Origin of the sequence: Dysosmobacter sp. HCP28S3_G4 (genome assembly GCF_052065175.1) — a bacterium.
Classification (GTDB): domain Bacteria; phylum Bacillota; class Clostridia; order Oscillospirales; family Oscillospiraceae; genus Oscillibacter.
Map to the genome: position 1 here is coordinate 113798 of NZ_JBQHUP010000001.1, position 45994 is coordinate 159791.

Genomic DNA, 45994 nt, shown 5'->3' on the forward strand with positions numbered 1-45994 from the left:
CAGTCCTCCGTCTCCAACTCCGACAGCTGCCGCAGCTGCCGGCGGGTGCTCTCGTCAAAGGCGGGACGGGCCGCCGCGGCCTTGCGGTAAGCGGGTTCCAGCACCTTGGACGCGCTCCGGTATTTCAGGCCATGGAGCCAGTCGTGATCCGCCACGCCGTCCCGCAGCTGCCAGTAGGCCAGGATGACGCTCTCGTCCGCCGCCAGCTCCATGGCGCCGTCCGGCGGGCAGCAGGCCCGCTTTTTCAGCGGATGGGCCGGACACCGGACGCACGGAGCCTCCCGCTCCTGCCCATCCGACAACAGAATGGCCAGAAAGGTGAAATCATAGTTGAGGATGAACCGGGCGGCCAGGCCGTACCGCTTTCCCAGGGTGCGGCACAGTCCGCAGTAGACGGCCCGGAACCGGGCCTGTTCCTCCTCCGGCAATTGCCCCAACGGGGGGCGCACATATCCGAACACGGCTCAGAACAGCCGCACAATGGTGAAGCGCAGGCCGCCTCTGTCCCGCAGCCGCCGGTCGTAGAGAATGGCGCATGCGATACCCAGGCAGAAGCCCGCGGCGGCCAGGCCGTACTGGACGGCGGTGGGCGCTCCCAGCAGGGCTGGGATCACGTATCCCACCAGAAACAGCACCACGGGGATCAGGTACACCAGAACCACAATGGCCATCATATTCTTGCTGTCGCTCTGCACCACGACCTTCTGCCCCGGCTCCGCGCCGATAGGGTTGGCAGCTCTGGCGTGAACGGCCGCGCCGGAGACGCCGCAGCCGGCGCACTCCTCGCAGTCATGCCCGCAGGCGGACTTCCGGGGGACCGAGATCTCCGCGTGGGTATCGTCCAAAATTCTCTCAACCGTTGCTATCTGTGTCATTTTCGTCTCCAATACCTGGTTCTTCGTCCTCGACGATATCGCTGATGGTGATCCGGATCTGATAGGTGCCTACCACGCCGACGTCGCCGTTGGTGTCCACCCGGACCTCCACCGGAACAGTGTAGCTGCCGCTGGCGGAGCTGACGTCCCGCAGGTCTGCCAGCAGGATCACGTCCTCCGGCGTCACGGCGTTCACATCAGCGGAGGTGCCCCGCAGCGTCACCGGCAGATCGGAGGTCAGTACCGTGACGGTCTTTCCCTCCGGCGCGTTCTCATACTCAATACGGCTGGTGGTCACCGTGGCGGTCACCAGGTCTTTATAGCGGATCTTCAGCGTGGCCCGGGTGACACCGCTGAGATTCTCGCAGCCGTCGGGCAGGGTGATCTGATAGTTGTACGTGGCCTCGCCGCTGAAGGACTCCAGGTCAAAGCTCTCCTCCAGCACAATGGAATCCACGTCCCGCAGGAGGGCGGCGTCGCCGGAGACCGTGACGGACAGGGGCTCGATGGTGTAATCCAGGTTCGCTACTCTGGAGCCGGGGGCCTCCACGAAGTTGATGACCAGCGGCAGCTCCTTGATGACGTTCACCGGCAGGACCACCTGGATCCGGTCCGTCACCGGGTGGACGTTGACGCTGTCCACCTCCCGGTCATTCTCGTCGTACAGCTTGTAGGTCAGGGTCTGGGTGGTGGTCTCCTTGATGTTGTCAATGGGGAGGACCACCTTGGCGTAGCTGATCTTCTCCACTTCCGCCTGCTGGCCACGCAGCTCCAGTACGTTGGGCTGGCACTGGACCTCGCCGGCGATATAGCCCTCCGCCACGGCACCCTGAATGTCGCAGCGGACGTCCACACTCTTGCGGTACAGCTCGCCCACATTGACGCTGACGGCGTAGGTGCTGGGCTTCTTGGGTTTATAGGACACATTGCTACTGTCGAAGCTGGTGGGGAAGATCACCCGCCAGCTGATGCTCTGGGTGCCGGTGGAGGTGATGTCCGACACGTCGGCCCGGACCCGGATGGCGGAGACATCCAGCTTCATCAGGGCCGTCTTGGAGCCGGAGACCTCCACGCTGACGGTGCTCTCCGTATCGTCCAGCAGCATGAGGCCCTTGTCCGCCAGATAGGTGTCCTCTCCGTAGAACTCCACGGGGATGTTCTCAACGGAGACCGTAGTCTCATAGGCGCTGCCGCCGTTGCCGGAGCTGTCCACATAGATCCAGATGGCAATGGCCACCAGGATGGAGATCAGGATATACAGCGCGTTGGCCTTATCGCCTTGATTATTTCTCATCGCCGTCCTCCTTTCTGGAACGGAGCCAGCCGGGGAGGCTGAACCGGCGCTTGTCCTGCTCCTGGGGCTCCTGGGGCAGCAGTTCGTTACGGAGCAGGTTTTCCAGGGTCTCCGGCATCAGGTGGCGCTTCAGCATACCGCCGATGGCCACGGAGATGGAACCGGTCTCCTCGGACACGATGACCACCACGGCGTCGGAGTTCTCGCTCATACCGATGCCGGCCCGGTGGCGCATGCCCAAGTCCCGGGAGAGATTCACATTTTTGCTGAGGGGCAGCATGCAGCCGGCACCCAGCAGCCGCCCATGGCGGATGATGACCGCGCCGTCATGCATGGGCGCCTTGACGAAAAAGATATTCTTCAGCAGCTCGCCGGACACCGCGGCGTCCAGCACCGTGCCGCTGCGGACCATGTCGTCCAGCAGGATCTCCCGCTCGAAGACGATGAGGGCGCCGGTACGGGACTTGGACATCTCCGTACAGGCCACCACCGTCTGTCCGATGGTGTGCTCCATGGTGGTCAGCGTCTCGCCCCGGGAGAACAGGCCCAGGAAGTTGAACTTCCGGCTGCCCAGCTCCTCCAGCATCCGCCGGAGTTCCGGCTGGAACAGGATGATGAGTGCCAGAACGCCCCAGTTCACCAGCAGTCCCATGATGGAGCTGATGGAGTGGAGTTCCAGCACCGTGGACAGCCACAGCGCGGCCAGGAAGAAAAACACGCCCTTCACCAGATTGGCGATGCGGGAGGATTTGACCAGCGTCAGCAGTTTGTAGATGACCGCCGCCAGGATCAGCATGTCCAGATAATCCGTGATCCGGATCATCCGCACGTATCGGAGCAGCCATGTAAGCCACGTAGAGACCATTTTCACATCATCTTCCCTTCCAGGCCATGAATATCCATATTATATTCAATGTACGGGGAAATTTCAAGGTGAACTCCACCAAAATTCACGGTATATTCAATATTTCATGCTGTGGGGTCCGGTGGGAAGGTTTCCCAGCCGGACCAAGGCACAGCACAGACGCCGGAAACAGGCGGCGACCCGCCTTCATTTTGGCTTCGTAATCGCCTTCACAGCATCCAGCAGGCGGAAGACCTCCTCCCGGGTGTTGAAGGCGGAAAAGCTGAGCCGCACCGTGCCGGTCTTCAATGTCCCGGCGCTCTCATGGGCCAGCGGTGCGCAGTGCAGCCCCGCCCGGACGGCGATGTCCCGCTCCGCCAGGGCGGAGCTCAGCGCCTCCGTATCCATCCGGCGGCTCCGGAAGGACAGCACGCCGGTCTGGGCGTACAGATCCGGCTCCGCGAAGACCTCCAGGTCCGGCAGACGCCGCAGCCCCTCCGCTGTCAGCGCGGCCAGACGCCGCTCCGCGGTGCAGATATTGGAAACGCCCCGTTTCCGGACGAACCGGACGCCCTCCAGCAGTCCGGCGATGCCGGGCATATTGTGTGTCCCCGCCTCCAGACGGTCCGGCAGAAAGTCCGGCATCTCCTGCTGCTGGGAGAGACTGCCGGTGCCGCCCTCCAGCAATGGATGGACGGGGACGTCCGTCCCGCAGATCAGAACGCCGGTGCCCTGGGGGCCGTACAGACCCTTATGGCCGGGCATCGCCAGAAAGGCCGCCCCTAAAGCCTGGAGATCCAGCGGCAGGATCCCCGCCGACTGGGACGCGTCCACGATCAGGGGGACGCCCTGCTCCTGGCAGATGGCGGCAATGCCCTCCAGAGGCTGGGCGAAGCCGAACACATTGGACACATGGGCGCAGACCACGGCGTCCGCCCCCGGCTTTACGGCCTTCTGAAAGGCCTCCAGCACCTCGTCGGGATGGAACAGGCTCCCCCGGGCCACGGTGACCTCCGCCCCCAGAGCCTTCAGGGGGCGTGTGACAGCGTTGTGCTCATATCCGGAGATCACCGCCCGGCCTCCCTGGGGCACCAGGCTCTTGATGGCGATATTCAGGGCGTGGGTGGCATTCAGCGTGAAGACCACCTGCTCCGGCTCCGGGACGTGAAACAGCTCCTGCAGTTCCGTCCGGCAGGACAGGGCCGTGTCCGCCGCCCGCATGGCCGCCTGATAGCCGCCCCGGCCGGGGGAGCTCAGCGCCCCCATGGCCCAGGTCATGGCCCGCCCCACCGAGGCGGGCTTCTGGAAGCTGGTGGCAGCGCTGTCCAGATAGATCACACCGCCACCTCCCGATATCCGTTGGGTCCCGCGTAAAATATCTGAACAGGGCGAACTCCCGCCCCGGAAAGCACATTGAGCCCGTCACGCAGGGCGGAGGGCTCCAGCTGTACCGCGTAGGTGCAGCCCTTCCCCTCCGACAGCTCCATCGGCGTACGGAGCACGCCCCCGCGGATACCGGCGCGGCTCAGCGTCCGCTCCATCCGCTGGGCCAGCGTCACCGACTGTGCGATCAGCAAATAATGTTCCACAGACACTCCTCCTCTCTGCCCATCTTATGCGGAGCGGAGGGAAAGGGACCGTAAGTGCGGCCCCTTAACGGGATATGAACGGGGCGTGCCGTAAAAAATCAGAACCACCGGTCCGGTGGTTCTGATCTTCACGCGTTTACTGCTCCGTCGGGGCGGACTGCTTCTCCTCCGGCAGCTCCCGGCGCACAAAGCTGCCCAGGATGCCGTTGATGAACTTCACCGTCTCCGGCGTCTCATACTTTTTGGCGATCTCCACGGCCTCGTTGATGGAGGCGCCGTTGGGGATGTCCGGCATATACAGGATCTCGAACATGGCCACCCGCATGATGGCGGAGGCCACCAGGGGGATGCGGGCAAAGCTCCATCCCTTGGCGTATTTGGCAATGTAGGTGTCCAGCTCCGCCGCATGCTCCGCCACGCCCTTCACCAGACGGCGAATATAGGCGTCCTGCTTGGCGTTGGGCGCCTCGGTGTACAGGGCGTCCTCCTCCGCCAGAGCGGCGAACTGCTCATTGGTCAGCCGCTGGTCCAGCAGCTGGTCGATGGGCTGGTCCGTGAAATTCATCTCATAAGACAGGTGCACGGCGATCTCCCGTGCGGTGTTTCGTGTCATCTTCTCTCGTTCCTCTCCGGCCCTCAGGCGATGGTGATGCCGCCCACATGGATGTTGACGGCGCCCACGATGCAGCCGGTCATGGCCTCCACGGCGCTCATGACGGCCTTCTGGGCGTTCTCCGCCACCTCGGGAATGGCGACGCCGTACTGCACCATCACATACAGGTCCAGAGATACCGTGTCGCCGGTCATGTCGATCCGTACGCCCCGGGTGCCCTTCTGGGCGCTCTTTTTGTTCACCAGATCGGTGACGCTGCTGCCCATGCCGGTCATCATGCCGGAGATGCCCTCCACTTCCCGGACGGCCCCCACGGCGATGGCGGCGATGACCTCCTCCGCGATATGGATGCTGCCGTTCTCCTCCGGTAGGGTCAGGTAATCCCTGTTCTCACTCATCACGCGATTCGCTCCTTATCCTTTGTACCGGAGCCGCCCGAAGGCGGCACCGTTCCATACTATAGCAAACTTAATATACCATGGACAGGATGAAATTACAACAGGAATTTCGTTGAATTTCCAGCGCCCTCAGTTGGCCGCCATGATCTTGATGCTGCCGGCAGGATAGCCGGTCTCGGATTTCGTGATGTCGGTGATCTTCGCCACGTCCTCTCCGGTGAGTTCTCCGCTGTCCGTGGCCACCACCACGCTGACGCTGTCGTCGTTCATGAAGGCCACGCAGTCCTTGTAACCCTTGGCGGTGACCAGATTCTCGATCTGGGCCTCCGTCAGGGTGTAGGACGCCAGCACCTGGATCCCCTGGGACGCCTCGTTGGCCACGGCCTTGTCGGCGCCCTCCTCCCCCGCCGCCTTCTCCAGCAGGTCGATGGCGTTGTCCCGGGCCTGCTGCCGGGTAAGCCGGGCGGAGGCGAAGTAATCGGAGCCGGTGTAGACGGCCTCACCGTCCCCGCCGTCCGCCGCCAGATCCCCGCCGCCGGAGCCGGCCGCGGCGTCCCCGGTGCCGGACACCAGAGTGGACTGGCCCAGGATCTTGGTCCCCGCCTCCTGGGCGGCGGCCTCCCCGGCCTCTCCGGTGTATTTCCAGTTCAGAAATACGGCGGCGCCCACCAGCACCAGCATGGCGGCCACCACGCCGTTCCGTCTCCAATTTCTCCGCATGGTACGCTTCCTCCTCCATATGACTATTGACATTTTACCACCGTGATCCGATCTGAACTCAGGCCCGTCAGGGCGGACACCGCCTGAGTCACCGCCAGTCTCACCTCCGCGCTGCCGCCGCCCTGACACACCACCAGCGCGCCCCGGTACGTGGGACAGATGTTCCGCGCCACCACCGGCGTATCCCCGCCGCTGCCGGACACCACCACCGTCTCCGACCGCCGGGAGTAGTCGTCCGGCGCGGCCGTCTGGCCGCTGTAGCGCAGCTCCGTGTCCACGGCGAACTCCTGCTGGCCCGTGCTCTCCACGGTCAGCATCAGCTCCAGCTCGCCCACTCCGTCGATCCTGGACAGAATGGCCTCCATCCGTTCCTCCATGTCGTCCGCGGTCTCCGTCCGCGCCGCGGCGGGAGCGGCGGACGCCTCCACCTTTTGGGCGATCCCGTTTCCGGCGGGCCACACCAGCAGCACCACGCCGATGAGCAGCACCAGCAGGACGAATTTGTACTTTCCCCAGAACGTCTGGAATTTCTCCGCTCGCTTATCCGTCTCCATGGAAAACCTGCCTTTCCTCCGGGATCCCCAGCTCCTCCGCGATATACGCCGACAGCGCCGCCGATTTCCCGCAGCTCAGTTCCACGCGGTCCGGGCGAGGCACGCCGTCCTCCCCCGCCGCCGTGGTGACCTCCGCCCGGCAGTTGATGCCCAGGGAGGCCGCTTTGTCCGATATATATGCGGCTGTCCGCTCCGCTATGAGTTCCGACAGCGCATTCTCGTTCTCCGCTTGAAGCTCCGCCTGGCGCTCCTGAACGGCCCGGCTGTAGTCCTCCATGTCCAGGGAAAAGCTATCGGGCCGTAGGCTGGTGATGGGCCGCACCAGCACCGTAAGCAGGAGCAGCCCGCCGGTCATGGAGGCGATCTTTCGCACGGAGCCCTCCGGGATCAGCTTCTCCGCCACCGACAGCAGCACCGCCGTGGCCAGGATGGCCGTCAGCCAGCTTCGCAGGGCCGCGATCATATCCCTTCCCCTCCTCTCACGGCACCACCGCCGCGATGGACGACAGGATGGATACCAACAGCAGCAGCGCGCAGGTGCCGGTCATGCCCAGGATCAGGCCGAAGGCCCCGGCCAGGCCGTCGATGAGTTTGCACAGTCCCGGCGGACCCATGGTCCCTGCCAGGAACGCCGCCAGCTTGTACAGCAGATACTGGATGCCCAACTGTAAAAACGGCAGGGCGCAGATGGCCAGCACCGCCAGCAGTCCGAAGACGCCGATGGTGTTTTTCAGCAGTCCCGCCCCCGCCAGCACGGTCTCCGCGGCGTCGGACAGGATGCCGCCCACCACCGGCACCGTGCCGGAGATGGCGGCCTTGGCCACCTTTACGGCGGCGCTGTCGGCGCTGCCGGAGATGACCCGGGCGATGGACAGATACACCGTGAAGACGATGAGGGACGCGCTCAGCGTCCAGGTGACGGCCTTTTTCAGCATCTCCGCCAGGCTGGACAGCCGTCCGTCGGACAGCATGGCCCCCGCCGTCAGCACGCCGATGTACAGATACGCCAGGGGCAGCAGCAGCCCGTGGATCAGCTGGAGCAGCAGGTCCACGAAGAACACCGTGGTCACCTGCTGGACCGTGGCAGTGCCCAGGGCGCCGGCGGAGGCGGTGGCCGCCGCCAGTGTGGGCAGCAGGACCTTGGAGAAGACGCTCATGGTGTCGATGGTCCCGGTGCCCAGGCCCATCAGGGAGTCCAGGCTCCCGGCGCTGGCCATGGTCACCGACAGCGCCCCCGCCAGGGGCATGAGATCCACTCCGGCGTCCCCGACGCCCTGACGGGCGCCGTCCACCACTCCGCAGAGCAGGACGATCAGCAGCACCATCGCCGCACCACGGACCCGCTCCCGCAGGATGTCCCCGATCTCGCCGGAGACCTTGTCCAGAATGGAGGTCACTCCGAACGAAAACCCCTGGCCGTCCTGAAGATCCGTATCCCGCAGCAGTTCCGACGCCTCACGGGGCAGGGCGTCCGTCAGCTCCTCCGGCACCTCCGCCGCCAGGGCGGGCGCCGTCAGGACCACCAGTGCCAGCAGCAGACACAGCAGCCATTTTTTCATCCGTTCATCAACTCCAGCAGTGTCCGCAATACGGTCCGGAACAGAGGCACCGCCACCAGCAGGGCGCAGACGGTCCCCGCCGTCTCGATGACTGAGGCCAGGGCGGACTCCCCCGCGTCCCGGCACAGGCTGCCGCCCATCTTCACCACCAGGGCGATGCCGATGGTCTTGTACAACGGTGCCAGCAGCTCCCCGTCCACGCCGGTGGCCGCCGACAGCTCCTCCAGGAAGTCCATCAGCTCCTCCAGCAGTCCCGTGAGGCATAGGAACGCCGCCGTCACCGCCGCCAGCGTCAGTAGCATGGCCAGTTCCGGGCTGCCCTTTTTCAGCAGCAGGCCCAGCAGGGCCGCCAGCACGGAGACCGCCGTGATCTGCAATGCCGTCTCCATGGTCAGAAATGGAACAGGGTCTTGACCAGCTCGAACAGGTTGCTGATCTCCTGCACCATCATCATCAGCACCACCACCAGCCCCGCCAGGGTGGTCATCAGCGCCTGCTCCTCCCGGCCGGAGCGGATCAGCAGCTGGTTCAGCACCGCCACCAGGATCCCGATGGCCGCGATCTTGAAAATCAGGTCTACATCCATATCGGCTATCCTCAAATCAGTAAGATGATCAGCAGCGCCGCGCCGGAGAACCACAGGGCCGCCCCCCGTTTCTCCCGCTCCGGCTGCTGCTTCCGCAGATTTTCCAGAGAGGCCGTCAGCGTCCGGCTGACGAGCTGGATCCCCTGACAGGCTCTGGTCTCGTCACCCGTCAGCTTTTCCCCCAGCTCCGCCAGAGCACTCCGGTCCCGCTCCGACAGGGACAGCTCGCCCACGGCCTGCCGCCAGGCAGGCACCAGATCCTCACCCCGCCGCAGCGTCTGGACCACGGTCTGGAAAAACATCCCCACCGGCCCGTCCCGGCGGAGCGCCGCCCGGCTCAGCAGCCGGGGCATGGGCAGACGTTCCAGCCGGATGGCGCCCTCCATCTCCTCCAGGGCGGCCAGCAGCTCCGTCAGCGTCTCCAACGTCTGCCGGAAGGTCCGGCGTCGGTCCATCCACGCCATTCCCCCGGCGGCGAGGATACACAGGCTTCCCAGCAATTTCAGCATGGCAGTTCCTCCACCTGATAGCGCCGCGCCCCGCCGTCCTCCCGGCGGATGACCACAGCCAGGGAGAAGACGCCCGCCGCCAGCAGCTCCGTGTACAGGGGCTTCCGGGTCAGCTCCTCCACCGACGCGGCGTGGATGGTTGCCAGCAGCCCCACGCCGCAGTTGGCGGCCATGGTCATGGCCCGGATGTCCTCCCGGACGGTGATCTCATCCACGGCGATGACCTGGGGATTCATAGCCCGCAGCAGCATGGGGATGGCCGCCGCCTTGGGACAGCCGTCCAGCACGTCCGTTCGGGGACCCACATCCATCTGGGGTTCCCCCTGCCACAGCACCGCCACCTCCCCCCGCTCGTCCGCCAGGGATATCCGCAGACCGGGGCGCTCTCCGCCCCCTTCGGACAGGCATCGGATCAGGTCTCGGAGCAGGGTGGTCTTGCCGCCGCCCGGCGGAGACAGGATCAGCGTGCTTCGGAACTGTCCTTCCCGGAACAGCTGCGGGACCACGTCCTCCCCGACGCCCCGCTTCTCCCGGGCAATGCGGATGGAGGCGGAGGAGAAGTCCCGGATGTTGGCGCACTCCCCCTCCTTCATGACGGCGGAGCCGCACAGGCCCACCCGTCCGCCGCCCCGGATGGAGAGATAGCCCCGCCGCAGCGTCTCCATGGCGGCGTAGCGGGAAAACTCCGTGGCCTGATTGCACAGGGCCTCCAGATCTCCCGGCTCCACGGAGACGCCGGTTGCGTACTCTCCCTCCGGCAGCAGCAGCGTCATGGAATAGCCTGTCCGCAGACGGAATTCCTCCGCCATGGCCCGGTGCTCCCGGGACTCCGCCAGCGCCGCCCGTCGCAGCCGGGAGGGCAGCACCGCCGCAGCCTGTTCATAGCATTCGATGGCTTTGTTTGGTTCCATAGTCTCGTCCCCCTTTGTACATGTTCCACTGTATGAGGGACTTGTCCGGGATATGACAGTGAAAATGCCGCGGGGGATCCCCGCGGCATTCCGGCTCACTGGCAGCAGCAGTAAAAGTTCTTGGTGTCCTCGTAGGTCTCCGGACGGCGGATGGTGTTGGGCGGGAAGAACTCATTGGTGGGGAACTGGATGTTCCGGAACAGGCCGCAGGGGTCCTCCTTGTCGCCGCCGCTGCACTCCTTCTCCGGCATGCAGTAGTCGTACACGGGGATCAGCAGCTGGGAATCCCGCTCCAGCCGGACGATGGAGAACTGTCCCAGGGTCACGTAGATGCGGCGCATATCGCCGCCGGTGGAGAGATCGCCGTCGAAGCAGCTGCTGATGAGGGGCGGGATCTCCGCCAGATCGCAGTCGCAGCGCTGCTCGCAGACGTCGGCGATGTGGGCATCCAGGACGATGGGGTCCACCGCTTCCACCACGGCGATGGGCAGGTTGCTCTTGCGGATCATCTGGGGATCGGGGCCGCCCTCCCGAAGCTCGGAGGAGAAGATCTTTGCGTTCCCCTCACTGCCGAACAGGATGACCCGCTTGTCAAAGACACACAGGCCCTCCACGGGCACAGGGATGGGGCTGGACAGGTAGGCCTGGAGGGTCACGCAGTAAAAGAACCGAAGGTCCACGGTGTAGAAGCCCCGGTTGAAGGTCACCGGCTCCACGTCCACATAGACGTGCAGCAGCCGGGCAGAGCCGCCCTTGACGGACAGGGCGCGGTTGACGATGTCGGCACACTGGAGTTTGGGATAGAAGCGCAGGTCCTCGATGCAGTCTTTGTCACGGCAGGAATCATAGATTTTCTTCGTGTGAATGCAAACTGCCTCACGGATGCCTTCGGGCCCCTCCACAGGGCCGGGCACTACTCTCTCGGGCATTGCAATACCTCCTATTAAGTACTGGAAGAAGATCCCGCTGCCGATGGGCAGCATTCCTCTTTCAGTCCAGTGTATGCCGGGACTGGAAAAGGGTGCGGGCCGGACGAAGAAACCCTCCGCCCGGCCCGGGAATCCATGTATGATCAGGCATCTCAGCTGAAGCTGACAACGCCGCTCCCGCTGTTGATGATGCACACGTAGCTGGTGCCACAGCCCAGGATCAGGGGCTCGCCGCTCTCCGCGGTATAGACAAACGGCTCGTTCCGGGACGCCTTGCTCCACCGGATGGGGATGGCCTTCCCACCGCAGAAATACGTGCCCTCACCGGAGCCTGTGAGCTTCACGGAGAGCCGTCCCTCGCTGTCCAGGACCTGCATGGAGGTCTTCAGCACCAGCACGTTGACGGCGCTCACCTGATCGCCGGTATCGCCGTCCACATACGCCGCGCCGTACTGGCTGATCCGGTAGACGCCGGCGGCGGCATCGTAGTCAAAGAGACCCGTCTTGTAGTTGGAGAATTTCACGGACACATGCTCCGCCGTCTCTCCAGCGGCAGGCGTGCCGTCCTCCGCGAAGTTCTGGGGATAGGCGTACCCGTCCTTCAGCGTCCGCCGGATGCGGCTTCCGTCCAGATATCCGGTGATGTTCTCACCGGAGGTCAGCAGGCTGTGTTCATAGCCCTTGGTCTTCCGGCGCTCCGGGTCCCGCCAGAAGATCCTGGCGTCGCTGCCCCCGTTGACGCCGTCCAGATTGTCCACGTCCCAGGCGGAGATATCCTTGTAGGCGTCGACGCTGCCGCCGGCGTGGACCAGAACGGCGTCATGTCCCAGGGCCAGTTCCAGATAATAGGGCCGGGTGGAGCGGATGCTCCCCAGATCGCCCACGTCATCCAGCGACTGATACACCGCCAGCATTCGGGTGATGCCGCCCTCGGCGGGGACCTCGTAGATGATATCCGCCTTGCTGACGCCGATCTGGGGCTGCGCCTTTTTCAGGTTGTTCAGCATCACCGCCACTGGCCGGACGCCCTCCAAGTCGGGGTCCATGGGCAGACCCGTCAGGGGGTTCTCCACCGTGGGCTCCGGTTCCGGCTCCGGCTCAGGCTCCGGCTCGGGTTCCGGTTCAGGCTCCGGAACGGGCGCGGACAGAGACGACGCCGCCTCCATGGCCGTCAGGGAAGCCGCGGGCGTCTCCTCTTTCCCGCAGGCAGACAGGGACAGCAGCAGAAGACCAGACAGCAGCACACACCAGAAACGCTTTACCACAGGACATTCCCTCTTTCCGTCGAATAGGGTCGAGTGCTGCTCCCATCATATCAAGTTCGGCCCCCCTCCGTCAAGGCGGCCGTGAAAATTCCGTCGTTTCCTCTGTACAAGTGTCGAAAAAGCGGCTATAATGTCTCATTGTCTGAAAGAATTTTTACGATCCGGGAGGGGACGACATGGCAGGCCACGGCTTTATCCATGACAAGCTGGAGATCAAATTTCTGATCCTGTACATCGCGGCGCGGGTGGTGGAGCCTGTGCCCTTCGATACCATGCTGGATCTGACACTGTGCGACGACGCCATCGACTACTTCGACTTCTCCGACTGTCTGGCAGATCTGGTGCGGACGGAGCATCTGACCCTGTCCCAGGACGGGCTTTACGCCATCACGGAGAAGGGTCTGAAAAACAGCCAGATCTGCGAGACCAGTCTCCCCTACTCCGTCCGCCTGCGGTGCGACAAAAATCTGGCGGACTGCAACCGGAAGCTCCGCCGGAAGAGCCAGGTCCGAGCTTCCACCGTCCGGCGGGAGAATGGTACCTTCACCGTGACGCTCTCCCTGTCCGACGATATGGGCAGCGTCATGGACCTGGATCTCATGGTGATCCGGGAGGACATGGCCCGCCAGCTGGAGAAGCGGTTCCTGGACGCCCCGGAGCGGATGTACAGCGAGATCATGCGGGTGCTGCTGTCTTCTGACGGGCAGGACGGAAAAAAATAATTCTGCAATCAAGGCAAATAGCAGCCGCGCCGGGAACATTCCCGGCGCGGCTGTTTCGCTATTTGATGACCACGTTTTCCGGCCCGATGGTCTCCTTCAGCTCCTGGATCAGGGCCTTGTGGAGCAGGACTTCCGTGCCATAGACCTTCCGGGTATCCGCCATGACCATTTTCACCGGCGTGGTGCCGGGGAACATCTGGAACACCAGCTTCATGTGCGCCAGCTCCGGACTGTTTTTCCCGGGAAATTTCAGATACAGCACCTTGCCCGGCAGAATCTTTCCGCCGTACTCGTCCTTGGGCTGCTGCCGTACCGGTGGCTCCTCCGGGAGTGCGGCCTCCCCCAGGGGATAGGCGCTGTCGCAGAGAATCTGGGGCGCCTTCTCGTCCCGGACGGACAGCCTGCCCTTTACTACCACCGCCTGGTTCTCCCGCAGATAGGCGCCGCAGCTGTCCAGCGTCCGGGAGAAGCACAGCAGCTCCATGGAGCCTGTGTCGTCCTCCACCGTCACGTAGGCCATCAGACTGTTGTTCTTGGTGGTCTTGGTCTTGCTGGAGGTGACCACGCCGGCGATGGTGACCCGCTGCTCGTCGGCGAATTTTCTGGGGCCGCCCTCCTGGGTGAAATCCTCCAGAATGGTGCCGATGGCGGGTGCCCTCAGCCGCTTCACCTGCTCCCGGTAGGCGTCCATAGGGTGTCCGGAGAGATAGAGGCCGGTGGTCTCCTTCTCCATGTTCATCAGCTCCATGGGGGAATACTCCTGGATATCCGGCAGGCGTATCTCCTTTACAGTGCTTTTTTCACTGCTGTCTCCGGCAGTCATGGAGAAGAAGTCCAGCTGGCCCTCCACATTCTGGCGGCGGGAGCTGGCAATGGAGTCCATCACCTTCTCATAGACCTGGATCAGCTGGGACCGCTTGGCCCCCAGAGAGTCAAAGGCGCCGGAGCGGATCAGGTTCTCCACCGCCCGCTTGTTCATGTCGGTGCCGGTCATCCGGTCGCAGAAGTCACTGAGAGAGGTGAAGGGGCCGCTCTCCCGCTCCCGTACCACCGCCTGGATGAAGCCCCGGCCGATGTTCTTCACCGCCGCCAGGCCGAAACGGATGCCGCCGTCCTCCACGGTGAAGGTGTCGTAAGAGCGGTTGATATCCGGCGGCAGCAGCCGGATGCCGCAGTCCCGGCACTCGTTGATATAACCGGCGATCTTGTCGGAGTTGTCCAGCACGCTGGTCAGCAGCGCCGCCATGTACTCCTTCGTAAAATGGCACTTGAAATACGCCGTCTGATAGGCTACCACCGCATAGGAGACCGCGTGGGCCTTGTTGAAGGCGTAGTTGGCGAAATCATAGATCTCATTGTAGATCGCCTGTCCCACCGCCTCCGGGACGCCTCGTTTGATGCAGCCGTCGATGCCCCGGGCGGGATCGCCGTGGAGAAAGGTCTCCCGCTCCCGTTCCACATCCTTGGCCTTTTTCTTGCTCATGGCCCGCCGGATCATGTCCGCTTGGCCCAGGGAATAGCCCGCCAGGCTCTGGAAAATCCGGATGACCTGCTCCTGATAGACGATGCAGCCATAGGTGTTGGACAGGATCGGCTCCAGCAGCGGATGCTTGTAAGTCACCAGCGCCGGGTCCTTGGAACAGGCGATGAACCGGGGAATGGAGTCCATGGGGCCGGGCCGGTAGAGGGCGATCACGGCGGTGATGTCCTCGATGCTCTTGGGCTTGAGTCCCACGCACACGCCGGTCATGCCGGTGGATTCGATCTGGAACACGCCGGAGGTCTTGCCCGCGGAGATCATGTCAAACGTCTCCCGGTCGTTTTCCGGGATGTCCTCCAGCCGGAAGCCCGGATGCTCCGCCTGGACCATCTTCACCGCGTCGTCCAGCACCGTCAGGTTCCGGAGGCCCAGGAAGTCCATTTTCAGCAGGCCCAGTTCCTCCAGGGTGGTCATGATATACTGGCAGACCACGGCATCGTCGTTCCTGGCCAGGGGCACGTACTCGTACACCGGCTTCTTGGTGATGACCACGCCGGCGGCGTGGGTGGAGGCGTTCCGGGGCATGCCCTCCAGCTTCCGGGCGGTGTCGATGAGCTTTTTCACCCGCTCGTCCGCCTCGTACAGGTCGCTGAGGGGCTTGCTGAGCCGCAGGGCATCGTTGAGGGTGATGTGCAGGGTGTTGGGCACCTGCTTGGCGATGGCGTCCACGTCGGCGTAGGGCATTCCCATCACCCGGCCCACGTCCCGGATGACGCCCCGGGCCGCCATGGTGCCGAAGGTGACGATCTGGGCCACATGGTCGTCTCCGTACTTCCGGCGGACGTAGTCCACCACCTCGCCCCGGCGGGTATCGCCGAAGTCCATGTCGATATCCGGCATGCTCACCCGCTCCGGGTTCAGGAACCGCTCGAAGTACAGACTGTACTTCATGGGATCGATGTCCGTGATCCGCAGGCAGTAGGAAACCATGCTGCCGGCCGCGCTGCCGCGGCCGGGGCCCACGGGGATCTGCCGGCTCTTGGCGTAGCGGACGAAATCGGAGACGATGAGGAAGTAGTCGGTGAAGCCCATCTTCTCGATCATGTCCAGCTCGTATTCCAGCTGCCTGCGGTACTCCGGATTCCCGTCGCCGTACCGCTCCCGATAGCCCTGATCGCACAGCTCCTTCAGATAGGTGCAGGAGTCATAGCCCGGCGGCAGCTGGAATTCCGGCAGATGGTACTTGCCGAAGGTGAACTCCACATTGCACCGCTCCGCGATGCGGGCGGTGTTCTCCAGCGCGTCCTCATAGCCGCCGAACAGGGCCGCCATCTCCTCCTCCGACCGGAGATAGAAGTTCTGGGGCTCGTAGCGCATCCGGTTCTCGTCATCCACGGTCTTGCCGGTCTGGATGCACAGCAGGATGTCGTGGGCCTCGGCGTCCTCCTGCCGGAGATAGTGGGCGTCGTTGGTGCACACCAGAGGGATACCCGTCTCCTGATGGATGCGGAGCAGCGCCTGGTTGACCACCGCCTGGTCCCGGATGCCGTGGTCCTGCAGCTCCAGATAGAACCGGTCCGGACCGAAGACGTCCCGCATCTGGAGAGCGTAGGCTTTGGCGTTCTCGTACTCGCCGTTCCGCACCATCCGGGGGATCTCACCCGCCAGACAGGCGGACAGGGCGATGAGGCCGCCGCTGTGCTCCTTCAGAAGGGCCATGTCGATGCGGGGCTTGATGTAGAAGCCCTCCGTCCAGGCCATGGAGACCATATAGCTCAGGTTGCGGTAGCCCTCCTCGTTCTCGCACAGCAGCACCAGATGGCGGCTCTCTGCGTCAAACTCATGGACCTTGTCGAACCGGGAGCGACCCTTGGGTGTCATGTACACCTCGCAGCCGATGATGGGCTTGACGCCCTCGGCCTTGCAGGCCCGGTAGAAGTCGATGACGCCGTACATGACACCGTGGTCCGTGATGGCGCAGGCGGTCTGGCCCATGGACTTCACCACTTTGGGCAGGTCCCGGATGCGGCAGGCGCCGTCCAGCAGACTGTACTCCGTATGAACGTGTAAATGGACGAAGGACATGGGAACGCTCCTATTCTCTCATTCTCTCAAAAGATTCTCCCGGATAAAGGCCAGAGTTTCCTCCCGGGACCGGCATCCAAACAGCGGGGTGAGCTTCGTCAACACCAGCCAGCCCAGTCCGCCCCACAGGAGGACGCAGACCGTCAGGACCGTTACAGCGTACACACTGACGCCGGTAAAAGACAGTCCCAGCAGAAATGCCGCCGCCATGGCGCCCAGCACCGTGTTCCGCATGGCTGCGGTGGGACCGAAGCCGCCAGAGAGACGGCACCCCGTCTCCGACGCCGTCAGCTCTCCCGCAAAGGGCAACTGGGGCTTCATCTGCCAGGCTCCGCCGGTCTTCAGCAGACAGAACCGTCCATCCGGCAGCAGTTTGCAGAAGACCTGATGCTCCTCCCAGGCCCAGCCGAATTTCATAGGCCGGGCCAGGACCCGCAGACGGGCACGCACCCGTTCCGGAGAGAGCTGGCTGGAAAACTCGTATCGCTTCATCGCCGGCTCTCCTCTCCTGTGACGGAAAATCGCGGCGTTTTCAGCCCCGCTCCGCCAGCATCTCTTCCACGATCTCCACGGCAGTGACGACCATGATGCTGCAGTGGCCGGTCAGGCCCATAGCCTTGGCGGCAGGGGTGGTGTCATCGGGGGTAAACTTGCTTTTCAACAAATCCCGGCACCGCAGGGCACCGAACTTCTCAAAAAACCGCTTCTGCAGTTCCTTGCTGAGGACCACCGTCCGCTTTTTGCTGCCCATGGGATCAGCGGCGTCCACCGGGGTCAGCATCCCCAGGACCATGACGGCGCCCGTGATGGCGCCGCACAGCTCTCCCGTGCCCGCGCCGCCGCCGAAGCCTCCGCCGATATCGAAGCTGGCCTGTTCGCTCAGACCCGTCAGATCCGAAAAAGCCGCCAGCACGCTCTGACAGCAGTTGAATCCCCGCTTGTGATAGCTGTCGGCAAGTTCAAAGCGTTTCACGCTCATGGTTATCTTTCTCCTTTTATCAATACAGCGTCAATTCTCTGTACTGCAATCTCTATCCGGTATTTTTCCTTTACAGCTCTTCCGCCAGGTCCATCAGCTTCCGGAGACGGTGGTTCAGGCAGGATTTCGTCACCGGCGGGTCGAACTCCTCCGCCAGCTCGCTGAGGGTCAGCTCCGGATTCTTCTCCCGGAGGGACGCCGTCTGCTGGAGCCTGTCCGGCAGGCGCTCCAGCCTTCCGGCGGTGCGGAGCTTCCGGATGGCCTCCAGCTGCTCCTGGGAGGCCGCCACCGCCTTGTCCACATTGGCGCTGTCGCAGTTCAGACGGCGGTTGACGCTGTTCCGCAGGTCTTTCTCCAGCTTGGCGGACATGACGTTCATGGCCGCCACCGGTGCGCCGATGAGGGTCAGAAAGTCCTCGATGTGCTCGCTCTGCTTGAAATAGGTCACGTAGCCGCCGTTCCGGCTCACCGCCTTGGGGGTGAAGCCGGTCTCCCGCAGCAGCACCTCCAGCTCCCGGCTCACCTGCATATGGGAGGTGGCCAGCTCCAGATGATACCGCTTCAGCGGGTCCGTGATGCTCCCTCCGGCGAAGAACACGCCCCGGAGGAAGGACGCCCGGCAACAGGGCTCCTCCAGCAGGCCGAAGTTGATGTGGAGCACCAGATTCTGCTGGGGATCGTAGCCCAGCAGGTTGATGATCTTATCCAGCTTCTCCCGCTCCGTGATCTGGAAGACCAGCTTGCCCGTCTGTCCGGCGCCGCTGCCGTCCTCCCCGCCGGCGCTGCCGGACCGGAGCTGCTCCGGCTCCGGACGGCGGTCGAACTTCAGTCCAAAGGCCCGCTGAAACAGCTTGGGGAGCCGGCCCGCGAACTGGGGATTCTCCGTGATGATGCGGACCTCGGCGGAGTTGAAGGTGTTGCAGTACAGCAATATCCCGTAGGCCTCCGCCCGGGCGCAGCAGGTTTTCTGAACGGAGAGCCTGCACAATTCGTTCTTGGTATCGTAGGAAAAGGACATCCCGCCCTCCTTTCACATGGCCGCGTGTTACTGTTTCTCCTCCGCCTGGTAGTTGTCGGACCGGCTGTACCGCGTGCCGGCGATGCGGATGCCTCTGGCGGCGTGGAGCAGGATCAGCTCCCGGGCCAGATGGCCGGGGTCGTGGCGGACAAAGCCGTCCCGCACGGTGGCGATGGGCCGGAGGATCACCTCCACCCCCAGCTTTCCGCACTCCTCCAGATCGCACCGGATGGGCTCCGCGCCCTCCTGGGCGTACCGCTCCGCCACGCCCTTGGGGATGGGGGAGGAGTTGGTCAGGCAGATGTCAAAGAGCCCGGGAGCTCCGTGCTGGAACAGGGCCCGGATGTGGTCGGAGACGGTGTAGCCCTCCGTCTCCCCCTCCTGGGTCATGACGTTGCAGACATAGACCTTCATGGCGTCGGCCGCCTGAATAGCCTCCACGATGCCGCTGACCAGCAGATTGGGGATGATGCTTGTGTACAGGCTGCCGGGCCCCAGGACGATCATGTCCGCGTCATGGATGGCCTGGACGGCCTCCGGCAGCGCCTGGGGACGCTCCGGCAGCAGGCGCACCCGGCGGATGCGGCAGTCCTGCTCCTTCTTGCAGTAGAAGATCTTGGACTCCCCCACCACCGTGGCGCCGTTCTCAAACTCCGCCTCCAGCTGGACATCGGCGGTAGTCACCGGCAGCACCCGGCCCGTGATGGCCAGGACCTCGCTCATGCGGCTCACCGCCACGTCGAAGGAGGGCGAGATGCCGTTCAGCGCCGCCAGAAACAGGTTGCCGAAGCTCTGGCCCGCCAGGGAGCCGTCGGAGAAGCGGTAGTGCATCAGTTCGCTCATCAGCGGCTCCGTGTTGGCCAGGGCCTCCATGCAGTTGCGGATGTCCCCCGGCGGGGGCATCCCCAGGTCCTGGCGCAGCATTCCGGAGCCGCCGCCGTCGTCCGCCACCGTGACGATGGCGGTGATGTTCTCCGTGTAGTTTTTCAGACCCCGCAGCATGGTGGACAGGCCGTTGCCGCCGCCGATGACGGCGATGCGGGGGCCGTGTACCCGGGGGACCCGGTAGGAAAATCGTTCATCCGGCATAGCGTTTCCTCCTCATCCGCCGCGGCCCATGTCCCGGTGGTTCTCCGAGACATGATAGCCCAACTGGCGGATGTACGCCGCCAGGGCCCGCGCCACGGAGACGGACCGATGGTGTCCGCCGGTGCAGCCCACGGCGATGACCAGCTGGGTCTTCCCCTCCTCCGCGTACAGCGGCAGGGAGAAGGACAGCAGGTCCTCCAGCTTTTTCAGGTAGTCGTTGGTCTGGGGAAAGCTGAACACATAGTCATAGACCTCATGGTCCATACCGGTCTTATCCCGCAGATCCTCGATGTAAAAGGGGTTCGGCATGAAGCGGACGTCGAACACCAGGTCGGCGTCCATGGGCAGGCCGTATTTGAAGCCGAAGGAGGTGACGCTGACCGTCATGCCGCCCCGCTCCCCCTGGGTGTCGAACAGCCGCAGCAGCTCGCCCCGGAGTTGCGCCGTGGAGAGGCGGGAGGTGTCGATGACAAAGTCCGCCTGGGCCCGCACCGGGGCCATGACCTCCCGCTCCCGCCGGACGGCTGCCTCCAGGGACACGCTGTCGCTGCACAGGGGATGGCGGCGGCGGGTCTCCTTGTACCGCTTGATGATGGTCTCCTGGTCCGCCGTCAGGAACAGCATCCGGCAGGAGCCGTCCATTCGCCGCAGCTTCTCCAGCACGTCGTACAGCTCCGTGGAGGAGCTGGCGGTGCGGACGTCGTACACCAGAGCCACCCGGTCATAGCGGCTGCCCACGCCGGCGGCGCAAAACTCCGCAAATTTCAGCATCATCACCGCCGGCATGTTGTCCACGATATAAAAGCCCATGTCCTCCAGAAAGGAGGCGGCCTTGCTCTTTCCGGCACCGGACAGGCCGGAAATGATCAGAATTTCCAAAGTAAACTCCCCCATGCGCCCAATGGCGCCAAAATCAGAGAAAAGACCTCCGTTTCGGAGGTCTCACCCTCTCTGCCGCGGCGGACTCAGTCCACCAGCTTTACCTCCGGCTCCAGCCGGACGCCCTTTTCCGCGTACACCCGGTCCTGTACCTGCCAGATCAGCTCCAGCACGTCGGCGGCGGTGGCGCCGCCCCGGTTAATGATGAAGCCCGCGTGCTTCCCGCTGACCTGGGCGCCGCCCACCGTCAGTCCCTTCAGGCCGCACTGGTCGATGAGCGTCCCGGCGTAATAGCCCTCCGGACGCTTGAAGGTGCTGCCGGCGCTGGGGTATTCCAGGGGCTGGCTGGCCTTCCGGCGGGCCATCAGGTCCTCCATCTCCGCCCGGATGGCGGCGCCGTCTCCCGGCGTCAGATCGAACTCCGCGTACAGCACCGCCGCCTCCGGATGGTCGGAGAACAGACTGTGCCGGTAGCCCAGATCCAGCTCCGGGACGGACAGCGTCCGTACACCCTCCTCCGGGAACAGGGCCGTCACAGAGCGCAGCACCTGCTTCAACTCCCCGCCGTAGGCCCCGGCGTTCATGCACACGCCGCCGCCCACCGTGCCGGGAATGCCGTGGGCGAAGGCCAGACCGGCCAAGCCGTTTTTCTGGGCGAAATCCGCCAGCCGCGCCAGCGGCACGCCCGCCGCCGCCCGGATGGTGGTCTTCCCCGTCTTCTCAAGGCTGTTCATCTCCGAGGTGCAGATCACCAGCCGGTCCAGACCGGCGTCGGGCACCAGCAGATTGGTGCCGTTGCCGATGACCAGCGGACGCGCGCCGCATTCCCGTGCCAGACTGACCAGCAGCACCAGCTGCTCCCCACTGGCCGGGAAGGCCATCCGCCGGGCGGGACCACCCACCCGGAACGACGTGTGCCGGCTCATGGGCTCCTCCGCCGTCATCCGCAGATCCGGCAGATCCCGCCCGATCCTCTCATCCAATGCCTTGTACCAATCCATAGGGTCTCCTCCAAAAAAGTCTCAGATCACCCGGTCCAGCATCGCCGCGCCGATGATGCCCGCGTCGTTGCCCAGCTCCGCCCGGACGACCTCCGTATACATATCGCTGTGGTGGCCGTAGCATTTCTCCGCCACCAGCTTTTGCAGCGGCCGGAGCAGCAGCTCCTCCGGCGCGGCGGCCACGCCGCCGCCCAGTGCCAGTATGTCCGGCTGGAGCAGATTGATCACATCCGTGACCCCCGCCGCCAGATAGTCCACATACCGGGCACAGACCTCCAGCGCCGCCGGATCGCCCCGGAGCGCCGCCTGGAAGGGCGTCCGTCCGTCCACGGCGCCGTTCTCCGCCGCCACGGCGTGGAGCAGGCTGTCCGGATGGGCCTCCATGGCCGCCCGGGTCTGACGGATCAGGGCCGTGGCGGAGCCGTACTGCTCCCAGCAGCCCCGGCGGCCGCAGTTGCACAACGCGCCGTCCCGTTCCACCAGAATATGGCCCACCTCTCCGGCGGCGCCCATGCCGGTGTACAGCCGTCCGTTCAGGATCAGCCCGGCGCCGATGCCGGTGCCCAGCGTCACCACGATAAAGTTCCGGGTGCCCCGGCCCGCACCGCAGAAATACTCGCCCACGGCGGCGCAGTCCGCGTCGTTGCCCAGCAGCACCGGCAGATCCAGATGCCGGCGGAACAGCGTCTCCACGCCGATATTTTTCAGCGGGATATTGGCGGTGTACAGGATGTCTCCCCCGGAGACGGCGCCGGGGACGCCCATGCCCACAGACCGGACACTCTCCGCGGGCACGCCCGCCGCCTCCATCGCCCGCCGGGCCAGGGACGCCAGGGTCTCCGCGAAGGTCTCCGGGTCACGGAAGCGCAGCGGCTCCCGGACCGCCGCCAAAATGCGGCCATCGTCGTCCACCAGACCGGCCTTCAGATTCGTGCCGCCGATGTCAATGCCGATATTCATCCATATGTCACCTCTGACAGATCATGTTTCCGGTTTACGCCTTGCCCTCCGCACGGAGGTCCACCTTCCGGGCCAGCTCCTCGGCGGCGTTGTAGCCGTAGCGGCGGTGGCGGTTGTTCATGGCCGCCACCTCCACGATGCTGGCCAGGTTCCGGCCCGGCCGCACGGGGATGGTGACGCAGGGCACCTGAATGTCCAGGATCTCCGTGAAATGGTCCTCGATGCCCAGACGGTCGTAGAACTTGGTGTTGTCCCACTGCTCAAAGTGGACCACCAGGTCCAACTGGGACTCGGTCTTGATAGCCCGCATACCGAACAGCTGGCGCACGTCGATGACGCCGATGCCCCGCAGCTCGATATAGTGGCGGATGACCTCCGGCGCGGTGCCCATCAGCTGGTTGGAGATGCGCCGCAGCTCCACGGCGTCGTCCGCCACCAGACGGTGGCCCCGCATGATCAGCTCGATGGCGGCCTCGCTCTTGCCGATGCCGGAGTCGCCGGTGATCATGACGCCCTCGCCGTAGATGTCCAGCAGGACGCCGTGGCGGGTGACGCAGGGGGCCAGTTCCCGGTTCAGATATTCAATGGTGTGGCTGGTGAAGTCCACCGTGGTCTCCGGTGTGCGGAGCAGCGTCCTCTCGTGCTCCGTGGCGCTCTCCATGCACTCCGGGAAGCACTCCAGATCCCGGGCGATGACCAGCGCCGGGATATCGTAGAGGAACAGATCGTCAAAGCATTTTTTCCGGTCCGCGCTGTCCAGCGCCTTCAGGAACATGAACTCCGCCTTGCCGATGACCTGAAGGCGGCGTGGGTCAAAATAGTCATAAAAGCCCTGGAACTGCAGGCCAGGACGATTCACGTCCGTGATGGAGAGCTGCGCCTCGTCAAAGTCCTCTCCCCGATGCAGGACCTCCAGGGAGAAGGCCTCAATGAATCTGGTGATCTTAATGCCGCTGTGGGTCATACGCCCAGCCCCTTTCTCATTCCCGCGCCCCGTTTCCGGACGGCGCTCTTGAAAGTTATTATATATGAAACCGCCTCTTTTCGCAACACCTTCCCCCCTCTTTTCCCGGCCGTCAGAAGCCCTTGGGATCCCCGAAAAAAATTTTTCGTGGAATTGAAAATTTTGCTTGCATTTTTCGAGTTTTTCTGTTATCATATCACACGTGCCTGTTTGGGCACACGGATTTGAGTACAGCAAGGAGGTGCAACGGATGGCTAAATGCGAGTTTTGCGATAAGGGTGTGACCTTTGGCATCAAAGTCTCCCACTCTCACAGACGTGCCAATCGTCCCTGGAAGCCCAATGTGAAACGTGTCAAGGCTGTTGTCGACGGTACGCCTCGCCATGTATATGTTTGTACCCGGTGCCTGCGTTCCGGCAAGGTTACCCGTGCAATCTGAACCACAAACAAGATCCCGAACCTCCCGGTTCGGGATTTTTGTTGCCCATTTCTCTCCGAGGAGGCCGCCCCATGGAACACTTCTGTCCCTGCCGGAACACCGCCTGCCGCTGCCATCCCTCCAACCACGACCAGGGCTGCTCCCTGTGCATTGAGAAGGAGCTGCGGAAGCGGGAGATCCCCAGCTGCTTTTTTGACTTCGTCATCGACCCCGGCGAGACGGTGGAGGACTGCTCCATGGAGGCCTTCGCCCGCCGGGTGCTGGCCCGGGATGCCGAGCGGCGGAACCAAAAGCCATAACAGAAGAAACGGCCCGGACGGTTTTCCCGTCCGGGTCCTTTTTATAGTTGATTCTCTTGTATGCCGGTATCATTTGCCCGGATAGGTCCAGCCGTTCTCCAGCTCGCCCTTTTTGGAGCGGGTCATCAGGTCCCGGACCACGTTCCGGACCTCCTGTCCCTGATACAGAACCTCGTAGGCGCAGCGGCAGATGGGCATCTCCACGCCCTCACGCTCCGCCAGCTGGTGAACGCTCTCCGCGGCGTAGTAGCCCTCCACCACGGCGCCCACCTGCTTCATGGCCTCCTGGGCGCCCATGCCCTGGCCGATGAGGATGCCCGCCCGGCGGTTCCGGGAGTGCATGGAGGTGCAGGTGACGATCAGGTCACCCATGCCCGCCAGACCGCCGAAGGTCTGCCGGTCACCGCCCAGCTTCTCCCCCAGACGGGCGATCTCCGCCATGGCCCGGGTCATCAGCAGAGCCTTGGTGTTGTCCTGATATCCCATGCCGTCGCAGGCACCGCAGCTGAGGGCCACCACGTTTTTCAGCGCGCCGGCCAACTCCACGCCCACGATGTCCGGGCTGGTGTAGATGCGGAAATAGTCGTTCATGAAGGCGTCCTGCACAAACCGGGCCGCCGCCTCATCCTCGCAGGCGGAGACACAGCCCGTGGGCAGTTTGATGCTCACTTCCTCTGCGTGGGAGGGGCCGGAAAGGGCGACCACTTTACACTTATCCCCGGTGGCCTCCCGGACGATCTGGCTCATACGGAGGTTGGTGTCCCGCTCGATGCCCTTGGACACGGACACCAGCACCGTCTCCGGACGGAGGAAAGGCGCGGCCTTCCCCATGGTGTCCCGCACCGCGAAGGAGGGGCTGGCGGAGACCACCAGATCCGCGTCCGATACCACGGAGATGTCAGATGTGATCTTCAGTTTCTCCGGCAGACGGACGCCCTTCAGCAGGGGATTCTCCCGTTGCTCCGCCAGGAGCGCCGCCTTTTCGGGGCTGTGGGACCACAGGGTGACATCGTGGCCGTTATCGCACAGGACCATGGCCAGGGCCGTGCCCCATCCGCCGCTGCCTAATACTGCTGCTTTCATTTACCGTCCTCCGTTTTTTCCTTGCGATGCAGGGTGAATTTGCTCTCATTGCCGTGGAGCAGCCGTTTGATATTGCCCCGGTGCTTCCACACCACCAGCCCGCCCAGTATCAGGGCAATCGTGAAAATCACCGGGTCCCGGTACACATACAGGGAGATGAACGGGAACGAGGCTCCCGCCCACACAGACCCCAGTGATACGTACCGGGTCAGGACGGCCAGGATCAGGAAGCCGCCCCAGACCACCAGCGCCACACGCCAGTCGATCATAATGGCGATGGTGCCGCCGGAGAGGATGCCCTTGCCACCCCGGAAATGGAACATGCAGGGGAACATGTGGCCCAGCAGGCAGAACAGCGCCGTCCAGTATTTGCCGAACAGGACGCTGTCCGCCATATGTCCGAAAATACTCACGGCAGGAAACAGGCCAAAGGCCCACATGCCCAGCAGGACGGCCAGGATCGCCTTCAGCACGTCGCACAGAATGACCACGGCGGTCAGCGGGCCGCCGAAGACGCGATGGAAATTGGTCAGGCCAGCGTTGCCGCTGCCGTGGTTCCGGACATCGTCCCGCAGGATATACTTGGAGACGATGACCGCGCCGTTGAAGCACCCCAGGAAGTAGGACGCGGCAGCGGTCCCTCCGAATAGCAAGAAGATCAGCAGCCACCAATTTTCCATGGTCTCAGTCCTCCTTGTCGCCCTTCTGCCGGACGGAGAGGATGATGGGCGTCCCCGTCAGGTCGAATGTGTTGCGGATGCAGTTCTCCAGATACCGCCGGTAGGAGAAGTGGAACAGCTTCGCGTCGTTGCAGAATACCACGAAGTGGGGCGGGCGGATGCCCACCTGGGTCATATAGTAGATCTTCAGGCGGCGGCCCTTGTCCGTGGGGGGCTGGACCCGGGTCTGGGCGTCCGCCAGGACGTTGTTCAGCATGCCGGTGGTGATGCGCATGGACGCCTGATTGCTGACGGCCACGATGAGGTCGAACAGCTTGTCCACCCGCTGGCCAGTCTTGGCGGAGATGAACAGGATGGGGGCGTAGGTCATGAAGGCCAGACCCTTCCGGACGTCCTCCGTCATGCGGTCCATGGTCTTGCCGTCCTTCTCCACCAAGTCCCACTTGTTCACCACGATGATGCAGGCCTTTCCGGCCTCATGGGCCATGCCCGCCACCTTGGTGTCCTGCTCCGTGACGCCCTCGGTGGCGTCGATGAGGATCAGGCACACGTCCGCCCGGTCGATGGCCATGGTGGCCCGGAGGACGCTGTACTTCTCGATGTCCTCCTCCACCTTGGACTTCCGCCGCATACCGGCGGTGTCGATGAACACGAAGGTACCCCTGTCGTTGGTGAACCGGGAGTCGATGGCGTCCCGGGTGGTGCCGGCCACGTCGGAGACGATGACCCGCTCCTCCCCCAGGATCTGGTTCACCAGGGAGGACTTGCCCACGTTGGGCTTGCCGATGAGGGCCACCTTGATGGCGTCGTCCTCTTCCTCCTCCTGGTCCTCCGGCGGGAAGTACTGCACGCAGGCGTCCAGCAGGTCGCCGGTGCCGTGGCCGTGGACGGCGGAGACGGCGATGGGATCGCCCAGGCCCAGGTTGTAGAACTCGTAGAAATCCGGGTCCGGCAGGCCGGTGGAGTCCATCTTGTTCACCGCCAGAACGATGGGCTTGCCGCTGCGCAGCAGCATATTGGCCACCTCATGGTCCGCGGCGGTGACACCGGTCTTGATGTCTGTCAGAAACACGATGACTGTGGCGTTCTCCACGGCGATCTGCGCCTGCTGGCGCATAAAGCTCAGGATCTGATCGTCGGTCCGGGGCTCGATGCCGCCGGTGTCCACCAGGGTGAAGGTCCGGCCGTTCCAGTCCGTCTCCCCGTAGATGCGGTCCCGGGTGACGCCGGGGGTATCCTGCACGATGGAAAGCCGTTTTCCGATCAGTTTGTTGAACAGCAGGGACTTTCCCACATTGGGGCGTCCCACAATGGCAACGATTGGTTTCATTTTCTCACTTCACTTCTGTCTGTATTGTTTTCGTTCTCTCCGCCCCTTGCAGCCGGGGCCGCGAAGCAGGAAAATCCGAATGTGTCGGGAGCATGGACGCTCCGCGTCTCTCTCCATTCCGTATTATACCCGCTCACGGGCGGGATAGCAAGGCAAAAAGCAAGGAGGGAAGTGATCTTCCCTCCTTTTGACGCGTTTCTGTGTAAAATTTTACTTCGCGACCACAGACTTGACGGTCTTGACCTCACGGCCCTTGTAGCTGCCGCACTCGGGGCACATTCTGTGGGGCAGATGCAGCGCGCCGCACTTGGGGCAGGCAACGAGACCAGGAGCTGCCAGCTTCCAAACGGAGCTACGCCGCTTATCACGTCTTGCTTTGGATACTTTTCCCTTGGGGACTGCCATGTTTGACACCTCCTTGATCTTCAAAAGCAGCAGACGCCGCTCTTAATTTATGGCTCTTCACTGTTCTCCAGAAGCTTCGCCAGCGCCGCCAGACGGGGGTCCATCTCCTTTTTGCAGGAGCAGGGACCCAGATTCAGGTCGGCGCCGCACTTGGGGCACAGCCCCTTGCAGTCTTCCGAGCACAGGGTCTTGGTATCCATTCCGAGGATGAACGCCGTCCGGGCCAGATCCTCCACGTCCACGAACTCTCCGTTTTCCAGCAGGACGATCTCGTCGTCGTCTTCGTTCTGCTTCTCCTCTGCCAGCAGGCAGCCGTAGGAGACCTCCTGTTCGCGGCGGAACGCCTTGGCACAGCGGTCGCACACACAGTCCAGCGTCGACCAAGCCCGGAGCGACAGCTCCAGCATCCCGGCAGTGTTCCGCACCTCGCCCTCCACCTGCACCGGCTCCTGAATGGGCCGGCTGCCGCCGAAGTCCACATCGGAGAGATCCATGGCAAATTGGAAGGGAAGACGCTTTCCCGGGGTATTCAGAATGGAACGAATGCTGAACTGCATAGTACACCTCGCAATGACACGGCTATTATTATACTGGACTGGTCGCCGCTTGTCAAACATTATTTTTATTTTTTCTTGCAAATCTTTAAAAAGTTGTTAGAATACCCTTATACTACCCATCGTGGACAAGGGTATCTGTTGGAGGGCCATCATGCGGGAGATCACCATTCAGAAAAATGACGCCGGACAGCGGCTGGACCGGTTCGTGGCAAAGGCGCTGCCGCTGCTCCCCCCTGCCCTAATGCAGAAATACATCCGTCTCAAGCGCATCAAGGTCAACGGGAAGGGCTCCCAGCGGGACGTGCGGCTGGCGGAGGGCGACATCCTCCAGCTGTATATCAATGACGAGTTCTTCGACCAGCCCACGGAGGAAAACCGCTTCCTCTCCATCTTCAAGCCCCAGCTGGACATCGTCTACGAGGACGACAACCTGCTGCTGGTGAACAAGCGCCCCGGCCTGGTGGTCCACGCCGACGAGACGGAGAAGGTCAACACCCTGGTGAATCACATCCAGGCGTATCTCTATCAGAAGAAGGAGTGGAGTCCCAAGTGGGAGAACTCCTTCGCCCCGGCCCTGTGCAACCGCATCGACCGGAACACCGGCGGCATCGTCATCGCCGCCAAGAACGCGGAGGCCCTGCGGATCATCAACGATAAGATCCGGGACCATGAGCTGCGGAAGTCCTATCTCTGCGTCACCATAGGCCGTCCCAAGCCCGCCGAGGGCAAGGTGGAGGGCTTTCTGCTGAAGGATGAGAAGAAGAAAGAGGTGTCCTTCTACCGCAAGCCCGTCCCCGGCGGCAAAAAGGCCATCACTTTCTATAAGACCCTGGAGACCCGGGGCCAGCTGTCCCTGGTGGAGTGCGAGCTTCTGACGGGGCGCACCCATCAGATCCGGGTGTCCATGGCGGAGCTGGGCCATCCTCTTCTGGGCGACGGGAAGTATGGAAACGGCCAGATCAACCGAAAATACGGGGAGACCCGCCAGGCTCTGTACTCCTACCGTCTGGCCTTCGATTTCACCACGGACGCGGGTGCCCTGGAATACCTGCGGGGCAAGGTGTTCATCGTATCGGACATTCCCTTTCAAAAGAAGTATTTTTCGTAAGGGATATCCCTTGACTTTTCGGGACATTTCTTTTATAGTTCTATATTGCCGAATTTCGACGAGAAAGGTTCCCCCTCAACAGAGAAAAGAGGCTGGATTTCACAAAAAATTTATTTGAAATGGGGGAGGATACATGGCAAAGGAGTTGATTCGCCTGTGGAACCTCTGCATGGCGTTCGACGACGAACAGGTTTTGAACAACCTGAATCTCTACATTAACGACAAAGAGTTCCTCACACTTCTTGGACCCAGCGGGTGCGGTAAAACCACCACGCTGCGTATTATTGGCGGCTTCACGACACCTACGTCGGGAGACGTCCTGTTCGACGGTGTGAGGATTAATGCTGTCCCGCCCTATCAGCGGCAGATCAACACCGTCTTCCAGAAATACGCGCTGTTCCCGCACCTCAACGTGTTCGAGAACATCGCCTTCGGACTGCGGATGAAGAAGATCCCCGACCCCGCCGATCCCTCCGGCAAGCGGATGGTGAAGCTGGACGAGAAGGAGATCGAGCGCCGCGTCAGCGAGATGCTGGAGATCATCAGCCTCAAGGGCTTCGAGCACCGCAAGCCCGACGCTCTCTCCGGCGGCCAGCAGCAGCGGGTGGCCATCGCCCGGGCCCTGGTGAACCGGCCCAAGGTGCTGCTGCTGGACGAACCCCTGGGCGCCCTGGACCTGAAGCTCCGGAAGGACATGCAGATAGAGCTGAAGAAAATTCAGCAGCAGGTGGGCATCACGTTCATCTACGTCACCCACGATCAGGAGGAGGCCCTCACCATGTCCGACACCATCGTGGTGATGGACAAGGGCTCCATCCAGCAGATCGGCACGCCGGAGGACATCTACAACGAACCGAAAAACGCCTTCGTGGCGGACTTCATCGGCGAGTCCAACATCATCGACGGCATTATGGTGGAGGACAATCTGGTGCAGATGTACGGCCGCAGGTTCCCCTGTGTGGACGGCGGCTTCGCCCCCAACGAGCCGGTGGACGTGGTCATTCGTCCCGAGGACATTGACATCGTCCCCGTGGACCAGGGCCAGCTGACGGGCACCGTCACCAACGTCACCTTCAAGGGGATGCAGTACGACATCATCGTGGATTTCCGGGGCTTCAAGTGGCTGATCCAGACCACGGACCACTCCCCGGTGGGCGCCCGCATCGGCGTGAAGATCGATCCCGACGGCTTCCACATTATGAAAAAGAGCGCCTATTCCGGGAAGTTCGGCGACTACAGCTCCTACAGCGACGAGTACGACGAGCTCTCCGACGCGGCGGAGGAATCCGCGGACGCGGATGCGGAGGACGGCGGCCATGAAGAATAAGGCTCTGGCCATCCCCTATGTGATCTGGATGGCAATCTTTGTGGTGGCGCCTCTGATCCTGGTGGTCTTTTACGCCTTTACCGCCAAGAGCGGCGGCTTTACCCTGGAGAATTTCTCCCGGATGGCCGGCTATCTGCCGGTGTTCACCCGGTCCTTCCTTCTGGCGCTGATCGCCACCGCTATCTGCCTTCTGGTGGGATATCCCATCGCCTATCTGATGACCCGGGAGGGGCCCGGCTTCCGCCGCATCGCCGTGACGCTGATCATGCTGCCCATGTGGATGAACTTCCTGCTGCGGACCTACTCCTGGATGTCCATTCTGGAGAACACCGGCCTGCTGAACACCCTGTTCCAGAAGATCGGCCTCATCGACCTGTGGAACGCCATCGCCATCCACTTCGCCGCCGATCCCGCCGCCTACAAGCCCATCTCCTACTTCCCCATGATCAACACTCAGGGCGCCATTGTGCTGGGCATGGTGTACAACTTCCTGCCCTTCATGATCCTGCCCATCTTCACGGTCATCGAGAAGATCGACTTCCGCATCATCGAGGCGGCCCAGGACCTGGGCGCCAACTCCCGGCAGGTGTTCCAGAAGGTCATCTTCCCCCTGTCCCTGCCCGGCGTCCTTTCCGGCATCACCATGGTCTTCGTCCCCGCCGTGTCCACCTTCGCCATCTCCCGCCTGCTGGGCGGCGGCAAGGTCACGCTGCTGGGCGACCTCATTGAGACCCAATTCTCCGGCAGTGCCTACAACCCATACCTTGGCTCCGCCATCTCCCTGGTGATGATGGTCATTGTCCTGGTGTGCATGGCGGTGATGAACCGCTTCGGTGAGGGCGAGGAAGGATCGGTGGCACTGTGAAAAAGAACGGTATCGGAAGCAGGCTTCTCATCGCCCTGACCTTCCTGTTTCTCTACGCACCCATCTTCGTGCTGATCGTCTTCTCCTTCAACGCCACCAAGAGCCGCAGCATCTGGGCGGGCTTCTCCCTCCGCTGGTACGCGGAGTTGTTCGCCGACCGGGCCATCATGGAGGCCCTGCAGACCACCCTGATGGTGTCCTCTCTGGCCGCCGTCATCTCCTGCGTGGCCGGCACCGCTGCCGCCATCGGCATCTTCGCCCTGAAGCGCCGGACCCGCAGCGTTGTGCTGACCGTCAACAACATCCCCCTGACCAACGCGGACATCATCACAGGCGTCTCCCTGTCGCTCCTGTTCATGCTGGCCATCGATGTCTTCAACAAGACGCTGGGACTGGACCTGTCCAAGGGCTTCGGCACCATGCTCATCGCCCACATCACCTTCGACATCCCCTACGTCATTCTGTCGGTGCTGCCGAAGCTGCGGCAGCTGAACCCCAACATCTACGAGGCCGCCCAGGACCTGGGTGCCACGGGACTGGTGGCCTTCCGGAAGGTCATCCTGCCGGACCTGATGCCCGGCATCGTCAACGGATTGCTGATGGCCTTCACCATGTCCATCGATGACTTCGTCATCTCCTACTTTACCGCCGGCGCCAAGGTCTCCACTCTGGCGATGGAGATTTACTCCATGGCCCGCCGGAAAATCAGCCCGGAGATCAACGCCATCTCCACGCTGCTGTTCGTCTCCGTCCTGCTGCTGCTGTTCATCATCAACCTCCGGGAAGCCCAGCAGGAGCGGAAGGCCAAACGCCAGCAGGCCGCCCTGAGCGCCAAATAATTCCCATCCCCTGAAAGGAGATCACATTATGAAAAAAGTACTGTCTGCCCTGCTGGCGGTCCTGATGGCCGTCCCCCTGCTGGCCGCCTGCGGCGAGTCCTCCTCCAGCAAGTACCCCAACGGCGAGATCAACGTGCTGAACTGGGGCGAGTATATCGCCGACGGCACCGACGGCACCGAGGACATCCTCACTCAGTTCGAGGAGGAGTTCGGTATCAAGATCAACTACAAGGTCTGCCCCGACAACGAGACTCTGTACACCTATCTGAAGCAGGGCGATTCCTACGACGTCATCATCCCCTCCGACTATATGCTCTCCCGCCTCATTGAGGAGGATATGCTGGAGAAGCTGAACTTCGACAACATCCCCAACTTCTCCGATGTCAGCGCCACCTTCGTCGATCCCCCCTACGACCCCACCAACGAGTACTCTGTCCCCTATATGTGGGGCACCGTGGGCATCATCTACAACACCACCATGGTCCAGGAGGACGTCACCAGCTGGTCCATCCTCTTTGACGAGGACTACGCCGACCAGATCCTGATGATCAACAACCCCCGTGACGCCATTGGCGTGGCCCTGAAATACCTGGGCTACTCCTACAACACCACCGACAAGGCCCAGATCACCGAGGCCGTGGACCTGCTGGTGGAGCAGAAGCCCCTGGTGCAGACCTACGTCATGGATGAGATCTTCGACAAGCTGGAGAGCGGCGAGGCCGCCATCGGCGTCTACTATGCCGGCGACTATCTGACCATGCTGGAGAACAACGAGGATCTGGCCTTCTGCGTCCCCGAGGAGGGCTCCAACTACTTCGTGGACGCCATGTGCATCCCCAAGGGCGCCGCCAACAAGGAGAACGCCGAGAAGTTCATCAACTTCATGTGCTCCACCGAGGTGGGCCTGGCCAACTGCGACGCCATCGGCTACTCCACGCCCCTGAACAGCGTTCTGGAGGCCCTGGACGCCGAGGTCCGGGAGGATCCCGTGGCCTACCCCTCCGACGACGTGCTGTCCAGATGTGAGCAGTTCCTGAACCTGCCCCAGGACATTCTGGAATTCTACGACTCTGAGTGGCTGCGTCTGAAGGTCTGACGCGCCGGAAAGGAAGTTTGATTTTATGGTCATCATTGGAACGAGATGTCAGCTGGAACAGGTGGTCACCGAGGATCTGACCGCCGCCGCCATCGGCTCCGGCGCCCTGCCGGTGTTCGGTACCCCCTTCATGGCCGCCATGATGGAGAACGCCGCCATGACCTGCCTCCAGCAGTTCCTGGAGGACGGACAGGGCAGCGTCGGTACCCATCTGGACATTACCCACACCGCTCCCACCCCCATCGGCATGAAGGTCACCGTCGAGGCCGAGATCAAGGACGTGTCCGAGAACGGCAAAATGGTGGTGTTCAACGTCCGGGCCTGGGACGAAAAAGGCCCCATCAGTTCCGGCATCCACACCCGCGCTATCATCAATAACGAGAAGTTCCTGTCCAAGTGCAACGCCAAGCTGGAGGGCTGAGTTTCCATCCGGCAGACGGAGCGGGACCCCATTGGGGTCCCGCTCTTTTTTCGTCTCAGTGTTCAGGAACTGTCTTTTATTTGAAGACAGCTTTTCGGTTGACTTCTCTTTCAGGATGGTTTAAGATGATTTTATTGGCTAATTTGACAACACAACAAATTCAGAGAGGAGACAATGCTATGAAACGTATCCTGACCATTTTGGTCTCCGCCATGCTGATGACCGCGGCGCTGTGCATCACCGCGTCCGCTTCCAGCTTTGACAGTACGGCGGAGGAGTTGTCCACCATCGGCATGTTCCGCGGCACCGGCAATGGTTTCGAGTTGGATCGCGCCCCCACCCGCTCCGAGGCCGCCATCATGCTGGTGCGGCTCTACGGCGCGGAGGAGACCGCTCAGGCCAGCTATGCCGCCGGTAAGCTGACCAGCCCCTTCACCGACGTCAGTGAGACCGTGGCCCCCTACGCCGCCTGGCTGTACACCAACGGCATCACCAAGGGCACCACGGAGACCACCTTCGGCGGCCGCGGACAGTGCAACCTCAACATGTACACCGTGTTCCTGCTGCGGGCCCTGGGCTATGAAGACGGCGTGGACTTCACCTACGACACCGCCCCTGACTTTGCCATGACCCGGGGCATCCTCAGCTCCTCCATTCTGGACGACACCTTCCTGCGGGATGACCTGGCCGCCATCACCTACCAGGCACTGGGCACCGACCTGAAGGACGGCAGCACCTATCTGCTGAACAGCCTGATCCAGTCCGGCGCCGTCAGCGCCGAGGACGCCAAGCCCATCACCGACAAGATTGAGACCTACCGCGCCCTGGCGGCCGTCAGCGCCGGCACCACCAGCATGGACGCCAGCCTGAACGCCAAGGTCACCATGGACATGACCATCAACGCCACCGACGAGTCCGGCCAGACCCTCACCGAGACGGAGACCACCGAGGAGACGGTCACCGGCAGCGTCAAAATGATTCTGGACAACGATATCCAAATGGCTGCGGAGATGGCGGTGACTGCCGACGGTGAGACCGTTCGGACGGGCACATGGCTGAAGGACGGCTGGATGTACACCCAGACCGGTGACATGGCCTACAAGATGCAGATCGGCGACATGGGCGAGATCATGGAAATCTATCAGGAGATTCTGTCTGTCAGCAATCAGGCGGCTTCCATCATGCTGCCCTATATCGACACCATCTCCTCCGCCAAGTCCGGCAGCAATACCGTCTACACCCTGAGTGTGGACGGCAGCGCCCTGAACAGCATGATGAACGATGTCATGGGACTGCTGGGCGCCGGTGATCTCGGCATGGGCATGGATATGCAGCTGACGGACTGCACCTATACCTACACCGTCGCCAGCAACGGCCAGTTGAAGACCTGCACCGCTGCTCTGGGTATGACCATGGGCATGGATCTCAGCGATGAGACCGGTACCGCCAGCATCGACATCGCCATGAAGATGGATATGGACATGAAAGTCAACGCCACCGGCAAGGACGTGAAGATCTCCTATCCCAGCTTCTCTAAGTTCGTGGACATGGGCTCCCTCATCACGATTCCCGAGCAGCCCGCTCTCTGGGGCAGCCGCTGACCGCATGCATAGCCCACGCAGAGGCAAGTTCAATCAATCAAAAAACCAGCGCCCACAGGGCGCTGGCTTTTTGCAAAGAATGGATTGAAGCATCACAGCTCCCCCCAACCGCCAATCCGGGAAAGGGGGCCAGGGGGAAACGTGGGGCTTCCCCGGGTTCTTTCGCCCAGGGCTAAATAATCCGCCGGAATCATTTTTCCGGCGGCGTGTACGTCGGAAAAATACCTTGACTCCAGCCGCCCTGGGCGGCGGCACCAGTGACCGACGTCACTGGTGAGGGGGAATCTAAAGGGGGGACGCAAGTCCCCCCTTTAAGCGCGTCAGCGCAATCAGCCCGGCGGCCAGGTCATATCCCGGCCGGAGAGTACATGGAAGTGCAGATGGGGCACGCTCTGGCCCGCCTGCTCCCCAATGTTGGACACCACGCGGTAGCTCTCGATCCCCTTCTCCCGGGTGATCTTGGCGATGACCTCAAAAATGTGGGCCACCACCGCGCTGTTGGTCTCGTCGATCCCGGAGACGGACTGGATGTGGGTCTTGGGAATCACCAGGAAGTGTGACGGAGCCTGGGGGGCAATGTCGTAGAAGGCATAGCACAGCCCGTCCTCATACACCTTGTTGCTGGGGATCTCCCCCGCGGCGATCTTGCAGAATAAGCAGTCAGACATGGTTCAAACCTCCCTTTTATGAAAATATGGCGCTGTTTCAGATGAATTGGTTCTGTGCCGGATCGTAGTGGTAGTCCAGAGCGGCCAGGGCACCGGAGATGTCGCCGGCATCGGCGTCCAGCGCGGCACACAAGTCCTCCAGACTGCTGAATTCATCCCGCAGCTTCGTGTTGACAAAACTCAGTAAAATCACAGGGTCCTTGGGCAGCATGGGTCCTCTCCCCTTCTGCTCAGCCCAGCTTCTCGGAGACGAAGTCGTCCACGGAGGCCAGGGCGTTGTCCAGCTTCAGCAGATCGCTGCCGCCGCCCATGGCGCTGTCGGGCTTGCCGCCGCCCTTGCCGCCGCAGATGCCGGACACATACTTCACCAGATCGCCGGCCTTGATGCCCTTCTTGACGGCATCTTTGCCGCAGACGGCCAGGAACGTGATCTTCTCACCATTGACGGAGGCCAGGACGCCCACCACATTGGGCTCTTTGTCCCGCAGGAAGTCGCCCATCTGGCGCAGAGCGGCGGCATCCATGTTGTTGCGGATGGAGGTCAGGACCTTCTGACCCTTCACGTCCTTGGCGGACATCAGGAACTGCCGGGCCTCGCCCAGAGACGCCTCGGCCTTGAACTTATCCAGCTCATGGCGCAGCTCCTTGATCTCCGTCACCTGCTGCTGGATGCGGTTCTCCAGATCGCCCGGAGTGGTCTTCAGCATCTGCGCCATGTGGCCCAGCACCAGGTGGTTCTGCCGGATGGTCTCCAGCGTGGCCTTGCCCACGGTGGCCTCGATACGGCGGACACCGGAGGCCACGGAGCTCTCGGACTTGATGCGGAAGGGACCGGCCTTGGCGGTGTTGTCCAGATGGGTGCCGCCGCAGAACTCCATGGAGAAGTCGCCCATCTCCACCACGCGGACAGTGTCGCCGTACTTCTCGCCGAACAGGGCCACGGCGCCCCTCTGCTTGGCCGCCTCGATGGGCAGGACCTCCGTCACCACGGGATAGCCCGTCAGGATGGCGGTATTCACCAGCTCGTCGATCTGAGACAGCTGCTCGGGGGTGATGGCCTCGAAGTGGGTGAAGTCGAACCGCAGACGGTCGGGCTCCACCAGAGAGCCGGCCTGATGGACATGGTCGCCCAGCACCTTCTTCAGGGCAGCGTCCAGCAGATGGGTGGCGCTGTGGGCACGCATGATGGCCTGACGGCGCTCCGTGTCGATGGCGGCATGGACGGTGCCGCCCACCTGGAACTGACCGGCGGTCACCTTGCCGTAGTGCATGAACTTGCCGCCCTTATTCTTCTGGACGTTGGTCACTTCAAACCGGGCGCCGTTCTCCCCGGTGATGACGCCCTGGTCGGCCACCTGGCCGCCCATCTCGGCGTAGAAGGGCGTCTGATCCAGCACCAGGATGGCGTCGGCGCCGGAGACCACCTCGTCCCGCAGCTCGTCCTCCGCCACGATGGCCAGGACCTTGCCGTCGGCCTCCGTGTGGTCATAGCCGATGAACTCCGTGGCGGGCATGTCGGAACCGAACTCGATGCCGGCCCAGCCCAGATCGCCCAGGGCCTCCCGGGCCTTCCGGGCGCGGATCCGCTGCTCCTCCATCTCCCTGTCGAAACCGGCGCGGTCCAGCGTCATGTCCTCGTCCTCCACCATCTCGGCGGTGAGGTCGATGGGGAAGCCATAGGTGTCGTACAGCTTGAAGGCGTCGGCGCCGGAGAACTCCGTCTCGCCCTTGGCCTTGTGGGCCGCCAGCAGGTCGGCGAAGATCTTCATGCCGCCGTCGATGGTCTTGGCGAAGTTCTCCTCCTCCGTGCGGACCACCTTGGTGATATAGCCCTGCTTCTCCCGCAGGTCGGGATAGGCGAACTCGTTCTCATGGATCACGGTCTCCACCACTTCATACAGGAAGGGACGGTCCACGCCCAGCAGCTTGCCGTGGCGAGCGGCCCGGCGCAGCAGACGGCGCAGCACGTAGCCCCGGCCCTCGTTGGAAGGCAGGATGCCGTCGCAGATCATCATGACGGAGGAGCGGATGTGGTCGGTGATGACCCGCAGGCTCACGTCGGTCTTGTGGCTCTCGCCGTAGTGGGCGTTGGTGATCTCGGAGACCTTGTTGGTGATGTTCATGACGGTGTCCACGTCGAACAGGGAGTTGACGTTCTGGACCACGCAGGCCAGACGCTCCAGGCCCATGCCGGTATCGATGTTCTTGTGGGTCATCTCCGTGTAGTTGCCCTCGCCATCGTTGACGAACTGGGAGAACACGTTGTTCCAGACCTCGATATACCGGTCGCACTCGCAGCCCACGGTGCAGCCGGGCTTGCCGCAGCCATGCTCAGGGCCGCGGTCATAGTAGACCTCGGAGCAGGGGCCGCAGGGACCGGCGCCGTGCTCCCAGAAGTTGTCCTCCTTGCCGAAGCGGAAGATCTTATCGGCGGGGATGCCGATGGTCTTGTTCCAGATCTCGAAGGCCTCATCGTCGTCCAGGTAGATGGAGGGATAGAGACGGTCCTTCTCCAGGCCCACCACTTCCGTCAGGAACTCCCAGCAGAAGGGGATGGCCTCCTTCTTGAAGTAGTCGCCGAAGGAGAAGTTGCCCAGCATCTCGAAGTAGGTGCCATGGCGGTCGGTGTGGCCGATGTTCTCAATGTCGCCGGTTCGGATGCACTTCTGGCAGGTGGTGACGCGGTTCCGGGGGGGCTCCTCCTCCCGGGTGAACCAAGTCTTCATGGGGGCCATGCCGGAGTTGATCAGCAGCAGGCTCTTGTCGCTGGCCGGGGGAATCAGGGAGAAGCTGGGCAGCCGCAGGTGGCCCTTGCTCTCAAAGTAGCTGAGGAACATCTCACGAAGTTCGTTCAGCCCGTAATAGGGATGTGCCATAGTCGTTTTTCCTCCTGAAATTGAATTACCTTTTTACTCGTTCACGGGTCCCGGTGCACTCTGGTGCCTGCACAAGTCTCCCGCAATCAAAAAAGTCTCCGCCCCTGTCGGTTAGGGGCGAAGACTTGCTTCACGGTACCACCCTAATTATCCCCTTTTGCAGGGGCATCTTAGCCATCCGGTAACGGGGATGAACCGTTCCGCTCATCGCAGACTGCTCCAGAGCGGCTGCTTCGCGGCGTTGCAAGGGGCTCTCACCGTCTCCCCTCTCGCTGAGGTCCGTTTCGCAAAGCTGACTCTGTCATGGCGTTTTTCTGATGAACCAGAAATATTATAACCTTTTTGTCCGTTTTGTCAAGAAGGGTGCCGCTCTTTTTTGACGTGTTTCTTCCCCTTCACCATGACGCACTCTCCCGTGCGGGCACACTCCCCGCAGCCGCAGCAGGAGACCGCTCCGCTCTTATGGTTGTTTACCCGATACCAGAGACAGCCCGCGCCGCCCAATACCAGTCCCAGTATGATCCAAGTCGTCCATGTCATTCCGGATCTCCCCCTGTGTTTTTTTCGATCTTACCACGGAAAGGGCCTTTCAGTCAGTGGCATCCGCAACAAAACGGCTTTTCAATCAATATCAGACTCCAAAATGCATGGGCCGCGCGGCGCAACACAGCGGAATGCAGGGAGCGGACAGGCCGTTACGGAGACGCCGAACGCGGCGGACAGACTGGAATAGCCCCGGCGCTCAGGGCATGAAAAGACCTCCGGTGTCTGCCGGAGGTCTTTCGCTCGTTATCCCTCTTCCGCGATCTTGCGGCCCATGAGCGTGCCCATGACGGAGGCCATCATCAGGCCCCGGGTCCATCCGGAGCTGTCGCCCAGGCAGTGGAGGCCCTGGAGGCTGGTGTTGAAGTCCGTGTCCATCTTCACCCGGTTGGAGTAGAACTTCAGCTCCGGGGAATACAGCAGCGTCTCATAGGAGGCGAAGCCGGGCACCACATAGTCCATGGCCTTGATGAAGTTGATGATGTTGATCATAGCCCGGTAGGGCATGGCGGCGGTGATGTCGCCCGCCACGGCGTCCGGCAGGGTGGGCCGGATGTTGGACTGGGCCAGCTCCTTCTGCCACGTCCGCTTGCCGTCCAGAATGTCGCCGAACCGCTGGACCAGGATCTGGCCGTTGGCCAGCATGTTGGTCAGCTCGCCCACCTTCTGGGCGTAGGCGATGGGCTGGTTGAAGGGGACGCTGAAGTTGTGGGAGCACAGGATGGCCAGGTTGGTGTTGTCGCTCTTCAGCTCCTTGTAGGAGTGGCCGTTCACCACCGCCAGGTTGTTGTCGTAGTTCTCCTGGCTGACGAAGCCGCCGGGATTCTGGCAGAAGGTGCGGACCTTGTTCTTGAAGGGCGCCGGATAGCCCACCAGCTTGGACTCGTACAGCACCCGGTTCACCATCTCCATGATCTCGTTGCGGACCTCCACCCGGACGCCGATGTCCACGGTGCCGGGGGCATGGGCGATGTTGTGCTCCGCGCAGAGCTTCTCCAGCCAGTCGGCGCCGCGGCGGCCGGTGGCCACCACGGTGTGCTTGGCGTAGATCTCCAGATCCGTCTTGCCGTTGGAGATGGACACGCCCCTGCACACGTCATGCTCCAAAATCAGGTTGCTGCACTCATAGCCGAAGTACATCTCCACGCCGTGCTCCTGAAGATACCGCTCGATGCCCAGGTAGATGGTCTGGGCCTTTTCGGTGCCCATGTGACGGATGGGGCAGTCCACCAGCTTCAGGCCCGCCTGGATGGCACGGCGGCGGATCTCCTTCCGCTCCTCCTCATGCTCCAGGCCTTCGATATGCTCATCCGCGCCGAACTCCAGATAGATCTGGTCGGCGTAGTGGATGGTCTCCTGGGCCAGGTCCGCGCCGATGAGGTTGGGCAGATCGCCGCCCACCTCATAGCTGAGGGACAGCTTGCCGTCGGAGAACGCACCGGCGCCGGAGAAGCCGGTGGTGATGTGGCAGTAGGGCTTGCAGTTCATGCACTTCTTGGTCTTGTCCTTGGGGCAATGACGCTTTTCCACGCTCTGCCCCTTCTCCACCATGATGATCTTCTGCCTGCTGCCCTTCCGGATCATCTCCAGGGCGGTAAAGATACCGGCGGGGCCGGCGCCAACGATGACAACGTCCGCGTTCATAGTCTACTCTCCTTTAGTCGGTATATCTCTTCGTGGATCACTCACTGTTCGCTCACTTCTTTGGGGGACAAGTCCACCGCCCGCCGGACGATGGAATACGCCGGGACCGGACGGGGCAGCTTCATGGTGAATACCATCTGAGGCGTCCGTGGCTCCAGCAGCGTCAGACCGTCGGTGTCCCGCATCTCCGGCACGGTCATGGTAAAGGGCTTGGTGTCCGGCCCCACCACCTCCACCGTGTCCCCGGCGCGGAACTTGTTCCGCAGGGACAGGGTGGCCGTCCCGTCCGGGGCGCAGTTGGTGACAAGTGCTGCCACTTGCCAGTCTCTGATGTACCGGGAATCCTGATAATACTGGCCCGGCTGGCCGTAGAAGAAGCCTGTGGAGTAGTGGCGGTGGCTGACATGCTCCACCTCGTCCCGCCACACCGGATCCAGCGGCTCTCCCGCCGCGACGGCGTCCAGACAGTGGCGGTACGCCCCGGTGACGATGGCCGCGTAGTAGGCGGATTTGGCCCGGCCCTCGATCTTCAGGCTGGCCACGCCGGCGTCCATCAAATCGTCCAGATGGTCGATCATGCACATGTCCCGGGAGTTCATGATGTACGTCCCCATCTCGTCCTCAAACACGGGGAAATACTCGCCGGGCCGCTTCTCCTCCATCAGGGCGTACTGATAGCGGCAGGGCTGGGCGCAGGCGCCCCGGCTGGAATCCCGCCCGGTCATATAGTTGCTCAGCAGGCACCGGCCGGAGTAGCTGACGCACATGGCGCCGTGGACGAAGCACTCGATCTCCAGCTCTTTGGGCGTTTTCGCCCGGATCTCCCGGATCTCCTCCAGGGACAGCTCCCGGGCCAGGATCACCCGGCTGGCGCCCTGGTCGTACCAGGCCCGGGCACACTCGTAATTACAGATGCTGGCCTGGGTGGAGATGTGCCGCTGACAGTTGGGGGCGTACTTCCCCGCCAGCGTGAACACCCCCAGGTCGGCGCAGATGACGGCGTCCACCCCGGCGTCATTGAGACGTTCCAGATGCTCCGGCAGACGGGCCGCTTCGTTGTTCCGGGGCATGGTGTTGACGGTACAGTGGACCCTGACGCCGTGGTCATGGGCGAACCGCACCGCCTGAGGCAGCTCCTCCGCCGTGAAATTGCCGGCGAAGGAGCGCATCCCAAAGGTGGTGCCCGCCAGATAGACGGCGTCGGCTCCGTAGAGAACGGCCATTTTCAGCCGCTCCATATCTCCCGCAGGAGCCAGCAGCTCCGGTTTCATACGCTTATCCTCCATAGCTGCCGCTGTTCAGGAAGTTGTTGTGCTCCTGGAGGGTGGTGGAGAAGTGATGTCTTCCATCCGTGCCCAGGGCATAGTAGTAATAGTCCGTGGTGGCCGGGTTCAGCGCCGCGTCGATGGCCGCGATGCCGGGATTGGCGATGGGCGTGGGGGGCAGTCCGGCATACTTGTAGAGGTTGTACTTGGAGTCCATCTTCTTGTCCTCGTTGGTGATGCTGCCCTCGTGGTCCGGCAGGGCGTACAGCAGGGCCGCGTCGATGTTCAGCATGCCGTAGGTGCCGTGGCTGCCGGTATCCGCCAGACGGTTGTAGATCACCGAGGCGATGTTGGCCTGATCGGTGCCGTCGGTCTCCTTCTCAATGAGGGAGGCGATGGTGATGATCTGCTTCAGGCTGTATTTGGAGGCCTCCACCTTCTCCATCCGCTCCCCGTCCATCTTGCCGCTGAAGTTGTACAGCAGGCGGTTCAGCGCGGAGCCGGGCTTTTCGCCCACGTAGAAATCGTAGGTGTCCGGGAACAGATAGCCCTCCAGGCGGGACAACTCATGGGAATTGTTGTCAATGAAGTCGTAGGAGAAATCATACTCCTTGGCGGCCTCCGTCAACGCCTCCTCGGTGTTGACGCCCTTACTGGCCAGCAGCGCGATGGTCTGCTCCACCGTGTAGCCCTCCGGAATGGTGACCCGGACCGTCTCCGCCGTCAGGTTGCCGGAGGAGTTGTGCATGGCCGTGATCAGGGCCACGTAATCCATGTCGCTGTTGAGGGTGTAGGTGCCGATGCCGATCTTCTCCTCCGCCTTGTCCACCCTGCCGAACAGCTTGAAGAACCACTTGTAGTTCACCAGCCCCGCGTCGTGGAGCTTGTCCGCGATGGAACCCAGATCGTCGTCAGACGTCACTTCTACGGCGGTCTCCACCGGAGTCTTATTGAACGCGCAGAAGTCGTTGATCAGCAGCCAGCCCACACCGGCCAGCACGGCGGATACCACCAGCACAAACAGGATATAGAGAAACGGGTTCACCCGGCGTCTCCGCCGACGGCGGCGGTGCTCCGGCTGGGGCGCGGGACTTCCCGTCCCCTCCCGGACCCTCCGGGAATCCCAGCTTGCGGTATCCTGATTTCGATAATTGGACATACTCAACCTCCAATGGGCATCTTCAAATGACCCAAGCGATTTTTGATCAAACTGCGGCCGCAGGCGCATGGCCGCTCAGCCATTCCTGCGGAGAGAACTTTTTCATGGCCAAGTTCCCCCTGGAACGCAGGCGCATAGAATGGTTCAGAAACACAAGTGAGGTGACATTTATGTGCATGAACTCCGGAAATAACTGCTCCTGCCTGTGGCTGATCATCATCATCGTCCTGCTGTTCTGCTGCTGCGGCAACGGCAATTGGGGCGGCAACAACTGCGGCAACGACTGCAACAACAACTGCTGCTGAGTTCCACATAGTCCGCGGGAACGGGGCGCTTCGGCGCCCTGTTCCGCCGTCCAGGACCGGGACAGGCTCACAGCAGCGTCCGGACCTGTTCCCAGACCTCGTCCTGAATATCCTCGATGGTCCGGGGCGCGCCGTCCCGGCCGCAGCGGATCACCGTCCAGCCGCAGAGCCGGGCCACCTCGTTGGCGTTCTCCCGGCAGCGGCGGAGATACGCCTTGTCCTGCTCATGGATGTCGGCCTGGGTACCGGAGGCAGCCTCCCGCTTCCGCATCATCTTCTCCGTCAGCTCCGTGGGCATATCCAAATACACCACCATATCCGGGGCCGGCAGGCCCAGAAGGCGGTACTCCAGATCGAACAGCCAGTCCAGATACGCCTTCCGCTCCCCCTCAGGGAGCTTGGACGCCTGATGGACGGCGTTGGACGTGGTGTATCGGTCGGCTACGATCAGTCCGCCGTCCTCGTAAAACGTCCCCCAATCCTGCTTCCAGGAGGCGTAGCGATCCATGGCGTAGAACAGCGACGCGGCATAGGCGTTGACGTCGCCGGGATGCTTCCCCAGGTTTCCGTGGAGATACTCCTCCACCATGGCGGCGGAGGGCTTGCCGTACCGGGGGAAGGTGATCTTCCGAAAGGGATGGCCTTCCTCTTTCAGACGGCGGCACAGCAGCTCCGACTGGGTGGCCTTGCCGGAGCCGTCCGTCCCCTCGAACACGATGAGTTTTCCGCTCATTTCCGTCTCCCTTTCTCCCGGCGCACGTGGACCAGGAACAGGGGCAGCTTCATCATCCTGCCGATGCGCCGGGGCTCTTTGCACAGCCGGTAGAACCACTCCAGCCCGTGGTCGGACCAGAATTTCGGAGCCCGCTCTACCACACCGGCGAACACGTCCAAACTGCCGCCCAGGCCGCACAGGAGCTTCGCGCCGGTGGCATCGCCGTTCTTCTCCATCCACAGCTCCTGCTTCGGCGCGCCCAGGCAGACGAACACTGCGTCGGCACCGCTGCGGCGGATGTCCTCCGCCACCGGGCCATCGTCCTTAAAATAGCCGTCGTGGGTGCCGGCAATCTGCAGACCGGGATACTGCTTGCGCAGATTCTCCGCCGCCTGCTCCGCCACGCCGGGCTTGGCCCCCAGCAGATACAGGGACAAGCCCTCCTCCGCCATTCTGCCCATGAGATGGGCGGCAAATTCAATGCCCGGCGTCTTCTCTTTCAGCGGCGTGCCCAGCATGGCCGCGCCCTTGATGACGCCGATGCCGTCCGGCAGCACCAGATCCGCGCCGTTGACGGCCCGCATGGCCGCCGGGTCCTCCCGGCAGACCTCCACGATCTCCGGATTGGGGGTCACCACATAGTGGGTCCCCTCCGCATGGAGCAGGCGGACGCCCTCGTCCACCGCTTCTTCCATTGTCAGATTATCGAATCCAACGCCCAAAACGTCGATCCGCATGAAATCACCTCGCATGATACGCATACAGTATGTATTATATCATAGTCATTCAGGCTTGTCCAATCCAAAATGAAGCGGGGACAAATGTCCCCGCTTCATCAGGCTGTCGAAAAAGTCCGATGGACTTTTTCGACAGCCTTCACAATGCCTCGCTTTTCTGCCCGCGCAGCGGGCCGAAAAGCTGCCGCTGCGCGGCGCAAACGCCTGCT

The 45994-nt window shown here is 62.6% G+C and carries 53 protein-coding genes (1 of these 53 only partly in view); 12 read left to right on the forward strand and 41 right to left on the reverse strand.

The window, feature by feature from the left end; genetic code table 11:
• The 18 genes from ACTNBU_RS00575 to ACTNBU_RS00660 all read right to left on the reverse strand — a co-directional run.
• Nucleotides 1-428, reverse strand: partial view of a DUF5685 family protein gene (locus ACTNBU_RS00575; protein ID WP_441029662.1) — the 5' end (the start) only. The gene continues 439 nt to the left of window position 1, outside the view; the window shows 428 of its 867 coding nt (coding positions 1-428); its start codon is at nucleotides 426-428; its stop codon lies beyond the left edge, outside the window.
• 36 nt (nucleotides 429-464) lie between these two features.
• On the reverse strand, nucleotides 465-845 hold the full coding sequence (locus ACTNBU_RS00580; protein WP_441029665.1) for a SoxR reducing system RseC family protein: 381 nt from the start codon (nucleotides 843-845) through the stop codon (nucleotides 465-467).
• A gap of 7 nt (nucleotides 846-852) precedes the next feature.
• Nucleotides 853-2169, reverse strand: a complete 1317-nt coding sequence (locus ACTNBU_RS00585; RefSeq protein WP_441029668.1) for a CdaR family protein — start codon at nucleotides 2167-2169, stop codon at nucleotides 853-855.
• Entirely contained in the window at nucleotides 2159-3034 is an 876-nt protein-coding gene (cdaA, locus tag ACTNBU_RS00590; RefSeq protein ID WP_441029787.1) for a diadenylate cyclase CdaA, read from the reverse strand. Before cdaA ends, ACTNBU_RS00585 begins: the two co-directional genes overlap by 11 nt.
• A 186-nt stretch (nucleotides 3035-3220) precedes the next feature.
• Nucleotides 3221-4351 carry an aminotransferase class V-fold PLP-dependent enzyme gene (locus ACTNBU_RS00595; protein WP_441029671.1) on the reverse strand — a complete coding sequence of 377 codons (1131 nt, stop codon included), beginning with the start codon at nucleotides 4349-4351 and terminating at the stop codon, nucleotides 3221-3223.
• On the reverse strand, nucleotides 4348-4602 hold the full coding sequence (locus ACTNBU_RS00600; RefSeq protein ID WP_441029674.1) for a DUF3343 domain-containing protein: 255 nt from the start codon (nucleotides 4600-4602) through the stop codon (nucleotides 4348-4350). Before ACTNBU_RS00600 ends, ACTNBU_RS00595 begins: the two co-directional genes overlap by 4 nt.
• A 136-nt stretch (nucleotides 4603-4738) precedes the next feature.
• Nucleotides 4739-5215, reverse strand: a complete 477-nt coding sequence (gene nusB / locus ACTNBU_RS00605) for a transcription antitermination factor NusB (RefSeq protein WP_441029677.1) — start codon at nucleotides 5213-5215, stop codon at nucleotides 4739-4741.
• 23 nt (nucleotides 5216-5238) lie between these two features.
• On the reverse strand, nucleotides 5239-5613 hold the full coding sequence (locus ACTNBU_RS00610) for an Asp23/Gls24 family envelope stress response protein (protein WP_441029680.1): 375 nt from the start codon (nucleotides 5611-5613) through the stop codon (nucleotides 5239-5241).
• A 129-nt stretch (nucleotides 5614-5742) separates the two neighbouring features.
• On the reverse strand, nucleotides 5743-6333 hold the full coding sequence (locus tag ACTNBU_RS00615; protein WP_441029683.1) for a SpoIIIAH-like family protein: 591 nt from the start codon (nucleotides 6331-6333) through the stop codon (nucleotides 5743-5745).
• Between the two features lie 23 nt (nucleotides 6334-6356).
• A complete protein-coding gene (locus ACTNBU_RS00620) occupies nucleotides 6357-6887 on the reverse strand; it encodes a stage III sporulation protein AG (protein WP_441029686.1) in 531 nt (176 codons plus the stop codon).
• Entirely contained in the window at nucleotides 6874-7350 is a 477-nt protein-coding gene (locus tag ACTNBU_RS00625; RefSeq protein WP_441029689.1) for a stage III sporulation protein AF, read from the reverse strand. Before ACTNBU_RS00625 ends, ACTNBU_RS00620 begins: the two co-directional genes overlap by 14 nt.
• A gap of 16 nt (nucleotides 7351-7366) precedes the next feature.
• Nucleotides 7367-8446: a stage III sporulation protein AE gene (locus tag ACTNBU_RS00630; RefSeq protein WP_441029692.1), complete on the reverse strand. Its 1080-nt coding sequence runs from the start codon at nucleotides 8444-8446 to the stop codon at nucleotides 7367-7369.
• Nucleotides 8443-8835: a SpoIIIAC/SpoIIIAD family protein gene (locus ACTNBU_RS00635; RefSeq protein WP_441029695.1), complete on the reverse strand. Its 393-nt coding sequence runs from the start codon at nucleotides 8833-8835 to the stop codon at nucleotides 8443-8445. Before ACTNBU_RS00635 ends, ACTNBU_RS00630 begins: the two co-directional genes overlap by 4 nt.
• A gap of 2 nt (nucleotides 8836-8837) precedes the next feature.
• Nucleotides 8838-9032, reverse strand: a complete 195-nt coding sequence (gene spoIIIAC / locus ACTNBU_RS00640; protein ID WP_441029698.1) for a stage III sporulation protein AC — start codon at nucleotides 9030-9032, stop codon at nucleotides 8838-8840.
• Nucleotides 9033-9043: 11 nt separating this feature from the next.
• A complete protein-coding gene (locus tag ACTNBU_RS00645) occupies nucleotides 9044-9541 on the reverse strand; it encodes a stage III sporulation protein AB (RefSeq protein WP_441029701.1) in 498 nt (165 codons plus the stop codon).
• Entirely contained in the window at nucleotides 9535-10452 is a 918-nt protein-coding gene (locus ACTNBU_RS00650; RefSeq protein WP_441029704.1) for an ATPase, T2SS/T4P/T4SS family, read from the reverse strand. The genes ACTNBU_RS00645 and ACTNBU_RS00650 overlap by 7 nt, the downstream gene beginning before the upstream one ends.
• Before the next feature lie 95 nt (nucleotides 10453-10547).
• Nucleotides 10548-11381, reverse strand: a complete 834-nt coding sequence (locus ACTNBU_RS00655) for a hypothetical protein (RefSeq protein WP_441029707.1) — start codon at nucleotides 11379-11381, stop codon at nucleotides 10548-10550.
• A gap of 152 nt (nucleotides 11382-11533) precedes the next feature.
• Nucleotides 11534-12646: a DUF3048 domain-containing protein gene (locus ACTNBU_RS00660; protein ID WP_441029710.1), complete on the reverse strand. Its 1113-nt coding sequence runs from the start codon at nucleotides 12644-12646 to the stop codon at nucleotides 11534-11536.
• Nucleotides 12647-12822: 176 nt separating this feature from the next.
• On the opposite strand from ACTNBU_RS00660, the gene ACTNBU_RS00665 reads away from it, so the two are divergent.
• Nucleotides 12823-13368 (forward strand): DUF4364 family protein, encoded by a 546-nt coding sequence (locus ACTNBU_RS00665; RefSeq protein WP_441029713.1) that lies wholly within the window; start codon nucleotides 12823-12825, stop codon nucleotides 13366-13368.
• 58 nt (nucleotides 13369-13426) lie between these two features.
• On the opposite strand, the gene ACTNBU_RS00670 is transcribed toward ACTNBU_RS00665, so the two are convergent.
• From ACTNBU_RS00670 to hprK, 9 genes are all read right to left on the reverse strand, one after another.
• A complete protein-coding gene (locus ACTNBU_RS00670) occupies nucleotides 13427-16933 on the reverse strand; it encodes a DNA polymerase III subunit alpha (RefSeq protein WP_441029716.1) in 3507 nt (1168 codons plus the stop codon).
• Between the two features lie 18 nt (nucleotides 16934-16951).
• The gene (locus tag ACTNBU_RS00675) at nucleotides 16952-17425 is read right to left on the reverse strand and encodes a hypothetical protein (protein WP_441029718.1); all 474 of its coding nucleotides are present in this window, start codon (nucleotides 17423-17425) and stop codon (nucleotides 16952-16954) included.
• A 40-nt stretch (nucleotides 17426-17465) separates the two neighbouring features.
• Complete coding sequence (locus tag ACTNBU_RS00680) at nucleotides 17466-17912, reverse strand: C-GCAxxG-C-C family protein (RefSeq protein ID WP_441029720.1); 447 nt, start codon at nucleotides 17910-17912, stop codon at nucleotides 17466-17468.
• A 70-nt stretch (nucleotides 17913-17982) separates the two neighbouring features.
• On the reverse strand, nucleotides 17983-18930 hold the full coding sequence (whiA, locus tag ACTNBU_RS00685) for a DNA-binding protein WhiA (protein WP_441029722.1): 948 nt from the start codon (nucleotides 18928-18930) through the stop codon (nucleotides 17983-17985).
• A gap of 27 nt (nucleotides 18931-18957) precedes the next feature.
• The gene (locus ACTNBU_RS00690) at nucleotides 18958-20019 is read right to left on the reverse strand and encodes a gluconeogenesis factor YvcK family protein (protein WP_441029724.1); all 1062 of its coding nucleotides are present in this window, start codon (nucleotides 20017-20019) and stop codon (nucleotides 18958-18960) included.
• 12 nt (nucleotides 20020-20031) lie between these two features.
• Nucleotides 20032-20898, reverse strand: coding sequence for an RNase adapter RapZ (gene rapZ / locus ACTNBU_RS00695; RefSeq protein ID WP_441029726.1), 867 nt, complete (start codon nucleotides 20896-20898; stop codon nucleotides 20032-20034).
• A gap of 86 nt (nucleotides 20899-20984) precedes the next feature.
• Nucleotides 20985-21899: a UDP-N-acetylmuramate dehydrogenase gene (gene murB, locus ACTNBU_RS00700; RefSeq protein ID WP_441029728.1), complete on the reverse strand. Its 915-nt coding sequence runs from the start codon at nucleotides 21897-21899 to the stop codon at nucleotides 20985-20987.
• Between the two features lie 21 nt (nucleotides 21900-21920).
• Nucleotides 21921-22859 carry an ROK family protein gene (locus tag ACTNBU_RS00705; RefSeq protein WP_441029730.1) on the reverse strand — a complete coding sequence of 313 codons (939 nt, stop codon included), beginning with the start codon at nucleotides 22857-22859 and terminating at the stop codon, nucleotides 21921-21923.
• A 34-nt stretch (nucleotides 22860-22893) separates the two neighbouring features.
• Nucleotides 22894-23823: an HPr(Ser) kinase/phosphatase gene (hprK, locus tag ACTNBU_RS00710; RefSeq protein WP_441029732.1), complete on the reverse strand. Its 930-nt coding sequence runs from the start codon at nucleotides 23821-23823 to the stop codon at nucleotides 22894-22896.
• Between the two features lie 250 nt (nucleotides 23824-24073).
• Here hprK and rpmB point away from each other — a divergent pair, with 250 nt between their 5' ends.
• Together rpmB and ACTNBU_RS00720 are read left to right on the forward strand one after the other, a co-directional pair.
• Nucleotides 24074-24262 (forward strand): 50S ribosomal protein L28, encoded by a 189-nt coding sequence (gene rpmB / locus ACTNBU_RS00715; protein ID WP_441029734.1) that lies wholly within the window; start codon nucleotides 24074-24076, stop codon nucleotides 24260-24262.
• A 71-nt stretch (nucleotides 24263-24333) separates the two neighbouring features.
• Entirely contained in the window at nucleotides 24334-24561 is a 228-nt protein-coding gene (locus tag ACTNBU_RS00720; RefSeq protein ID WP_441029736.1) for a DUF6485 family protein, read from the forward strand.
• 69 nt (nucleotides 24562-24630) lie between these two features.
• On the opposite strand, the gene ACTNBU_RS00725 is transcribed toward ACTNBU_RS00720, so the two are convergent.
• The 5 genes from ACTNBU_RS00725 to ACTNBU_RS00745 form a co-directional block, all read right to left on the reverse strand.
• Nucleotides 24631-25644 carry an NAD(P)H-dependent glycerol-3-phosphate dehydrogenase gene (locus ACTNBU_RS00725; protein ID WP_441029738.1) on the reverse strand — a complete coding sequence of 338 codons (1014 nt, stop codon included), beginning with the start codon at nucleotides 25642-25644 and terminating at the stop codon, nucleotides 24631-24633.
• Complete coding sequence (locus ACTNBU_RS00730) at nucleotides 25641-26324, reverse strand: glycerol-3-phosphate acyltransferase (RefSeq protein WP_441029740.1); 684 nt, start codon at nucleotides 26322-26324, stop codon at nucleotides 25641-25643. Before ACTNBU_RS00730 ends, ACTNBU_RS00725 begins: the two co-directional genes overlap by 4 nt.
• 4 nt (nucleotides 26325-26328) lie before the next feature.
• The gene (der, locus tag ACTNBU_RS00735; RefSeq protein WP_441029742.1) at nucleotides 26329-27654 is read right to left on the reverse strand and encodes a ribosome biogenesis GTPase Der; all 1326 of its coding nucleotides are present in this window, start codon (nucleotides 27652-27654) and stop codon (nucleotides 26329-26331) included.
• Nucleotides 27655-27864: 210 nt separating this feature from the next.
• Nucleotides 27865-28059 (reverse strand): 50S ribosomal protein L32, encoded by a 195-nt coding sequence (gene rpmF, locus ACTNBU_RS00740; RefSeq protein ID WP_441029744.1) that lies wholly within the window; start codon nucleotides 28057-28059, stop codon nucleotides 27865-27867.
• A gap of 47 nt (nucleotides 28060-28106) precedes the next feature.
• Nucleotides 28107-28616, reverse strand: a complete 510-nt coding sequence (locus tag ACTNBU_RS00745; protein WP_441029745.1) for a YceD family protein — start codon at nucleotides 28614-28616, stop codon at nucleotides 28107-28109.
• A gap of 151 nt (nucleotides 28617-28767) precedes the next feature.
• On the opposite strand from ACTNBU_RS00745, the gene ACTNBU_RS00750 reads away from it, so the two are divergent.
• The 7 genes from ACTNBU_RS00750 (at nucleotide 28768) to ACTNBU_RS00780 (ending at nucleotide 35873) form a co-directional block, all read left to right on the forward strand.
• Nucleotides 28768-29724: an RluA family pseudouridine synthase gene (locus ACTNBU_RS00750; protein ID WP_441029747.1), complete on the forward strand. Its 957-nt coding sequence runs from the start codon at nucleotides 28768-28770 to the stop codon at nucleotides 29722-29724.
• 133 nt (nucleotides 29725-29857) lie between these two features.
• Nucleotides 29858-31051 (forward strand): ABC transporter ATP-binding protein, encoded by a 1194-nt coding sequence (locus ACTNBU_RS00755; RefSeq protein WP_441029749.1) that lies wholly within the window; start codon nucleotides 29858-29860, stop codon nucleotides 31049-31051.
• On the forward strand, nucleotides 31041-31916 hold the full coding sequence (locus tag ACTNBU_RS00760; RefSeq protein WP_441029751.1) for an ABC transporter permease: 876 nt from the start codon (nucleotides 31041-31043) through the stop codon (nucleotides 31914-31916). Before ACTNBU_RS00755 ends, ACTNBU_RS00760 begins: the two co-directional genes overlap by 11 nt.
• Entirely contained in the window at nucleotides 31913-32755 is an 843-nt protein-coding gene (locus ACTNBU_RS00765; protein ID WP_441029753.1) for an ABC transporter permease, read from the forward strand. Before ACTNBU_RS00760 ends, ACTNBU_RS00765 begins: the two co-directional genes overlap by 4 nt.
• 28 nt (nucleotides 32756-32783) lie before the next feature.
• The gene (locus ACTNBU_RS00770; RefSeq protein WP_441029754.1) at nucleotides 32784-33851 is read left to right on the forward strand and encodes an ABC transporter substrate-binding protein; all 1068 of its coding nucleotides are present in this window, start codon (nucleotides 32784-32786) and stop codon (nucleotides 33849-33851) included.
• 25 nt (nucleotides 33852-33876) lie between these two features.
• Nucleotides 33877-34272 carry a thioesterase family protein gene (locus tag ACTNBU_RS00775; RefSeq protein WP_441029756.1) on the forward strand — a complete coding sequence of 132 codons (396 nt, stop codon included), beginning with the start codon at nucleotides 33877-33879 and terminating at the stop codon, nucleotides 34270-34272.
• A gap of 179 nt (nucleotides 34273-34451) precedes the next feature.
• On the forward strand, nucleotides 34452-35873 hold the full coding sequence (locus tag ACTNBU_RS00780; protein ID WP_441029758.1) for a DUF6612 family protein: 1422 nt from the start codon (nucleotides 34452-34454) through the stop codon (nucleotides 35871-35873).
• A 329-nt stretch (nucleotides 35874-36202) separates the two neighbouring features.
• On the opposite strand, the gene ACTNBU_RS00785 is transcribed toward ACTNBU_RS00780, so the two are convergent.
• From ACTNBU_RS00785 to mltG, 7 genes are all read right to left on the reverse strand, one after another.
• Complete coding sequence (locus ACTNBU_RS00785; RefSeq protein WP_441029760.1) at nucleotides 36203-36541, reverse strand: histidine triad nucleotide-binding protein; 339 nt, start codon at nucleotides 36539-36541, stop codon at nucleotides 36203-36205.
• A 37-nt stretch (nucleotides 36542-36578) separates the two neighbouring features.
• Entirely contained in the window at nucleotides 36579-36752 is a 174-nt protein-coding gene (locus ACTNBU_RS00790; RefSeq protein WP_441029762.1) for a DUF4250 domain-containing protein, read from the reverse strand.
• 19 nt (nucleotides 36753-36771) lie between these two features.
• Nucleotides 36772-39417 (reverse strand): alanine--tRNA ligase, encoded by a 2646-nt coding sequence (gene alaS, locus ACTNBU_RS00795; RefSeq protein ID WP_441029764.1) that lies wholly within the window; start codon nucleotides 39415-39417, stop codon nucleotides 36772-36774.
• A gap of 354 nt (nucleotides 39418-39771) precedes the next feature.
• Nucleotides 39772-39957, reverse strand: coding sequence for a hypothetical protein (locus ACTNBU_RS00800; protein ID WP_441029766.1), 186 nt, complete (start codon nucleotides 39955-39957; stop codon nucleotides 39772-39774).
• A gap of 249 nt (nucleotides 39958-40206) precedes the next feature.
• Nucleotides 40207-41604: an NAD(P)/FAD-dependent oxidoreductase gene (locus tag ACTNBU_RS00805; RefSeq protein ID WP_441029767.1), complete on the reverse strand. Its 1398-nt coding sequence runs from the start codon at nucleotides 41602-41604 to the stop codon at nucleotides 40207-40209.
• A 41-nt stretch (nucleotides 41605-41645) separates the two neighbouring features.
• Nucleotides 41646-42875 (reverse strand): peptidase U32 family protein, encoded by a 1230-nt coding sequence (locus ACTNBU_RS00810; protein ID WP_441029769.1) that lies wholly within the window; start codon nucleotides 42873-42875, stop codon nucleotides 41646-41648.
• Between the two features lie 4 nt (nucleotides 42876-42879).
• Nucleotides 42880-44028 carry an endolytic transglycosylase MltG gene (gene mltG / locus ACTNBU_RS00815; RefSeq protein ID WP_441029771.1) on the reverse strand — a complete coding sequence of 383 codons (1149 nt, stop codon included), beginning with the start codon at nucleotides 44026-44028 and terminating at the stop codon, nucleotides 42880-42882.
• Between the two features lie 176 nt (nucleotides 44029-44204).
• Here mltG and ACTNBU_RS00820 point away from each other — a divergent pair, with 176 nt between their 5' ends.
• Entirely contained in the window at nucleotides 44205-44333 is a 129-nt protein-coding gene (locus ACTNBU_RS00820; protein ID WP_441029773.1) for a hypothetical protein, read from the forward strand.
• Between the two features lie 67 nt (nucleotides 44334-44400).
• Here ACTNBU_RS00820 and ACTNBU_RS00825 read toward each other — a convergent pair whose 3' ends face one another.
• Nucleotides 44401-45066, reverse strand: coding sequence for a dTMP kinase (locus tag ACTNBU_RS00825; RefSeq protein ID WP_441029775.1), 666 nt, complete (start codon nucleotides 45064-45066; stop codon nucleotides 44401-44403).
• Complete coding sequence (locus tag ACTNBU_RS00830) at nucleotides 45063-45800, reverse strand: WecB/TagA/CpsF family glycosyltransferase (protein ID WP_441029789.1); 738 nt, start codon at nucleotides 45798-45800, stop codon at nucleotides 45063-45065. Before ACTNBU_RS00830 ends, ACTNBU_RS00825 begins: the two co-directional genes overlap by 4 nt.
• A gap of 14 nt (nucleotides 45801-45814) precedes the next feature.
• Between ACTNBU_RS00830 and ACTNBU_RS00835 the strand changes: the two genes are divergently transcribed.
• The coding region (locus ACTNBU_RS00835) for a hypothetical protein (RefSeq protein WP_441029777.1) at nucleotides 45815-45994 on the forward strand (180 nt) is incomplete at its 3' end.

Coding starts and splice junctions, on each gene's coding strand:
- ACTNBU_RS00585 (WP_441029668.1), bottom strand. CDS start 2,169: ATGAGAAATAATCAAGGCGATAAGGCCAACGCGCTGTATATCCTGATC.
- cdaA (WP_441029787.1), bottom strand. CDS start 3,034: ATGGTCTCTACGTGGCTTACATGGCTGCTCCGATACGTGCGGATGATC.
- nusB (WP_441029677.1), bottom strand. CDS start 5,215: ATGACACGAAACACCGCACGGGAGATCGCCGTGCACCTGTCTTATGAG.
- ACTNBU_RS00610 (WP_441029680.1), bottom strand. CDS start 5,613: ATGAGTGAGAACAGGGATTACCTGACCCTACCGGAGGAGAACGGCAGC.
- ACTNBU_RS00615 (WP_441029683.1), bottom strand. CDS start 6,333: ATGCGGAGAAATTGGAGACGGAACGGCGTGGTGGCCGCCATGCTGGTG.
- ACTNBU_RS00620 (WP_441029686.1), bottom strand. CDS start 6,887: ATGGAGACGGATAAGCGAGCGGAGAAATTCCAGACGTTCTGGGGAAAG.
- ACTNBU_RS00625 (WP_441029689.1), bottom strand. CDS start 7,350: ATGATCGCGGCCCTGCGAAGCTGGCTGACGGCCATCCTGGCCACGGCG.
- ACTNBU_RS00630 (WP_441029692.1), bottom strand. CDS start 8,446: ATGAAAAAATGGCTGCTGTGTCTGCTGCTGGCACTGGTGGTCCTGACG.
- ACTNBU_RS00635 (WP_441029695.1), bottom strand. CDS start 8,835: ATGGAGACGGCATTGCAGATCACGGCGGTCTCCGTGCTGGCGGCCCTG.
- spoIIIAC (WP_441029698.1), bottom strand. CDS start 9,032: ATGGATGTAGACCTGATTTTCAAGATCGCGGCCATCGGGATCCTGGTG.
- ACTNBU_RS00645 (WP_441029701.1), bottom strand. CDS start 9,541: ATGCTGAAATTGCTGGGAAGCCTGTGTATCCTCGCCGCCGGGGGAATG.
- ACTNBU_RS00650 (WP_441029704.1), bottom strand. CDS start 10,452: ATGGAACCAAACAAAGCCATCGAATGCTATGAACAGGCTGCGGCGGTG.
- ACTNBU_RS00655 (WP_441029707.1), bottom strand. CDS start 11,381: ATGCCCGAGAGAGTAGTGCCCGGCCCTGTGGAGGGGCCCGAAGGCATC.
- ACTNBU_RS00665 (WP_441029713.1), top strand. CDS start 12,823: ATGGCAGGCCACGGCTTTATCCATGACAAGCTGGAGATCAAATTTCTG.
- ACTNBU_RS00670 (WP_441029716.1), bottom strand. CDS start 16,933: ATGTCCTTCGTCCATTTACACGTTCATACGGAGTACAGTCTGCTGGAC.
- ACTNBU_RS00675 (WP_441029718.1), bottom strand. CDS start 17,425: ATGAAGCGATACGAGTTTTCCAGCCAGCTCTCTCCGGAACGGGTGCGT.
- ACTNBU_RS00680 (WP_441029720.1), bottom strand. CDS start 17,912: ATGAGCGTGAAACGCTTTGAACTTGCCGACAGCTATCACAAGCGGGGA.
- whiA (WP_441029722.1), bottom strand. CDS start 18,930: ATGTCCTTTTCCTACGATACCAAGAACGAATTGTGCAGGCTCTCCGTT.
- ACTNBU_RS00690 (WP_441029724.1), bottom strand. CDS start 20,019: ATGCCGGATGAACGATTTTCCTACCGGGTCCCCCGGGTACACGGCCCC.
- murB (WP_441029728.1), bottom strand. CDS start 21,899: ATGGATTGGTACAAGGCATTGGATGAGAGGATCGGGCGGGATCTGCCG.
- ACTNBU_RS00705 (WP_441029730.1), bottom strand. CDS start 22,859: ATGAATATCGGCATTGACATCGGCGGCACGAATCTGAAGGCCGGTCTG.
- hprK (WP_441029732.1), bottom strand. CDS start 23,823: ATGACCCACAGCGGCATTAAGATCACCAGATTCATTGAGGCCTTCTCC.
- rpmB (WP_441029734.1), top strand. CDS start 24,074: ATGGCTAAATGCGAGTTTTGCGATAAGGGTGTGACCTTTGGCATCAAA.
- ACTNBU_RS00720 (WP_441029736.1), top strand. CDS start 24,334: ATGGAACACTTCTGTCCCTGCCGGAACACCGCCTGCCGCTGCCATCCC.
- ACTNBU_RS00725 (WP_441029738.1), bottom strand. CDS start 25,644: ATGAAAGCAGCAGTATTAGGCAGCGGCGGATGGGGCACGGCCCTGGCC.
- ACTNBU_RS00730 (WP_441029740.1), bottom strand. CDS start 26,324: ATGGAAAATTGGTGGCTGCTGATCTTCTTGCTATTCGGAGGGACCGCT.
- der (WP_441029742.1), bottom strand. CDS start 27,654: ATGAAACCAATCGTTGCCATTGTGGGACGCCCCAATGTGGGAAAGTCC.
- rpmF (WP_441029744.1), bottom strand. CDS start 28,059: ATGGCAGTCCCCAAGGGAAAAGTATCCAAAGCAAGACGTGATAAGCGG.
- ACTNBU_RS00745 (WP_441029745.1), bottom strand. CDS start 28,616: ATGCAGTTCAGCATTCGTTCCATTCTGAATACCCCGGGAAAGCGTCTT.
- ACTNBU_RS00750 (WP_441029747.1), top strand. CDS start 28,768: ATGCGGGAGATCACCATTCAGAAAAATGACGCCGGACAGCGGCTGGAC.
- ACTNBU_RS00755 (WP_441029749.1), top strand. CDS start 29,858: ATGGCAAAGGAGTTGATTCGCCTGTGGAACCTCTGCATGGCGTTCGAC.
- ACTNBU_RS00760 (WP_441029751.1), top strand. CDS start 31,041: ATGAAGAATAAGGCTCTGGCCATCCCCTATGTGATCTGGATGGCAATC.
- ACTNBU_RS00770 (WP_441029754.1), top strand. CDS start 32,784: ATGAAAAAAGTACTGTCTGCCCTGCTGGCGGTCCTGATGGCCGTCCCC.
- ACTNBU_RS00775 (WP_441029756.1), top strand. CDS start 33,877: ATGGTCATCATTGGAACGAGATGTCAGCTGGAACAGGTGGTCACCGAG.
- ACTNBU_RS00780 (WP_441029758.1), top strand. CDS start 34,452: ATGAAACGTATCCTGACCATTTTGGTCTCCGCCATGCTGATGACCGCG.
- ACTNBU_RS00785 (WP_441029760.1), bottom strand. CDS start 36,541: ATGTCTGACTGCTTATTCTGCAAGATCGCCGCGGGGGAGATCCCCAGC.
- ACTNBU_RS00790 (WP_441029762.1), bottom strand. CDS start 36,752: ATGCTGCCCAAGGACCCTGTGATTTTACTGAGTTTTGTCAACACGAAG.
- alaS (WP_441029764.1), bottom strand. CDS start 39,417: ATGGCACATCCCTATTACGGGCTGAACGAACTTCGTGAGATGTTCCTC.
- ACTNBU_RS00800 (WP_441029766.1), bottom strand. CDS start 39,957: ATGACATGGACGACTTGGATCATACTGGGACTGGTATTGGGCGGCGCG.
- ACTNBU_RS00805 (WP_441029767.1), bottom strand. CDS start 41,604: ATGAACGCGGACGTTGTCATCGTTGGCGCCGGCCCCGCCGGTATCTTT.
- ACTNBU_RS00810 (WP_441029769.1), bottom strand. CDS start 42,875: ATGAAACCGGAGCTGCTGGCTCCTGCGGGAGATATGGAGCGGCTGAAA.
- mltG (WP_441029771.1), bottom strand. CDS start 44,028: ATGTCCAATTATCGAAATCAGGATACCGCAAGCTGGGATTCCCGGAGG.
- ACTNBU_RS00820 (WP_441029773.1), top strand. CDS start 44,205: ATGAACTCCGGAAATAACTGCTCCTGCCTGTGGCTGATCATCATCATC.
- ACTNBU_RS00825 (WP_441029775.1), bottom strand. CDS start 45,066: ATGAGCGGAAAACTCATCGTGTTCGAGGGGACGGACGGCTCCGGCAAG.
- ACTNBU_RS00830 (WP_441029789.1), bottom strand. CDS start 45,800: ATGCGAGGTGATTTCATGCGGATCGACGTTTTGGGCGTTGGATTCGAT.